40 protein-coding genes and 3 pseudogenes (1 of these 43 running past the window's edge) are annotated in these 45,406 nt (G+C 66.3%); 21 read left to right on the forward strand and 22 right to left on the reverse strand.

The genetic code is table 11. The annotated features are described in order from the left end of the window. The 7 genes and pseudogenes from OP497_RS06985 to OP497_RS07015 all read right to left on the reverse strand — a co-directional run. Positions 1-85, reverse strand: a pseudogene (locus OP497_RS06985) (tryptophan synthase subunit beta); its annotated part reaches 71 nt to the left of the window's first position; the annotation flags it as partial. Positions 86-178: 93 nt separating this feature from the next. Beyond that, complete coding sequence (locus OP497_RS06990; RefSeq protein ID WP_280547445.1) at positions 179-1,111, reverse strand: prenyltransferase; 933 nt, start codon at positions 1,109-1,111, stop codon at positions 179-181. Between the two features lie 17 nt (positions 1,112-1,128). After that, complete coding sequence (locus tag OP497_RS06995; protein WP_280547446.1) at positions 1,129-1,797, reverse strand: alpha/beta fold hydrolase; 669 nt, start codon at positions 1,795-1,797, stop codon at positions 1,129-1,131. Between the two features lie 80 nt (positions 1,798-1,877). After that, positions 1,878-3,647: an SLC13 family permease gene (locus tag OP497_RS07000; protein ID WP_280547448.1), complete on the reverse strand. Its 1,770-nt coding sequence runs from the start codon at positions 3,645-3,647 to the stop codon at positions 1,878-1,880. A gap of 187 nt (positions 3,648-3,834) precedes the next feature. After that, on the reverse strand, positions 3,835-4,041 hold the full coding sequence (locus OP497_RS07005; protein WP_040185674.1) for a cold-shock protein: 207 nt from the start codon (positions 4,039-4,041) through the stop codon (positions 3,835-3,837). A gap of 200 nt (positions 4,042-4,241) precedes the next feature. Next, positions 4,242-5,903, reverse strand: coding sequence for a GMC family oxidoreductase N-terminal domain-containing protein (locus OP497_RS07010; protein WP_280547449.1), 1,662 nt, complete (start codon positions 5,901-5,903; stop codon positions 4,242-4,244). 104 nt (positions 5,904-6,007) lie between these two features. After that, positions 6,008-7,519, reverse strand: coding sequence for a CoA-acylating methylmalonate-semialdehyde dehydrogenase (locus tag OP497_RS07015; RefSeq protein ID WP_280547450.1), 1,512 nt, complete (start codon positions 7,517-7,519; stop codon positions 6,008-6,010). 192 nt (positions 7,520-7,711) lie between these two features. Here OP497_RS07015 and OP497_RS07020 point away from each other — a divergent pair. The 3 genes and pseudogenes from OP497_RS07020 to OP497_RS07030 all read left to right on the forward strand — a co-directional run. Then, positions 7,712-8,047: pseudogene (locus OP497_RS07020) on the forward strand (LysR substrate-binding domain-containing protein); the annotation flags it as partial. Between the two features lie 48 nt (positions 8,048-8,095). Next, positions 8,096-8,878, forward strand: a complete 783-nt coding sequence (locus OP497_RS07025) for a sulfite exporter TauE/SafE family protein (protein ID WP_280547452.1) — start codon at positions 8,096-8,098, stop codon at positions 8,876-8,878. A gap of 128 nt (positions 8,879-9,006) precedes the next feature. Continuing rightward, positions 9,007-9,528: a cytochrome b gene (locus tag OP497_RS07030; RefSeq protein WP_280547454.1), complete on the forward strand. Its 522-nt coding sequence runs from the start codon at positions 9,007-9,009 to the stop codon at positions 9,526-9,528. Positions 9,529-9,591: 63 nt separating this feature from the next. On the opposite strand, the gene OP497_RS07035 is transcribed toward OP497_RS07030, so the two are convergent. Then, complete coding sequence (locus OP497_RS07035) at positions 9,592-10,062, reverse strand: PepSY domain-containing protein (protein ID WP_280547455.1); 471 nt, start codon at positions 10,060-10,062, stop codon at positions 9,592-9,594. A gap of 111 nt (positions 10,063-10,173) precedes the next feature. On the opposite strand from OP497_RS07035, the gene OP497_RS07040 reads away from it, so the two are divergent. From OP497_RS07040 to OP497_RS07055, 4 genes are all read left to right on the forward strand, one after another. Beyond that, complete coding sequence (locus OP497_RS07040) at positions 10,174-10,530, forward strand: PepSY domain-containing protein (RefSeq protein ID WP_280547456.1); 357 nt, start codon at positions 10,174-10,176, stop codon at positions 10,528-10,530. After that, on the forward strand, positions 10,527-11,198 hold the full coding sequence (locus OP497_RS07045) for a response regulator transcription factor (RefSeq protein WP_280547458.1): 672 nt from the start codon (positions 10,527-10,529) through the stop codon (positions 11,196-11,198). The genes OP497_RS07040 and OP497_RS07045 overlap by 4 nt, the downstream gene beginning before the upstream one ends. Beyond that, a complete protein-coding gene (locus OP497_RS07050; RefSeq protein ID WP_280547460.1) occupies positions 11,195-12,547 on the forward strand; it encodes an ATP-binding protein in 1,353 nt (450 codons plus the stop codon). Before OP497_RS07045 ends, OP497_RS07050 begins: the two co-directional genes overlap by 4 nt. Positions 12,548-12,641: 94 nt before the next feature. Further along, a complete protein-coding gene (locus OP497_RS07055; protein ID WP_280547462.1) occupies positions 12,642-14,276 on the forward strand; it encodes an FMN-binding glutamate synthase family protein in 1,635 nt (544 codons plus the stop codon). 2 nt (positions 14,277-14,278) lie between these two features. Here OP497_RS07055 and OP497_RS07060 read toward each other — a convergent pair whose 3' ends face one another. From OP497_RS07060 to OP497_RS07085, 6 genes are all read right to left on the reverse strand, one after another. Further along, positions 14,279-15,223 (reverse strand): cation diffusion facilitator family transporter, encoded by a 945-nt coding sequence (locus tag OP497_RS07060; protein WP_280547463.1) that lies wholly within the window; start codon positions 15,221-15,223, stop codon positions 14,279-14,281. 158 nt (positions 15,224-15,381) lie between these two features. Continuing rightward, positions 15,382-16,185, reverse strand: a complete 804-nt coding sequence (locus tag OP497_RS07065) for an ABC transporter permease (RefSeq protein WP_280547464.1) — start codon at positions 16,183-16,185, stop codon at positions 15,382-15,384. Between the two features lie 30 nt (positions 16,186-16,215). Then, positions 16,216-17,103, reverse strand: coding sequence for an ABC transporter permease (locus OP497_RS07070; protein WP_280547465.1), 888 nt, complete (start codon positions 17,101-17,103; stop codon positions 16,216-16,218). Next, a complete protein-coding gene (locus tag OP497_RS07075) occupies positions 17,096-18,268 on the reverse strand; it encodes an ABC transporter ATP-binding protein (RefSeq protein WP_280547466.1) in 1,173 nt (390 codons plus the stop codon). Before OP497_RS07075 ends, OP497_RS07070 begins: the two co-directional genes overlap by 8 nt. A gap of 5 nt (positions 18,269-18,273) precedes the next feature. Then, positions 18,274-19,389, reverse strand: coding sequence for an extracellular solute-binding protein (locus OP497_RS07080; RefSeq protein WP_280547468.1), 1,116 nt, complete (start codon positions 19,387-19,389; stop codon positions 18,274-18,276). 173 nt (positions 19,390-19,562) lie between these two features. Continuing rightward, positions 19,563-20,129, reverse strand: a complete 567-nt coding sequence (locus OP497_RS07085) for an NnrU family protein (protein WP_280547470.1) — start codon at positions 20,127-20,129, stop codon at positions 19,563-19,565. A 120-nt stretch (positions 20,130-20,249) separates the two neighbouring features. On the opposite strand from OP497_RS07085, the gene OP497_RS07090 reads away from it, so the two are divergent. The 6 genes from OP497_RS07090 (at position 20,250) to OP497_RS07115 (ending at position 27,301) form a co-directional block, all read left to right on the forward strand. Further along, a complete protein-coding gene (locus OP497_RS07090) occupies positions 20,250-22,181 on the forward strand; it encodes an alkaline phosphatase D family protein (RefSeq protein ID WP_280547471.1) in 1,932 nt (643 codons plus the stop codon). Between the two features lie 98 nt (positions 22,182-22,279). Further along, positions 22,280-23,212, forward strand: a complete 933-nt coding sequence (locus OP497_RS07095; protein ID WP_280547473.1) for a CysB family HTH-type transcriptional regulator — start codon at positions 22,280-22,282, stop codon at positions 23,210-23,212. Positions 23,213-23,311: 99 nt separating this feature from the next. Continuing rightward, the gene (locus OP497_RS07100) at positions 23,312-24,364 is read left to right on the forward strand and encodes a sulfate ABC transporter substrate-binding protein (protein ID WP_280547474.1); all 1,053 of its coding nucleotides are present in this window, start codon (positions 23,312-23,314) and stop codon (positions 24,362-24,364) included. 97 nt (positions 24,365-24,461) lie between these two features. Then, positions 24,462-25,289: a sulfate ABC transporter permease subunit CysT gene (gene cysT, locus OP497_RS07105; RefSeq protein ID WP_280547476.1), complete on the forward strand. Its 828-nt coding sequence runs from the start codon at positions 24,462-24,464 to the stop codon at positions 25,287-25,289. Positions 25,290-25,301: 12 nt separating this feature from the next. After that, complete coding sequence (gene cysW / locus OP497_RS07110) at positions 25,302-26,192, forward strand: sulfate ABC transporter permease subunit CysW (protein ID WP_280547478.1); 891 nt, start codon at positions 25,302-25,304, stop codon at positions 26,190-26,192. Between the two features lie 29 nt (positions 26,193-26,221). Further along, a complete protein-coding gene (locus OP497_RS07115; RefSeq protein WP_280547480.1) occupies positions 26,222-27,301 on the forward strand; it encodes a sulfate ABC transporter ATP-binding protein in 1,080 nt (359 codons plus the stop codon). A 221-nt stretch (positions 27,302-27,522) separates the two neighbouring features. Here OP497_RS07115 and OP497_RS07120 read toward each other — a convergent pair whose 3' ends face one another. The 5 genes from OP497_RS07120 to OP497_RS07140 all read right to left on the reverse strand — a co-directional run bounded on the left by OP497_RS07120 (position 27,523) and on the right by OP497_RS07140 (position 32,398). After that, entirely contained in the window at positions 27,523-28,353 is an 831-nt protein-coding gene (locus tag OP497_RS07120; protein WP_280547481.1) for a hypothetical protein, read from the reverse strand. A 76-nt stretch (positions 28,354-28,429) separates the two neighbouring features. Then, positions 28,430-29,311, reverse strand: a complete 882-nt coding sequence (locus tag OP497_RS07125) for an ABC transporter permease (protein ID WP_280547483.1) — start codon at positions 29,309-29,311, stop codon at positions 28,430-28,432. Beyond that, positions 29,308-30,558, reverse strand: coding sequence for a threonine synthase (locus OP497_RS07130; RefSeq protein ID WP_280547485.1), 1,251 nt, complete (start codon positions 30,556-30,558; stop codon positions 29,308-29,310). Before OP497_RS07130 ends, OP497_RS07125 begins: the two co-directional genes overlap by 4 nt. Continuing rightward, the gene (locus tag OP497_RS07135) at positions 30,555-31,388 is read right to left on the reverse strand and encodes an ABC transporter ATP-binding protein (RefSeq protein ID WP_280547486.1); all 834 of its coding nucleotides are present in this window, start codon (positions 31,386-31,388) and stop codon (positions 30,555-30,557) included. The genes OP497_RS07130 and OP497_RS07135 overlap by 4 nt, the downstream gene beginning before the upstream one ends. Next, the gene (locus OP497_RS07140; RefSeq protein WP_280547487.1) at positions 31,388-32,398 is read right to left on the reverse strand and encodes an ABC transporter substrate-binding protein; all 1,011 of its coding nucleotides are present in this window, start codon (positions 32,396-32,398) and stop codon (positions 31,388-31,390) included. The genes OP497_RS07135 and OP497_RS07140 overlap by 1 nt, the downstream gene beginning before the upstream one ends. 228 nt (positions 32,399-32,626) lie before the next feature. Between OP497_RS07140 and OP497_RS07145 the strand changes: the two genes are divergently transcribed. From OP497_RS07145 to sstT, 5 genes and pseudogenes are all read left to right on the forward strand, one after another. Next, complete coding sequence (locus tag OP497_RS07145; protein WP_280547488.1) at positions 32,627-33,547, forward strand: TauD/TfdA family dioxygenase; 921 nt, start codon at positions 32,627-32,629, stop codon at positions 33,545-33,547. Positions 33,548-33,655: 108 nt separating this feature from the next. Continuing rightward, complete coding sequence (locus tag OP497_RS07150; protein WP_280547489.1) at positions 33,656-34,234, forward strand: gamma-glutamylcyclotransferase; 579 nt, start codon at positions 33,656-33,658, stop codon at positions 34,232-34,234. A 37-nt stretch (positions 34,235-34,271) separates the two neighbouring features. Beyond that, positions 34,272-35,525: a threonine ammonia-lyase gene (locus tag OP497_RS07155; protein ID WP_280547490.1), complete on the forward strand. Its 1,254-nt coding sequence runs from the start codon at positions 34,272-34,274 to the stop codon at positions 35,523-35,525. A 99-nt stretch (positions 35,526-35,624) separates the two neighbouring features. Beyond that, on the forward strand, positions 35,625-37,364 hold the full coding sequence (locus tag OP497_RS07160) for an isocitrate/isopropylmalate family dehydrogenase (protein ID WP_280547491.1): 1,740 nt from the start codon (positions 35,625-35,627) through the stop codon (positions 37,362-37,364). Positions 37,365-37,787: 423 nt separating this feature from the next. After that, positions 37,788-39,011: pseudogene (sstT, locus tag OP497_RS07165) on the forward strand (serine/threonine transporter SstT). A gap of 57 nt (positions 39,012-39,068) precedes the next feature. On the opposite strand, the gene OP497_RS07170 reads toward sstT, so the two are convergent. Together OP497_RS07170 and OP497_RS07175 are read right to left on the reverse strand one after the other, a co-directional pair. Then, a complete protein-coding gene (locus tag OP497_RS07170; RefSeq protein ID WP_280547492.1) occupies positions 39,069-40,295 on the reverse strand; it encodes a GGDEF domain-containing protein in 1,227 nt (408 codons plus the stop codon). Beyond that, the gene (locus tag OP497_RS07175; RefSeq protein ID WP_280547494.1) at positions 40,292-40,783 is read right to left on the reverse strand and encodes a molybdopterin-dependent oxidoreductase; all 492 of its coding nucleotides are present in this window, start codon (positions 40,781-40,783) and stop codon (positions 40,292-40,294) included. Before OP497_RS07175 ends, OP497_RS07170 begins: the two co-directional genes overlap by 4 nt. A gap of 200 nt (positions 40,784-40,983) precedes the next feature. On the opposite strand from OP497_RS07175, the gene OP497_RS07180 reads away from it, so the two are divergent. Beyond that, positions 40,984-41,301 carry a monooxygenase gene (locus OP497_RS07180; protein WP_280547495.1) on the forward strand — a complete coding sequence of 106 codons (318 nt, stop codon included), beginning with the start codon at positions 40,984-40,986 and terminating at the stop codon, positions 41,299-41,301. Positions 41,302-41,484: 183 nt separating this feature from the next. Here the strand turns inward: OP497_RS07180 and OP497_RS07185 are convergent, their stop codons facing one another. After that, positions 41,485-41,811, reverse strand: coding sequence for a rhodanese-like domain-containing protein (locus OP497_RS07185; protein WP_280547496.1), 327 nt, complete (start codon positions 41,809-41,811; stop codon positions 41,485-41,487). Between the two features lie 352 nt (positions 41,812-42,163). Here OP497_RS07185 and OP497_RS07190 point away from each other — a divergent pair, with 352 nt between their 5' ends. Beyond that, the gene (locus tag OP497_RS07190) at positions 42,164-43,198 is read left to right on the forward strand and encodes a sodium:calcium antiporter (RefSeq protein WP_280547497.1); all 1,035 of its coding nucleotides are present in this window, start codon (positions 42,164-42,166) and stop codon (positions 43,196-43,198) included. A gap of 1,951 nt (positions 43,199-45,149) precedes the next feature. Beyond that, a complete protein-coding gene (locus OP497_RS07195; RefSeq protein WP_280547499.1) occupies positions 45,150-45,299 on the forward strand; it encodes a hypothetical protein in 150 nt (49 codons plus the stop codon). Positions 45,300-45,406 lie beyond the last annotated feature (107 nt).

A 45,406-nucleotide genomic window follows, 5' to 3' on the forward strand; every position in this document is an offset into this window, starting at 1 on the left:
GCTGGTCGGCCGGCAGGGTCGGTGCCACGCGCATGGCCCAGGCCACGGCGTGGGCACTCTCCAGGGCCGGGATGATGCCCGGAAGGGCTCATGGTCTTGGTCCTGACGGCATGCGGAATAACGGCCTGCCATCTTGCCCCGCCCTCTCGACGCTGTCGAGGCGACCTTCGCTGAAGCCTCAGGCCGCCAGCCAGAGCCCGAGGTTGAGCAGCGCCAGGCTGCCCAGCAGCAGGGCGACATTGAGCCCCAGCCACGGCAGCAGCGGCGAGGGATCGCCAGCGGCCAGCTTGCCGGGCAGGCGCCAGAGCCCCACCGCCAGCCGCAGGGCCACGGGGGCGGCCAGCCACATCAGCAAGGCCCAGGCAGGCAACCAGCCGCCCAGCCAGGCCAGCGGGACCACCGCGAAGGCAGCGAGCACCAGGACCGCCACCAGGCGCGCCGCGCGCCTCGGCCCCAGCACGATGGCCAGGTGGTGCCGCCCGGCCCGGCGGTCAGGCTCGATGTCTGGCAGCTGGTTGGCCAGCAGCAGCGCGCTGACCATCAGGGTCGGTACCAGCGAGGCGGCCAGGGCCGTAGCGGAGAAAGCCCCGGTGAGTGCCTGGTTCGCGCCCACCACCATCAGGGTGCCGAAACCGATCCCCGGCGCTACCAGGCAGAGCCAGGGACAACGAGTCAGCCAGCCGGTGTAAGCCACCACCAGCGCCATGCCGAGCAGCCCGTAGAGCAGCATGAGCGGACCTGAGCGCCACAGGAACCAGGTCCCGATGGCCACCACCCCGGCCAGGCAAGCGAAGGCGGCGCGCCGCACCGCCCCCGCCGCCCCGGGGTGCTGGGGCAGCGAGCCGCTGCCGCCTGAGAAGGGCGTGCGGATGGTGGTGGCATCCAGGCCGCTGACGAAGTCGTGATGTTCGTTGAACAGGTTCACCGCGGCGTGGGCCAACAGCGCGGCGAGCAGCACCAGCAGGATCGCGTGTCCCTCGGGGGCGTGGCCATCCTGCCAGGCGGTGGTCACCGCCAGGCCCGCGCAGAGGGGGGAAAGCACCAGAAAGCCAGGGCGCACACTGCGCCAGCAGGCGTGCAGCCCGGTGGCCGGGGACGTGGTCGCCGTCATGGGGCGGACGACACCGCTCAGTGGGCGAGTCGCTCGGCAAGCCAGCGGCCGATGTCACCGATCTGCTGCGGGCAGAGCGCATGGGCCATGGGATAGCGACGATAGTGCGCTGGATAGCCCAGCGAGCGCACCTGCTCATAACCGGCCTTGCCCAGTGACTCGGAGACCACCGGGTCGAAGCTGCCATGGTGCACCTCGATGGGCAGGCCCCGATTGGCGTCGGAGAGCTCGATGCTATCGGGCGTGGCGAAGTAGGTGGAGAGTGCCAGCAGGCCGCCCAGCGGCTCCTCGAAGGAGAGGGCCGCCTGGTAGGCCACCGCACCGCCCTGGGAGAAGCCCGCCAGGATGATGCGACGACTGTCGATACCGTGCTCGATCTGTTGCCGCATCAGGGCCTGGATGCGCTCGGCAGAGGCCATCAGCTGGGGCTCGTCGATCTGACGGTCGAGGCTCATCTCCTTGATGTCGTACCAGGCCGGCATGACCATGCCGCCGTTGACGGTCACCGGCAGGCGGGGCGCATGGGGCAGGATGAAGCGCACGGCATCGTCGGTGGGCAACGGAAGTGCCGGCACCAGAGGCTCGAAGTCGCTACCGTCGGCCCCGAGGCCGTGCAGGATGATGACGCAGGCATCGGCGGGTCTGCCGCTACGCGGCTCGATGATCAGTTCATCGGGGTTGCTCATGGCATCGATTCCAGGGCCAGTAAATGGAGGCGGTCAAAAGCCGACACCCTACCGCAAACGCCGCTCGGCGGCGAGCGCGCTCAGAAGGGCCAGATCAGCGGGATCAGCGCCAAGGCCACCGCAGCGGTCAGCAGGTTCAGTAGCCCGCCGAGGCGCAGGAAGTCACTGAAGCGATAGCCACCGGGGCCGAAGACCATCAGGTTGGTCTGGTAACCGATGGGCGTCAGGAAGCTGGCTGAGGCGGCGAACATCACCACGACCACATAAGGCATCGGGCTCACACCGAGATTCTCGGCGCTGGCCATCACCACCGGAAAGGTGATCACCGCGGCGGCATTGTTGGTGACCAGGGACGTCAGCAGGGTCACCAGCACATAGACCGTACCCAGCAGCAGCCAGGGGTTGCCGTCGGCCAGCCCCAGGGCAACGTCGGCAAGGGCGGCCGCGGCGCCCGAACTCTCCAGGGCGGCCCCGAGCCCGAAGGAGGCGGCGATGGTCAGCAGCACCTGGGTGTCCAGCCCCCGCTTGGCCGCCTCCACCGTGCAGCAGCCGGTGGCCAGCGCCAGGGCCGCACCCAGCATGGCGGCGTTCATCATGCTCATCACCCCCAGGGTGGCCAGCGCCACCACGCCGGCCAGGATGGCCCAGGCCAGCCAGGCCTTCTCATGAACCGGTCGGGCCGAGCCGTTGACCTTGCTGATCAGCAGGAAGTCGCGAGACTGGCGATGCCGCTCGATGAAGGGCGGGCGCGCCTCCAGCAGCAACACGTCGGCGGGCTGCAGGCGGATCTGGCCGAGGTTGCCGGCGACCCGCTCGCCACCGCGGCACACCGCCAGCACTGCGGCACCATAGAGGGTCCGGAAGTGCCCGTCGCGAATGCGCCGGCCGATGAACTGGCACTGGTCGGAAACCACCGCCTCCACCAGGCGGCGCTCCTTGAAGTCCTTCTCGAGGCTCGATTCGCCCTGCCGCGTCGGCACCAGGCCACGGATCTGCTGCAGCTCGACGGCCCCCTCGCTGGTGCCGGCGAACACCAGCCGGTCGCCGCCCTTGAGTCGCTCGCCCGGCCCCACCACGCTGACGATGTTGCCCTCGCGCTCGATCTCCACCAGGAACAGCTCCTGCAGATGGCGCAGCCCGGCCTCCTCCACCGTACGATCGACCAGCGGACCGCCGGCGTCCACCTCCATCTCGATGGTGAACTCGCGGGGATTCTCGAAGACCGCCTCCACCCCTCGCCGCGCCGGCAGCAGCCGCGGCCCCAGCAGGATCAGATAGGCCAGGCCCACCACCGCCACCGGCACGCCCACCCAGGCGATATCGAACAGCCCCATGGCCAGAGACGGGTCACGATCGATCAGCAGACCATGCACGACCAGGTTGGTACTGGTGCCGAACAGGGTGATGGTGCCGCCGAGAATCGAGGCGAAACTGAGTGGCATCAGCAGGCGATGTGCCGGTACGGACACGCGCCGGCTCCAGCTGAGCACGGCCGGGATGAAGGTCGCCACCACGGGGGTATTGTTGAGAACGCCGCTCAGCGAGGCCACCGGCAGCAGCAGGCGCACTAGCGCCTGCCGCTCGCTGCGGGGACGCCCCAGCACATGGCGGATGATCAGGTCGATGCCGCCGGTCTCGCGGATGCTGGTGACCAGCACATACATGAAGGCCACGGTGAACAGGCCCGTGCTGGAGAAGCCCGCCAGGGCCTGGCCGGGGTCGATCACCCCCAGGGTCAGCAGCAGGATCACCGCACCGAGCAGCACGATGTCGGGGCCCACGCGCGAGAAGGCCATCAGCGGGAAGACGGCGATGACGACGGTGAGAGAGAGCCAGGCATCCAGCGGCATGGGCAGATCCGGTGACGAAAGGGAAAGGCCCATTGTGACCGCCACCGAATATTCTAAAAAGTTATTTTTAGAAATCTATCTATTCATTATTTGAATATAAGAGCCAAAGGCAACACAACGAAAAAGGCCCGCTTTCGCGGGCCTTTTTCACCTGCCGTGAGGCAGTCACATCAGGGTCGGTCGACGTTCAGCCGATGACCTGGATGTTGGAAGCCTGGAGGCCTTTCTTGCCCTGGGTGACGTCGAAGGAGACCTTCTGACCGTCTTGCAGGGACTTGAAGCCTTCAGCCTTGATCTCGGAGAAATGAGCGAACAGGTCGTCACCGTTGTCGTCCGGAGAAATGAAGCCGAAGCCTTTAGTGTCGTTGAACCACTTGACAGTACCGGTAGCCATTATCGAATTCCTCGAATAGCGTTAGATTGTGCCGGGAAATACCCGAGTTGCAGTGGGTAAAACAAGAAACTTTCACCGGGAAATCGACGCTATGAGCTTTCGATGACCACTTGCGATGTTCCACTTGCTAACCAACTGCAGGCATATTGCGCCGTTGCCGGGCGCAGGTCAAACACTATTTACACTGGATGACAGCGCGGTTACCGGGCATGGAGGATCCAGCCGGCGGCCTTCTCGGCGATCATCAGCGTCGGCGAGTTGGTGTTGCCGCTGGTGATGGTCGGCATGACGCCCGCATCCACCACGCGCAGCCCCGCGACCCCGCGTACCCGCAGGCGAGAATCCACCACCGCCATGGGGTCGTCGTCGCGCCCCATCCTGGTGGTGCCCACCGGGTGGAAGATGGTGGTGCCGATATCCCCCGCCAGGCGGGCCAGGTCCTCGTCGCTCTGGTACTCAAGGCCCGGCTTGACCTCCTCGGGCGAATACCTCGCGAAGGCCGGCTGCTCGGCGATGCGCCGCGTGACCCGCAGCGAGTCCGCCGCCACCTTGCGATCCTCCGGGGTGCTCAGGTAGTGGGGGGCGATGGCCGGGGCCTGGCGCGGGTCGGCGCTCTTGATGCGCACCGTGCCGCGGCTGGTCGGGTTGAGGTTGCACACGCTCGCGGTGATCGCCGGGAAGTCGTGCAGCGGCTGGCCGAAGGCCTCCAGGCTCAGCGGCTGGACGTGGTACTCGAGGTTGGGATGCGCGTACTCGTCGGCACTGCGCGTGAAGGCACACAGCTGCGAGGGCGCCATGCTCATGGGGCCGGAGCGCTTGAGCAGGTACTCGAGCCCGATGCCCGCCTTGCCGACCAGCGAGTTGGCCATGGTATTGAGGGTCTTGGCGCCCGTCACCCGATACACCGAGCGGATCTGCAGGTGATCCTGCAGGTTCTCGCCGACCCCCGGCAGGTCATGGATCACCGGGATGTCGTGCTCGCGCAACAGCTCGGCCGGGCCGATGCCGGAGAGCTGCAGCAGCTGGGGCGAGCCGATGGCGCCGGCGGAGAGGATCACCTCGCGGCCGGCCTGCACCGTGATCGCTTTCCCGCCGCGCTCGACGCGCACGCCGGTGCAGCGTGGCGTGTCGCCCCGGCCGGTCTCGCCTCCTCGTTCCAGTTCGAGCCCCAGCACCTGGGTGGAGTGCCACAGGGTGAGGTTGTCGCGCTTCTCGGCCCCGCGGAGGAAGGCCTTGGAGGTGTTCCAGCGCCAGCCCGCGCGCTGGTTGACCTCGAAGTAGTCGACCCCCTCGTTGTCGCCGCGGTTGAAGTCGCGGGTCCGCGGGATGCCGGCCTCCACGGCGGCGGTGGCGAAGTCGTCGAGCACCTGCCACTTGAGGCGCTGCTTCTCCACCCGCCACTCGCCCCCGTGGCCATGGTAGTCGTGGTGGGCCGCGTCGGCATCGCCGCCGGCATCCAGGCGGTGGTGGTCCTCGTGCTTCATGAAGTCGGGCAGGCAGTTCTCCCAGCGCCAGGCGTCGTCACCGGTTGCCTCGGCCCAGCCGTCATAGTCGCGCGACTGGCCGCGGATATAGAGCATGCCGTTGATGCTGGAGCAGCCGCCCAGGGTCTTGCCCCGGGGATAGATCAGCGAGCGGCCGTTGAGCCCGGGGTCCGGCTCGGTGCGGAAGCACCAGTCGGTGCGCGGGTTGTCGATGCAGTAGAGGTAGCCCACCGGGATGTGGATCCAGTGGTAGTTGTCGCGCCCGCCCGCCTCGATCAGCAGCACCCGGTTGGCCGGGTCGGCACTCAGGCGGTTGGCCAGCAGGCAGCCGGCGGTGCCGGCACCCACCACGATATAGTCGAATTCCTGGTCAACCATGGCACGCTCTCGGTGATGACGTCACTCGAGGCTGTTCCGGTGACGACATTACTTCCTCTTCACGTCGTCCCCGGCGCCTCTCGCTCATTCAGTGATCGGCGGCATTACTTGTGGGTCGGCATGGCGAACTCGGAGCCGCCATGTATGGAGTCGGACCAGCGCTGCATGATCGACTTCTGCTTGGTGTAGAAGCGCACGCCCTCCTCGCCGTAGGCGTGGGTGTCGCCGAACAGCGAGCGCTTCCAGCCACCGAAGCCGTGCCAGGCCATGGGCACCGGGATCGGCACGTTGATGCCCACCATGCCGACCTGGATGCGACGCCCGAACTCGCGGGCCACGCTGCCGCTCTCGGTGAAGCAGCTCACGCCGTTGCCGAACTCGTGGTCGTTGATCAGCTGGATGGCGGTGGCGATGTCGGGCACCCGCACGCAGGCCAGCACCGGGCCGAAGATCTCCTCCTTGTAGATGGTCATCTCCGGGGTGACGTGGTCGAACAGCGAGCCGCCCATCCAGAAGCCCTCGGCGCAGTCGTCGCCGGTCCCGGCGGCATCGAAGTCACGGCCATCGACGATGAGTTCGGCGCCCTCGCTCACGCCCTTCTCGATATAGCCGGTGATGCGCTGGTGTGCCTGGGCGGTGACGATGGGCCCCATCTCGGCATCCAGCTCCAGGCCATTCTTGACCTTGAGCGCGCGGGCACGCTCGGCCAGGCGCGGCACCAGCTCGTCGGCCACGTCACCCACCAGCACCGCCACGCTGATCGCCATGCAGCGCTCGCCGGCGGAGCCGTATGCCGCGCCGGTCAGCGCATCCACGGCCTTGTCGAGGTCGGCATCGGGCATCACCACCATGTGGTTCTTGGCCCCGCCCAGGGCCTGGACGCGCTTGCCATGGCGGGCACCCCGCTCGTAGATCAGGTTGGCGATCGGCGTGGAGCCGACGAACGACAGCGCCCTGACGTCGGAATGGTCGAGCAGCGCCTCCACCGAGTCCTTGTCACCCTGCACCACGTTGAAGACGCCATCCGGCAGCCCCGCCTGCTTGAGCAGGTCGGCCATCAGCAGCGAGGCGCTGGGATCCAGGGGACTTGGCTTGAGGATGAAGGTGTTGCCGGCGGCGATGGCGAGGGGGAACATCCACATCGGCACCATGACCGGGAAGTTGAACGGGGTGATACCAGCGACCACGCCCAGCGGCTGACGCATCGTCCAGTTGTCGATACCGGTGCCGACCTGCTCGGTATAGTCGCCCTTGAGCAGCTGCGGGATGCCGCAGGCGAACTCGACGATGTCGATGCCGCGCGCTACCTCGCCCTGGGCATCGGTGAACACCTTGCCATGCTCCAGGGTGATGGCCCGCGCCAGCTCATCCTTGTGCTCATTAAGCAGCTGCAGGAACTTGAACATCACCCGGGCACGCCGAATCGGCGGGGTATCGGCCCAGGCCGGGAAGGCGGCCTGGGCGGCGGCCACCGCCGTGGCCACATCGGCCTGGGAGGCCAGGGCCACCTGGCCGGTCACCCGGCCAGTGGCCGGGTTGGTCACGGCCTGGTGCTGGCCGGATTCACCGGCTGACATTTGCCCGTTGATATAATGCTGGATGCTGGCTGTGCTCATGGCGGCCTCGTCGCGTCGTTGTCGGCATCGGGGATGGACGCCCCTAGACTAGCCCTATCGTTACCAGGATCAATTGAGTAATTCAAAACCAGCGTATAAGTTTGGCTGATATCACTCCACGCCGAGGAGGCGACACCGTGCTGGAGTGGGTGCGTCGCGGCGAGCTGGATGTCGGCTTCTTCCTGGCGCCGGCTCGCCACCCTGCCGTGGATCACCACGCCCGGAAACTTCGCCCATCACCGCCTCTTGCACGGCGTGCTCGACCCGCTGGGCATCGTGCCCAACGGCGTGGCCCAGGTGGACCAGGAGGCCTGCATGCTCGACCTGGTGCGGGCCGGCGTGGGCCTCAGCCTGGCCCGCGACGCCCTGGCCATGGCCGAGCGCCAGGAGCGCGGCCTGGTGGTCGCCGAAGGCGTGCGCCTGCCCTGCGCGCTGAGTTTCGTCTGGCGCCGCGATCGCGGCGAGGAGGCGGTGATCGTCGAAGCGCTGGAGGTGCTGGCCGGCGTCTGGGGCGCGTTGGCGCCATGACACGTCCACATCAATCATGACACTTCCATACGGGAAAGGAGCGCCCTGATGGCCGATCTCGAGACCTCTCAACTCGTGCTGATCGGGCTGATCTTCGTCTGGAGCGGCTTCGTGCGCACCAGCCTGGGCTTCGGCGGTGCCGTGCTGTCGCTGCCCTTCCTGCTGCTGGTGCGCGACGAGCCGCTGGTCTTTCTGCCGATCATCGCCATCCATCTGCTGATCTTCGCCAGCTGGATCGCCTGGCGCGGCCACCGGCAGCTGGTGGCCGACAGCGGCGGCCAGGCGCCGAGCGAGAGCAACATCGACTGGGGCTACCTGCTCAGGGCGATGAAGGTGATGATCATCCCCAAGCTGATCGGGGTGGTCGGCCTGCTGACCCTGCCAGGCAACGTGCTGACCCGCATCATCTTCGTGATCGTGATGGTCTATGCGGTCGGCTATGTGCTCAACAGGCCCTTTCGCAGCCATAATCGCGTTCTGGACGGCGTACTGCTGGTGCTGGGCGGCTACGTCAGCGGCACCTCGCTGATCGGCGCCCCATTGATCGTCGCAGTCTTCGCCACCCACGTCGCTGCCCACCAGCTGCGTGATACCCTCTTCGTGCTGTGGTTCATCCTGGTGCTAATCAAGATGGTCTTCTTCGTGATCGCCGGCGTCGACCTGCAGCTCATCCACCAGCTGTGGCTGCTGCCCTGCGCCCTGGTCGGCCACCTGCTGGGCGAACGCGCCCACCGGCACCTGCTCGCCAGCCGCACCAACCTCTACTTCCGGGTGCTCGGTGGGGTGCTCATCCTGGTCAGCGTGGTGGGGCTCGTCGGCTCGGCAGGGTGAGTCCCAAGGCGCAAGCCTCTCGGAGGACGGCTGCGCCAGATGAATGCCGGATGAACGGGGCGTTAAGGCTGCTGCAAGGCGAGGGGGTGTAAGACGGATCAGGTACCCACCAATGAGGAGTGATCCTGATGAACTGGCTCGATACCGAACACCGCTATGGCGCTGTCTCCCGCGTCCTCCACTGGTCCATGGCTCTGCTGGTGCTGCTGATGCTGGGCAGCGACTGGTGGATGGAGGGTTTCGCGGGCCTCGGCGAGTCCGCCGTGATGGGCCTGCACCAGAGCATCGGGATGGCGCTGCTGGCCCTGCTCGTCTTCCGCCTGGCCTGGCGCGCCGTCAACCGCGGCCGCCCGGCCCCGCCCGCCCACTGGCGCCTGGCCGCGCGGCTCGGCCATCTGGTCCTCTATGCCCTGCTGCTGGTGATCCCGCTCAGCGGCCTGCTCGCGGCCTGGGGCAGCGGCGAAGGCGTTACCGTCTTCGGTGCGCCACTGATCGCGGCGGGTGCCGAGATCGAGTGGCTCGAGGAGGCCTTCGAGGAGACCCACGAGCTGCTCGCCAACCTGCTGTGGTTCGTCATCGCCGGCCATGTGCTCGCCGTGCTGGCCCACCAGTGGTGGCTCGGGGAACGCAGCCTGCAGCGCATGACCTGAACCGCCCGGCACGGAAGGGCCCGGCGCGAAACTATCGCGCCGGGGCGAGGCCCCGGCACCGGCTCAGTCGTCGTGTTCCACCTCGAGCAGCTCGCCGCCGCGGCTCTTGACCTCGAACGCGCGACCATCGGCGTCGCGGCCCTCGATCTCGATGCGGCCATCGCGGTCGACCTGGATCTCCTCGAACTCGGCCAGCCCCTCGGCCACAGCCAAGGCCATCGCCTCGCGAACCTCGGCCTCGCTCATGCCCCAGGCGCCACCCTCGCGGCGCTGGCGCTCCTCCTTGAGGCTCTCGCCGCTTTCCAGCGAGAACCGCACCTCGGCGCGCCACTCGTCGTCGAGCCAGCCCTCCACCGCGAAACGGTCATCGCGCTTGGCCTCGATCTCCCCGAAATGGGTGAAACCGAAGGCGCTGGCCTTGGCCAGGATGTCGTCGAGGCGCTCCGCCGCCAGGCGGCTGTCTTCGGCCTGGGCCAGGGTGGCAACGCTCATCAGGGCGGCCAGGGAACCGGCCAGGATCATCTTGTGTTTCATGGGTCACTCCTTCTTCTACGGGTTGCCCGTCCGTTGTACCGCCACCGACCTTGCCACAGGGTGACACGGCCATTCATGCTGCATTCATGTTCGGCCTGGCACGCTGTGACCATGATGACGAGACGCCTGCCCTCCCCCGCTTCCCGCCTGCGCCTGCCGGTGCTGGCCGCCCTCCTCGTCCTGCTGGCCGCTTCCCCCGCGCCGGCAGACGACTACTGGCGCGACCTCCCCGAAAGGGTGCGCGACGGAAAGCTCGTGCCACTGCCCGAGATCCTCGACTGGCTGGAGGCGCGCTATATCGGTCAGGTATTGGAGGTAGAACTCGAGCGAGATGACGGCCAGTCCGTCTACGAGATCGAGATGCTCGGCCCCCAGGGCCAGGTGGTGGACTTCGCGTTCGATGCCGCCAGTGGCGAGCTGATCGGCATGGAGGGCGTGAACATCAACGGCATGAGGCGCGGGAAATGAAGGTGCTACTGGTGGAGGATGACCGGCCGCTGGCCGAGGCGCTGAGCGAAGCCCTGGGCGACGCCGGCGTGCTGCTGGAGACCGCCGACACCGGCGGCGAAGCGGACTTCCTGGTGCGCACCGAGGCTTACGACGCGGTGATCCTCGACCTGGGCCTGCCCGACGGCGATGGCAGCCGCTGGCTCGCCGAGTGGCGCGAGGACGCCATCGACACGCCGGTGCTGGTGCTCACCGCCCGCACCCGCTGGGCCGACAAGGCCGCCGGCTTCTCGGCCGGGGCCGACGACTATGTCACCAAGCCCTTCGAGACCGCCGAGGTACTGTTCCGGCTGCGCGCCCTGGTGCGGCGCAGCCACGGCCATGCCCATCCGGTGCTCAGGATCGGCGAGCTCGCCTTCGACACCCACGCCGGCAGCGTCACCCTGGCCGGTCGCCCGGTGAGCCTGACCGCCCAGGAGTCGCGCCTGCTGGCCTACCTGGCCCACGCCGCGCCCCGCGTGGTGAGCCGCAGCGAGCTCGCCGAGCACGTCTATGACCGCGACCACGAGCCGGACTCGAACGTCATCGACGTCCAGATCAGCCGGCTGCGCCGCAAGCTGGGCGCGGCCCGCATCCAGACCCACCGTGGCCAGGGCTATCGCCTGGCCGGAGGCGACGAGACGCCATGAGTCGAGTGCGGCGGCTGTCGCTGGCCAGTCGCCTGCTGCTGGCCTCCCTGCTGACCCTCGCGATCGCGCTGCCGCTGGCCGGCGTGGGCCTGACCCAGCACTTCCGCACCACCACCACGGCCGCCTTCGACGAGCGCCTGGCGGCCCTGCTCAACGTGGTCATCGCCGGCCTCGACTGGGACCCGACGCAGCAGCGGCTGGTCCATGAGCGCTCGCTGGGCGACCCGCGCTTCGAGCAGGTCTTCTCCGGCTGGTACTGGCAGATCAGCGACGGCGCCGAGCAGCTGCTGACCTCCCGCTCGCTGTGGGACCAGCGACTGCCCACGCGCCAGCACCGCGAGGTGGTGCTGCGCGACCTGACGGGGCCCCGCGGGACGCCGCTGCGCGTCATCGAGCGCGATATCCGCCTGGCGGCCGTCGACGACCCCCTGCACGTCAGCGTGGCCGTCTCTCGGGAGACGCTGGACGCGGAGCTCGCCCGCTTTGGCGGGCGGGTCACCCTCTTCCTGGTCGGCCTGGGGCTGCTGCTGCTGGCCACCCTGGCCCTTCAGGTGCGCTGGGGCCTGGCCCCGCTGCGCCGAATACAGGCCGACCTGCAGCGCGTGGAGAACGGCGACGCCGAGCGCCTCGATACCCGCCTGTCACCGGAGCTCGCGCGCCTGGCCCGGGCCATGAACGGGGTACTGGACCGCGACCGGCGACTGATGGCCCATGCGCGCCATGCCGCCGGCAACCTGGCACATGCGCTGAAGACCCCGGTGAGCGTGCTGACCACCCTGGCCGACGGCGTCGAGGAGCCGCGACGCAGCCGCCTGCGCGACGAGCTGATGCGCATCGATGCGGCGGTGCGCCACCACCTGGCCCGCGCCTCGGCGGCCGGAGACACCGGCCTGGCGCCGCGCGTCGACGCCGGCGAGGTGCTCATGCCCATCCTCGCGGGGCTCGGCCGCCTGGCCGAGCGGCGCGGCATCGCCCTCCACCACGACCTGCCATCCGGGATGCGCGTGCGCATGGAGGCCCAGGACCTGCAGGAGCTGGTCGGCAACCTGCTCGACAACGCCCTGCGCTGGGCCGAGAGCCGGGTCGAGATGGACGGCGGCAGCGATGACGGGGGAAGCTGGATGGCGGTCGAGGACGACGGGCCGGGCATGGACGAGGCCCAGCGCCAGGCCGCCCTGGGCCGCGGCGCCCGGCTCGACGAGCAGCACCCGGGCAACGGCCTGGGCCTCGCCATCGTGGCCGACCTGGTGAAGCTCAACGGCGGCCGCCTGGCGCTCGACCGCTCGCGCCTCGGCGGGATGGCGGTACGGGTCTGGCTGCCCGACCGCCCCTTCCAGCCCGCCGGCTGAGGCGACGCGCGCGGCCCGGACCCGCCGGGCGCATTGACAGCCACCCCGCGCGACCGTGCAATGGCAGGGCCGTCCCTTCCATCAGGAGTGCCTCATGCCCCCGCTTCCACTGCGCTACGGCGCCTACGTGATCAGTCTGCTGGGCCTCGCCGTCAGCCTCATCGGCGTCCTGGAGGCCCCCGGCTGGTGGTGGGGCGTGCTCGGCTTCGGCCTGCTCGTCGCCCTGGGCACCCATGACATCCTCCAGCGCAATCGCACGGTGAGCCGCAACTACCCGATCCTCGCCCACCTGCGCTACAACCTGGAGTCGTTCGGCCCGGAGCTGCGCCAGTACATCATCCAGTCCGACAACGAGGCGATCCCCTTCTCGCGGGAGCAGCGCCGGCTGGTCTACCAGCGCGCCAAGGACATCAGCGACAAGCGCCCCTTCGGCTCGCTCCACGACATGCGCGCCCCCGGCTACGAGTGGATGAGCCCCTCGATGTCGCCGGCCCGCATCGACGACCCGGACTTCCGCACCACCATCGGGGCCGGACGTGGCCGGCCCTACCGGGCCAGCGTGTTCAACATCTCGGCGATGAGCTTCGGGGCGCTCTCCGCCCATGCCATCAGCGCCCTGAACCAGGGGGCGAGGCTCGGCGGCTTCTACCACGACACCGGCGAGGGCGCGATCTCCCCCTACCACCACCATGGCGGCGACCTGGTCTGGGAGATCGGCTCCGGCTACTTCGGCTGTCGTGACGCCCAGGGCCGGTTCGACCCCGAGCGCTTCCGCGAGCAGGCCACCCAGGACGCGGTGAAGATGATCGAGATCAAGATCAGCCAGGGCGCCAAGCCGGGCCACGGCGGCATCCTGCCCGCGGCCAAGGTCACGGCCGAGATCGCCTCGACCCGCGGCGTGCCCATGGGCCAGGACGTGGTCTCCCCCTCCGCCCACTCGGCCTTCTCCACGCCCCGCGAACTGATCCACTTCATCCGCCGGCTGCGCGAGCTCGCCGACGACAAGCCGGTGGGCATCAAGCTGGCCATCGGGCATCCCTGGGAGTGGTTCGCCCTGGTCAAGGCGATGCTGGAGGAGGACGAGCATCCGGACTTCGTGGTGGTCGACGGCGGCGAGGGGGGCACCGGTGCCGCCCCGCTGGAGCTCATCAATCGCCTGGGCATGCCCCTCACCGAGGCCCTGCTGCTGGTGCACAACACCCTGGTAGGCGCCGGGCTGCGTGAGCGGGTCTCCGTCGGGGCCGCCGGCAAGGTGATCAGCGCCTTCGATCTCGCCCGGGCCCTAGCCCTGGGCGCCGACTGGTGCAATGCCGCCCGGGGCTACATGTTCGCCCTGGGCTGCATCCAGGCCCAGACCTGCCACACCGACCGCTGCCCGAGTGGCGTGGCGACCCAGAACCCGTTGCGCGGCAGCCGCCTGGATGTCGACCACAAGTCACGCCGGGTGGAGCGCTTCCACGCCAACACCCTCGCGGCGCTGGCCGAGATGCTGGCCGCCGCGGGCCTCTCCCACCCGCGGGAGCTCGGTCCCGAGCACGTGAGTCACCGGCTCTCCGCCCACGAGGTGAAGAGCTTCGACGAACTCTACGACATCCTCTCCCCGGACGAGCTGCTGCAGGGCGGCGCCTCCCGACATGCCGTGTTCCGCGATTACTGGGACCTCGCCGACCCCGACCATTTCGATCCTCCCGAGGTGGTGGCCAGGCGGCGTCACAGCAAGCTGGTCTAGCGTCAGGACCGGTCCGGCGCCTCGTCGTGCGTCTCGTCGCTGACGGGCGCGTCGGCGCATTCGTGACGGCTCTCCAGCTGGATGGTGGCGTGGTGCAGGCCGTAGCGTTCCATCAGCAGCGAGCGGATCGCCACCAGGGTGGCCTGGCGATCCTCGCCCTCGTCGATGGCCGCATGCAGCGAGACCAGGTGGCGTCCCGGCGTCAGCGACCAGACGTGCACATGATGCACGTTGCAGACCGCCTCGAGCCGCTCGGGAATCTCGCGGCGCAGCCTCGCCGTGTCCAGGCCATCCGGGGCGCCTTCCAGCAGGATATGGCCGGATTCCCGGGTCAGCTTCCAGGCGCTGCGCAGGATCAGCAGCGCCACCAGCACCGAGAGAAGCGGGTCGATGGGCATCCAGCCGGTGGCGAGTATCACCAGGGCCGCGACGATGGCCGCCACCGAGCCCAAGAGATCGCCCAGCACATGCAGCGCGGCCCCGCGGATGTTGAGGTTGTCACGGTCGCCGAAGTGCAGGATGGCGAACACCACCACGTTGACCAGCAGCCCCAGGGCGGCGATCACCAGCATGGTGGTGCCCATCACCGCCATCGGCGAGAGCAGGCGGCGGATCGCCTCGATGAGGATCCACACCACGATGGCGATCAGCGTCAGGCCGTTGACGAAGGCGGCCAGGATCTGCACCCGGTGGTAGCCGAAGCTGCGCTTGTCGTCGGCCGGGCGGCGGCTGATGCGGGCGGCGAACCAGGCCAGCGCCAGGGCCGCGGTGTCGGTGAGCATGTGGCCGGCATCGGCCAGCAGCGCCAGCGAGCCGGAGAGGATGCCGCCCGCCACCTCGGCGACCATGAAGCCGCCGGTGAGCAGGATCGCCCAGAAGAGCCGGCGCTGGCTGTCCTGCCCGGCGTGATGAGTGTGGTGATGCGAATGGTCGTGATCGTGAGCCATGAGCCCTCCCTTGCGGTGGGCACCAGCATAGCATTGGACTTGGCCCGGGGCTGATCCGGCGGCAGACCTGCGGGGAGGCGCTGTAAACCCCTCCATGGGCGCTACCGACGCCATCCCTGGCGTAGGACCTCCCCTTCGGTCTGCCCCCGGCGCCCCTATTATCCGCTCACCACCCGCACGGCCTCGCGGCGCCGCTTGACCTCGTAGGCCACGGCCAGCAGCACGGTGACGAGTATCAGGATCAGCCCCAGGGCATTGACCGCTGGCGTGAGGCCGGTGCGCACCTTGGAGGCGATGTAGACCGTCAGGGTGGTGTCGTAGCCCACCACGAACAGCGAGGTATTGTAGTTCTCGAAGGACTGCAGGAAGGCGATCACCGCCGCCGAGAGGATCGCCGGCTTGAGGTAGGGCAGCAGGATGCGCCGGAACATCTGCCACTGGCTGGCGCCCAGATCCAGGGCGGCGCGCTCCATGGTGCGGTCGAAGCGCTGCAGCCGCGCGGTGACCATCAGCATCACGTAGGCGGCGATGAAGGTGGCCTGGCCGAGCACGGTGAGGAAGATGCCCCCGCCGACCCCGAGCTGGCGCCAGAAGATCAGCGTCGAAATGCCGATGATCACCCCGGGCGTCAGCAGCGGCGAGAGGATCAGCGCATAGAGGAAGGGCTTGGCGCGGCTCTGCACCGTGTTGAGGAACAGCGCGGTGGCGATGCCGATGGGCACCGCCAGGCAGAGCACCCCGACGGCAACGATGGCGCTGTTGCCCAGCGCCTGCCACATGCCGCCGTCGGCGGCGAGCTCGCCGAACCACTTCAGGGTAGTACCGTCCCAGGGGGTCACGGTAGGGAAGCGGCTGTCGTTGAAGGTGGCCGCCGCCATCACCAGCAGCGGCAGGAAGAGGTAGGCGAAGAACACCACCACGTAGACGCGCAGGCCCAGGGCCATCAGTCGCTGTGAGCTCACGCCCGGCCCCCCGTCATTTCGCCTGGTGCCTCATTGCGCGATGTCTCCCAGACCCACCTTGAACACCTTCATGACCAGCGACATGAAGCCGATGCACAGCACCAGCAGCAGGAAGGCGTAGGCCGCCCCCTGGTTCCAGTTGCCGCCCTCGAAGAACCAGTTGTAGATGATCTGGGTGAACCAGCGGCTGCCCGGCGAGCCGAGCAGCGCCGGCACTGCATAACTGCCCGCCGCCAGCATGAAGGTCATGATGCAGCCGGTGGCGATCCCCGGCTTGGCATGGGGGATGACGATGCGCCGATGGGTGCGCACCGTCCCCGCCCCCAGGTCCCGGGCGGCCCGCACCTGGTTGTCGTCGAGGCTCTCGATGGCGTTGTAGACCGGGAACACCATGAACAGGATATAGGCATAGACCATGCCCACCATCACCCCGGCGTCGCCGTTGAGGAAGCGGATCGGCCGGTCGATCAGCCCCAGCATCATCAGCACCTCGTTGAGCGGCCCGCGGAAGGCGAGAATGATGAACCACGAGTAGGTACGCAGGATCTCGTTGATCCAGAAGGGAATGATCAGCAGCAGGAGGCACAGCGCCGCCTGCCGCGGGGTGGCCACCTTGGCCAGGTACCAGGCCAGCGGATAGCTCACGCCAAGCGTCAGCAGGGTCACCAGCACGCTGGACCACAGCGTCTTGAAGAAGATCGACCGGTGGATGTCGTTAGCGAACAGGGTGGCGTAGTTGGTCAGCGTCCAGCCGTCCTGTGGCCCGCCGCGCTGGGCCGGCAGCAGGTTGGGACGCAGCGAGTAGTCGATCATCTGCAGCTGCGGCAGGGTGACCATCACGATCAGCCAGATACCCAGCAGCCCGAGGATCGCCATGGCCAGGGGGCCGCCGAAACGCGCGGCAAGCTGCCTAAACATGGCCGGCCTCCACCACTTCGCCGGTCGCCTCGTCGACCCGGGGGCTGCCATCCTCGGGCAGCACCACCGCATCGTCGGGATCATAGCCGAACCTCATGCGACGCCCGGCGACCAGGGCATCCGTGTACTGCCGGGAGATCTCGTGGCCCAGCTGCACCCTGAGCAGGTCGCCGGAGGCGTCCAGGCGCGCCTCCAGCACCACCCAGGCGCCCTCGAAGTGCACCGCCTCCAGGGTGGCCGCGAGGGTCGGACCGGCGCTCCCTTCCTCGACCGGGCGCAGGTGCTCGGGGCGGATGTAGAGCGCCGCATTATCGCCGCGCTCCAGTCGGGACAAGGCCGCGACGCGGCCGGCCAGCTCGCCCAGCGCTCCGCCATCCAGGCCCACCCGCTCGCCCTGGCGCTCGATCAGCGTCGTCTCCAGCCGGTTGTTCTCGCCGACGAAGGCCGCCACGAAGCCGGTGGCTGGTGAACGGTAGAGGGTCACCGGGTCGGCCACCTGCTGGATACGCCCCGCCGACATCACCGCCACCCGGTCGGACATGGTCAGCGCCTCGCCCTGGTCGTGGGTGATGTAGATGAAGGTGATGCCGGTCTTGCGCTGGATCGCCTTGAGCTCGGCGCGCATGTGCTGGCGCAGCTTGAGGTCCAGCGCCGAGAGCGGCTCGTCGAGCAGCAACACCCGCGGCTCCACGGCCAGCGCCCGGGCGATGGCCACCCGCTGCTTCTGGCCACCGGAGAGCTCGCTGATCTGCTTGGGCCCGCTGCCCTCCAGGGCCACCAGCGCCAGCAGGCGTTCGGAGGCCTCGCGGCGCGCCTTGCGGTCGACCCCACGCACCTCCAGGCCGAACTCGATGTTCTCGAACACCGTCATCAGCGGGAAGAGCGCCAGGTTCTGGAAGATCATCGCCGTGGGGCGGCGGTTCACCGGCACCCCGCCCATGGGTTCGCCGCCGATCAGCACCTGGCCCTCACTGGGGGTCAGGAAACCGCTGATCATGTTGAGCAGGGTGGTCTTGCCGCAGCCCGAGGGGCCGAGGAAGCTGAAGAACTCCCCCGAGCCGATCTCGAGCGTCGTCGTGTCGATGGCGGTGAAGTCGCCGAAGCGCATCACCACCTCCTCCAGGCGGACGCTGCCGTCCTCCATGGTCACCTCGCGGTCGGGCATCTCCGTCAGGCGGAGAGGTAGCGGTCCTGGTATTCGTTGCGCAGCGCCACGTACCAGGGTTCCTGGATCGGCCACCACCAGAGGTTGGCCAGATCCTGCTCGGTGTAGGATTCGGTGAAGAAGTTACGTGTCGCCTCGGGCAGCAGCTCCGTGGCGCCCTTGGCGGTAGAGTTGTAGCCGGTGGCCTCGACGAACATCGCGCCGGCCTCGGGGGTGTAGTACCAGTTGATCAGCTCGTAGACGGCGTCGGGATTCCGGGCGTTCTTGGGAATCACGAAGCCCTCCATCCAGGCCAGGGCGCCTTCCTTCGGCGCGCCGTAGGCGATGTCCTCGCCCTCCTGCTGCAGGCGGAAGGCGGTGGAATCCCAGGTTTGGCCGATGATCGCGCCGTTGGTGCGGAAGGCGGCCTGGGCCTCGTTCTCGGTGTTCCAGAACTGCACCAGCATCGACTTGTGCTTGACCGCCTCCTCGAGGATGACCTCGAAATTGGCGCGCATCGCCTCCTCGCTCCTGTAGGAGTCGAGCAGCGGGTGCGGCAGCCGCCCTTCGCGCTCCAGCCACAGGCCGATGCCGACCAGCGCCGAGTGGCCGCGCACCGTGACGCCCTGGCCATGCTCGGGATTCCACAGGTCGGCATAGCTCAGGTTGGCGCGGTCGACGTCGGCGAAGCGGCGGTGCCAGGTGATCGCCTCGGTGCCCCAGTCGCTGGGCGCGAAGTAGCGCTTGCCGTCCACCACCCCACCGGTCTCGGAACCCTCGATGGCGCTGTCCAGGGCACCGCTCCAGTTGATGCGCGACACGTCCAGCGGCTGCACCAGGTTGTAGTCGAGATAGCCCGGCACCCGGTCCACGGTGGGCATGATCACGTCGAAGCCGCTGCCGTCGCTGGCCCGCAGCGAGTTCATCAGCTCGTCGTTGGTGCCGTAGGGCGTGAAGGTGGCCTTGATGCCGGTCTTCTCGGTGAAGTCCGCCAGCATCCGGTCATTGAAGTAGCCTGCCCAGGCATAGATGCGCAGGGTCTGCTCCTGGGCCAGCACCGTGTTGACGTAGAAGGACGGCACGCTGGCAGCGGCCCCGGCGGCCAGGCTGCCTTTGAGGAAACGGCGACGTGTGATCGACATGACGAGCTCTCCATGGTGGGTAGGGCGCACCCCATTATCGCGCGGCGAAGTGACGACGCCATGACCCTCCGATGACGGTTCAGCGTCGACTCAATCAGCGTAGCACCCTATGTAGCACCCTATAGAGAAAGGCCCAGCCGCCGCGTCAGGGAGCCCGGCTCGCCGGGTCGGGGTCACATCACCGGCACGCCGATGAGCACGGGATGCAGGTAGAAGGCGAAGAGGACGTAGGCCACCAGGCCGATCACCACGGTCGCGACGGTGCCGGCCATGCCCGGGGCGGCGATCTCCGGCCGCGGGCGACGACGGGCGGCGCGGAAGTCGAACACGGCCCACAGCAGGAAGGCCCCGAAAAAGACGATGTCGCCCAGCCGGCCGTTGGCCAGCAGGTGGGCGAAGGCCCAGAGCTTCACCGCCAGGATCATCGGATGGCCCAGCTTGGCCTTGAGGTGGTTGCCAGGCACATAGGCCGCCACCAGCAGGATGAAGGCGGGAATCATCAGCAGCGCGACGAGATGGCGCAGGCCACTCAGGGGCTGCCAGACCGATACCGGGTCGAGGCGCATCTGGCCATAACCCCAGATCGCCAGGGCCAGGCCGAGGATCGAGACCACCGAATAGGCCGCCTTCCAGGGCATCTCGCCGATTCGCTGGATCTGGGCGGTTCGCCAGTCGTCGGCCAGGATGCGCACCGAGTGCACGCCGAGAAAGATCAACAGGCCGAGCAGCATCAAAATCATGGTGGAAGTCTCCATCAGGGAAAGGGCAAAGTGGAACGAAACCGCCGCCAGCCTAGTCTGTTGACCTGTTCACGACCAGTGCCGTCGACCGCCACGGCACCCGCGACGCAAAGGATTGCCATGTCCCGAGACACCGCCCCCCTGCCCGAGGTCATCGCCGGACCCATCCTGCGACGCCTGAGCGCGGAGCGCCTGGTGATCTGGCTGGTGGGTTCGCGGCCCCTCGAGCTCGGCCTGATGCTGCACCCCGCCGGACACCCACCGCGCCGCCTGACGCTCAACGCGCGGCGCCTGCAGCGGCTGCCGCTGGGCCGGCATGCCTGGCTGCACCTGATCGACGTGCCCCTCGACACGCCCCTGCCCCGCGGCGTTCGCATCGACTACGACCTGACGATCGCCTCGAACGAGAGCGACGGCGGGGGCGAGCGCGGCATCGCCGACTGGGCGCCACACCTGCTGCACGAGGGCGCCACGCATCCTGGCTTCGTGCTGGCCGACAGCCACCGCCGCCTGCTGCATGGCTCCTGCCGCCGGCCCCACTATGACGGCCCCGACGGTCTGGTGCGTGCCGATGCCTGGCTGGCCGAGCGTCGCGAGGCCCCCGCGGACTGGCCCGCCTGGCTGCTGATGACCGGCGACCAGATCTATGCCGACGACGTCGCCGGTCCACTGCTGGTCGCCATCCACGCGCTGATCCGCCGGCTGGGCCTGTTCGACGAGACCCTGGAAGGCGCCACCGTGGCCGACAGCCAGGCCCTCTACGCCGACCGTGCCACCTACTACCGGCGCGAAGCGCTGCTGCCGGATGCCAAGAGCAGCGAGGACCTGCGCGAGGGCTTTTTCGGCGGGGTGCGCAAGCCGGTCTTCACCTCGGCCAACGCCCACAACCACCTGATGAGCTTCGCCGAGCTCATCGCCATGTACCTGCTGGCCTGGTCGCCGGCGCCCTGGCGGCTGGTCGAGATGAGTGAGCCAACGCTGGACGAGAAGGACGCGGCTCGCTTCGGCGAGGAGCGAGCGGTCATCGCGCGCTTCGCCGAGGGGCTGCCCGCCGCCGCCCGGGTGATGGCCCACCTGCCCTCACTGATGATCTTCGACGACCACGACATCACCGACGACTGGAATCTCACCGCGGACTGGGAGCGCACCGCCTACGGACATCCCTTCTCACGACGCATCATCGGCAATGCCCTGCTCGCCTACCTGCTCTGCCAAGGCTGGGGCAACGACCCGGACCGCCTGGCCGAGCCGCTGGGCAAGGCGGCCGACCTGCTGGCCTCGGCGGCCAGCCGGGAGGGCTGGCTGGCTGCCGGAGAGCAGGACGCCGTCATCGAGCGCCTGCTGCGCTTCCAGGGCTGGGAGGTGGAAGTCGAGGGCGAGCCCAAGCTGGTGGTGCTGGACACCCGCACCCGACGCTGGCGCAGCGAGCGCCACCCGGCTCGCCCCTCGGGCCTGATGGACTGGGAGGCGCTCTCGGAACTGCAGCAGCAGCTCCTCGGGGCCACGTCGGTGGTGATCGTCTCGCCGGCCCCGATGTTCGGCGTCAAGCTGATCGAGGCCATCCAGCGGCTCTTCACCCTGGCCGGCAAGCCGCTGCTGGTCGATGCCGAGAACTGGATGGCCCATCGCGGCACGGCGAGCGTGATGCTCAATATCTTCCGCCACTCCCGCACCCCGGGGCACTACGTGATCCTCTCCGGCGACGTGCACTACTCCTTCGCCTACGACATCCGCATCCGCCAGCGCCGCGAGGGGCCGAGGATCTGGCAGATCACGTCCAGCGGCATCAAGAACGCCTTCCCCGACACCCTGCTCAACTGGTTCGACCGCCTGAACCGCTGGCTCTACGCCCCGCGCTCGCCGCTCAACTGGTTCACCAAGCGCCGGCGCATGCAGATCACCCCGCGCGACCCGGACTGCGCCAAGGCCGGCGAGCGGCTCTGGAACGGCAGCGGCATCGGCCTGGTGGAGCTCGACGAGCTGGGCCGCCCGAGCGACATCCGCCAACTCGATGCCCGCGGCTTCGACGTCACCTTCCCGCCCCCAGAATAAGCCGCCAGCGCTGATATCCATATCACAACAAATGCTTTTAAAGAATAAAAAAAGTATTTTATATTCCCATAAGCATTTTCTGTGCAGGGATATTCCGCATGAACCTTCAACAGCTGCGCATCGTGCGAGAAACCGTACGCCAGCACTTCAACCTCACGGAGGCCTCCAACGCGCTCTTCACCTCTCAATCGGGGGCCAGCAAGCACATTCGTGACCTGGAAGAGGAGCTGGGTGTCGAGCTCTTCGAGCGCCGAGGGAAGCGCATCCTGGGACTGACGCAAGCCGGCAGCACCCTGCTTGAGATCATCGAGCGCATCCTGCTGGATGCGGAGAACCTCAAGCGCTCGGCCCAGCAGCTGACCCACGAGGACCAGGGTAACCTGGCCATCGCCACCACCCATACCCAGGCCCGCTATGCGCTGCCGCCGATCATCGCCCGCTTCAAACAGGCCTTTCCCAAGGTTCACCTCGAGCTTCACCAATGCGGGCCCGACGAGATCGTCTCGATGCTCAAGGCGGGCAAGGTGGACATCGGGGTGGCCACCGAGGCCCTGCACGAGCACGGGCAGCTGTTCGCCTGCTTCTCCTTTTACCACTGGTACCACGGGGTAATCGTCCCGGAAGGACACTCGTTGGACGATGGACAGCCGCTGACCCTGCCGCGAATCGCCGCGCATCCCATCGTCACCTATCACGAGGGCTTCACCGGTCGTGGCCGCATCAACCAGGCCTTCGCCGCGGCCGATGTGGTACCCGATATCGTGCTCACGGCGCTGGATGCCGATGTCATCAAGACCTATGTCGAACTGGGGCTTGGCGTGGGGCTGATCGCTTCGATGGCCTATCACGAAGATCGCGACCGGGGGCTGAGGCTGCTCGACGCCAGCGAGCTGCTCCCGCGCAACACCACCTACCTGGCCCTGCGCCGGGGACATTTCCTGCGCAGCTTCGCCTACCACTTCCTGCAGTTCTGCCGAGACGACCTGGATGAGGCCACCGTCCAGCAGGTGCTGGCCGGCACCCCTGGCTAATTCATAAAAAGAATAAACAATCCGTTTTTAATTCGTTCTAGTGGCGTGAGAGGCGGCAGTAGGGTGGACCACACCATCAACGCATACGGAGTTCATCTCATGCCGCTGACGCTTTCCTCACCGTACCGTCTCAGCCTGGCGCTGATAGCCACCGCCTCGGCGCTGGCCGTCCTTGCCCCCGGCGGGCAAGCCCATGCCAAGGACGTCGAGATTCTCAACGTCTCCTACGACCCGACCCGAGAACTCTATCGAGAGTACAACGACTGGTTCAGCGACTACTGGAAGGAGCAGACCGGCGACGATGTCACCGTCCGCCAGTCTCATGGGGGGGCCGGCTCCCAGGCGAGGGCCGTGCTGGATGGCCTCGAGGCGGATGTCGTGACTCTGGCGCTGGCCTACGACATCGATCAGTTCCACGAGCGTGCCGACTTGATCCCGGCCGACTGGCAGTCGCGCCTGCCCAATAACAGCGCCCCCTACACCTCGACCATCGTGCTGCTGGTCCGCGATGGTAACCCGAAGAATATCCAGGACTGGGACGACCTGACCCGCGATGACGTCGAGGTCATCACGCCCAACCCCAAGACCTCCGGCGGCGCACGCTGGAACTACCTGGCGGCCTGGGGCTATGCGCTGGACAAGTTCGACGGCGATGAGCAAAAGACCTTCGAGTTCGTGCGTGACATCTACAAGAACGTGCCGGTGCTCGACTCAGGGGCTCGCGGCTCCACCAACACCTTCGTCCAGCGCGGCATCGGCGACGTGCTGCTGGCCTGGGAGAACGAGGCCTTTCTGGCGACAGAACAGCTCGGCAAAGGAGAGTTCGAGATCGTGGTGCCGTCGGTGAGCATCCTCGCCGAACCGCCCGTAACGGTGATCGACAAGAACGTCGAGGCGCATGGCACCCGCGAGGTGGCAACGGCGTACCTCGAGCAGCTCTATACCGATGACGCACAGCGCCTGGCTGGCAAGCACTTCTATCGGCCCGCCGACCCCGAGATCGCCAAGGAATTCGAGGACCAGTTCCCCGATGTCGAGCGCTTCACCGTCGATGAGATATTCGGCGGCTGGACCAACGCCCAGGAGACCCACTTCAACGATGGTGGCCGCTTCGACGATATCCTGCAGCAGGTCGGTAACCCAACCGACTGAGCATGTTGGGTGATGTCTCCCCCGGGCCTCGCGCCCGGGGTTTTTTGGGTAACCGACTCTTGGATAAACGACTCATGGATAAACGACGAGCCTGACTATGCCGATCCTCAACCAACCTCGCAGCGTGATCCCGGGCTTCGGCCTGACCATGGGGTTCTCGCTGTTCTATCTCGGCCTGATCTTCCTGATCCCTGTGGCCGGTCTGCTGGTCTTTACCGCCACCATGAGCTGGGCGGACTTCTGGTCGGCGATCAGCCATCCCCAGGTGGTGGCCTCCTATAAGCTCTCCTTCGGTGCCTCATTGGCAGGCGCTGCCATCAACCTGGTCTTCGGGATGCTGGTGGCCTGGGTGCTGGTGCGCTACACCTTCCCCGGCAAGCGGATCATCGATGCCCTGGTCGATCTCCCCTTCGCCCTGCCGACGGCAGTGGCGGGGATTTCCCTGGTGACCCTCTACGCCACTACTGGCTGGGTGGGGCAGTACCTGAACGTCTTCGGCATCAAGGTCGCCTATACCCAGCTCGGTGTGGTCATCGCCCTGACCTATATCGGTCTGCCCTTCGTGGTGCGCACCGTGCAGCCGGTGCTGGAGGATCTCGAGGCGGAACTCGAGGAAGCCTCGGCCAGCCTGGGAGCGAGCCGTTTCACCACCATTCGCCGGGTAATTCTCCCTGCCCTGCTGCCGGCGGCCTTGACCGGCTTCGCCCTGGCCTTCGCCCGCGCCCTGGGCGAGTACGGCTCGGTGGTGTTCATCTCCGGCAACCTGCCCTATCGCACCGAGATTACACCGCTGCTGATCGTCGCCAAGATCGAGCAGTTCGACTATCACGGCGCCGCCGCCATCGGCAGCGTGATGCTGCTCGCCGCCTTCCTGCTCTTGCTGCTGATCAATGGCCTGCAGTGGTGGGCCTCGCGGCGCCGTTAAGGAATTCGTTTCATGACCTCATCAAGTCTCTCATCATCGGTATCCCACACCACTCTGGTCGCGCACTGGCGTCGTGCCACCGAGGAGCCGGTCTGGCTGCAACGCTGCCTGATCGCCGTGGCCCTGACCTTTCTCGGCCTGTTTCTGGTATTGCCACTGATCGTGGTGCTCTACAGCGCCTTCAGCCAGGGCATCGATGCCTGGCAAGCGGCGATCACCGAACCCGACGCCCTGGCGGCCATCCGCCTGACGCTCCTGGTGGTCGTCATCGCGGTACCCGCCAACCTGGTATTCGGCGTGGCCACTGCCTGGGCGGTGGCCAAGTTCGAGTTCCGCGGCAAGTCGGTGCTGATTTCGCTGATCGATATGCCGTTCGCCATCTCCCCCGTGGTCGTCGGCCTGATCTTCGTGGTGATGTTCGGCTCCCAGGGCTGGCTCGGCCCCTGGCTATCGGAACACGACCTGAAGATTCTCTATGCGGTGCCGGGCATCGTCATCGTCATCGTCTTCGGTACGCTGCCCTTCGTGGCTCGCGAGCTGATTCCGCTGATGCAGCAGCAGGGCAAGGAAGAAGAAGAGGCGTCGCTGACCCTGGGGGCCAGCGGCTGGAAGACCTTCTGGCACGTCACCCTGCCTAACATCAAATGGGGGCTGATCTACGGCGTGATCCTCTGTAACGCTCGCGCCATGGGCGAGTTTGGTGCCGTCGCGGTGGTATCGGGCCGCATTCGCGGCGAGACCAACACCCTGCCGCTGCATATCGAGGTGCTCTACAACGAGTACCAGTTCACCGCCGCCTTCGCCGTGTCCTCACTGCTGACCGGCCTGGCGCTGGTCACCATCGCCATCAAGAGCTTTGTCGAATGGCACGACGAGCGCCGACAGCGCCTCGCCGCCGAATGAGCCCGACTCCCTGAATCAACGAGAACGCCATGAGCATCGAGATCGATCACGTCAACAAGCACTTCGGTGACTTCATCGCCGTCGACAACGTCAGCCTGACCTTCCGCGATGGTGAGCTCACCGCCCTGCTCGGGCCATCGGGGTCGGGCAAGACCACCCTGCTGCGCGTCATCGCCGGTCTGGAACAACCCGATACCGGGCGGATCCGCTTCCACGGCGAAGATACGACCGACCTGCATGTCAGCAAGCGCAGCGTCGGCTTCGTCTTCCAGCACTATGCGTTGTTCAAGCACATGACGGTGTTCCAGAACGTCGCCTACGGGCTCACCGTCAAGCCGCGACGCCAACGTCCCAGCAAGGCCGAGATCAAGCGCAAGGTGATGGAGCTGCTGGAGCTCGTTCAGCTCGACTGGACCGCCCACCGCTACCCCCATCAGCTCTCCGGCGGCCAACGCCAGCGCATCGCCCTGGCCCGCGCGCTGGCGGTGGAGCCCAAGGTGTTGCTGCTCGACGAGCCCTTCGGTGCCCTGGATGCCAAGGTGCGTGCCGAGTTGCGCCGCTGGCTGCGCCGTCTGCATGACGAGATCCACGTCACCAGCGTCTTCGTCACCCATGACCAGGAGGAGGCCCTGGAGGTCTCGGACCGGGTGGTGGTAATGAACCAGGGCCGCGTGGAGCAGGATGGCTCGCCGGAAGAGGTCTACGACCATCCGGCCAACCCGTTCGTCTATCAGTTCCTCGGCAACGTCAACCTCTTCCATGCTCGCGTCCACGACGGCGTGGCGCGTATCGGTGACGTTCACCTGCCCGCACCGGAGTACGAGGGCTACCGCGATGAGCCGGGGCAAGCCTATGTGCGCCCCCACGAGATCGAGGTCTTCTCCGATCGCAATCACGACGGCGCCCTTCACGCCAAGGTCGAGTTGGTCTCGGTGGTCGGACCCACGGTGCGCCTCGAGCTGCGCACCGACAACAGCGAGGACCTGGTTCACGCCGAACTGCCCAAGCACCGCTTCCGGGAACTGGGCCTGGCCCAGGGCGGCGATGCCTGGATTCGGCCCATTCATAGCCGGGTCTTCCTGCCCGACTCGCGGGTGGCCAATGGCTGACCGCATTTCGAAGTTCGAGAGCTACTACTGGCTCCAGGCGTGCCACCAGCTTTGCCACCGCCTGAGGCAGCGAGGTGGTCGACGATGCCGGGCACCTCAACCCGGCGTCCGGTCATCGGGAGTGGGAAGAGGGTTTCTTGCTGCTCCCACTTGTTGCTCCCATGGCTTGCCCAGATTGTGGTGGTACCAGGTGCTTCGGCCCATAGCGTATGCAGCATCTTCTATGCGCGATGATCCTCCAGCACGTCTACTAGCAGGCGGCCGCTGACCAGCGTCGGCTCGATCTGCGACACGCGGCCCAGATCACCGGGTGTGTCGAGGCCCGGCCACCAGACGGTCATACCGGCGGCATGCGCCTCGCGGTTCCACTGAGTGAGCCGAGGCCAGTGCTCACGCCCCTGGCGTGCCAGGCGCAGAGCGTGGGGTTCCGGCGTCACCCACCCCACGCCGCTGTCGCTCAGCAGGCGCCAGGCGGTCGGTGGTGCATCCACCGGGACACCCTGAGCCAGCAGCGGATAGCCGTGACGCTGGAAACTCTCGGCGGCCTCCCGGGCATGAGCGTCGCTGAGCAGGCGCAGGGCACTCAGGCGCAGCACCGCCTGCCGGGGGTGCAAGCCAAGACGCGCCAGCAGCGCCTCGAAGACCGCTCCGTGGGAGGCTTCCACGGCCTGGAGATGGCGCCAGTGAACGTCGACCACCAACGGCGCGGCATCGACGCCATGGCGTGAGAGATGGTGCAGCGCATGCAGCACGCGCAGGAAGCGGTCGAGGAAAATCACGTCCTCGCGATCCCAGGAGAAGAAATAGAGCGGATCCGTCGTCTCCTGAGCGCTGTGCGGTTCCACAAGTTGAATGCGGCTCTCATGGGCCACTGACCTGAGCCCGGCGAGCTCCAGAATAGGCTGCTGGCGGGGCCGCACGTGTTTGCCCGCCACGTCGGCCGACACCTGGTTGTTCTCATAGCGGAATCGGGCATGCCGGCGCAGGCTAGCTTGTGGGTTGAAAGCGTCGAGATGGGCATTGAAGTAGTCGATCACTCGAGTCAGGGGCATGCTGGCACTCCTCAGCAGTAAACGGGTCCGGCGCCCCTCGGCTGACCGAGGGGCGCCACACTAGGCGGCTGGATGCTCAGTGCACCAGGCCCCAGCGCTTGACGGTGATGCGTTCCAGGGTATTGAAGATCAGGTTCTCCACCAGCAGGCCGATCAGGATTACCACCACCAGCCCGGCGAAGACATTGTCGGTATAGAGTTCGTTGCGGTTCTGGAAGATATACCAGCCGAGCCCGCCCTCCCCGGATGAGGCGCCGAACACCAGCTCGGCGGCGATCAGGGTGCGCCAGGCGAAGGCCCAACCGATGCGCAATCCAGCCAACAGGGCCGGCAGCGCGGCGGGGATCAGGATATGGGCCACATAGCGCAGGCCGCGCAGGCCGTAGTTGCGACCCGCCATCCGCAGCGTTTCGGAAACGCCCTGGAAGCCCTGGTGGATGTTCACCGCCATGGCCCACAGCACCGAGTGCACCAGCACGAATACCAGGCTGGCCTCGCCAAGGCCGAACCACAGCAGTGCCAGGGGCAACAGGGCGATGGCCGGCAGCGGGCTGAACATGGACGTCAGGCTGCTTAGCAGGTCGCGCCCCAGGCGGGTAGATACCGCCAGGGTCGTGAGGGCCAATGCCAGCACCGTACCCAGAGCGTAGCCCTTGAGCAGCACCGACAGCGACACCGCGCTGCGTTGGATCAAGGTGCCGGAGGCCAGGCCTTGCCACAGGGCAGCGGCGGTATCGCGGGCACCGGGCAGCAGCAGCGGATTAGCCTGATAGCGGGCGGCCAGCTCCCACAACCCGACCAGGGCCAGCAGGATCGCCAGCTTCCTCACCACGCTCAGATCCCAAGCTCGCTGCCAGAGCGGATGCGACACCGCCCGTTCGCTGGCCTCGACGGGCGGTAGTTCGTGTATTCGGTCGGCCCGTTGGAAGCGGTCGACGCTCAGAGTATGCAGAGTCATAAGGCTCTCCCGTGCGGTGCGTGATGTTTCGCCAGGTCCTCTTCGGGGGCCAACAGGGGCAGCCCGAGGTCGCGGTTGTCGGGGTACTTGATGCCGGCGCCGGTGTTGAGGGCGATGACCCGCGCCTCGGCGGGAATCTCGCCCAGGGTGCGCAGCTCCCGGGCCGCGGCCAGCACCGCCGCGCCCTCGGGGCAGACGAAGGTGCCCTCGAGCTGGGCCGCGCGGCGCTGCTCCCAGTCGATGGCTGACTCACTGACGGCGATGGCCCGGCCATCGGTGGCATAGAGGGCCTCCAGCACCAGGAAGTCTCCCAGCGCCTTGGGCACGTTGATTCCGAAGGCCCGTGTCTTGCTGTGCTCCCAGAAGCGCGATTCATGTGCTCTCTCCTGCCAGGCGCGCACGATGGGCGCGCAGCCCTTGGCCTGCACGGCCACCAGCCTTGGCAAGGGGCCCGAGACCCAGCCGATGGCCTGGAGCTCCTGCAGCGCCTTGTAGATGCCGATCAGGCCCACGCCGCCCCCGGTGGGGTAGAGAATCACGTCGGGTAACTGCCAGCCGAGCTGCTCGGCCAGCTCCAGCCCCATGGTCTTCTTGCCCTCGATGCGATAGGGCTCCTTGAGGGTCGAGGCGTCGAAGGCGTCGGTCGCCTCGACGAAGCGGGCCACCTGACGACCGGCATCGCTGATCAGGCCGTCGACCAGCGCCAGGTGGGCACCGGCGAGGGCGCACTCTTGCCGGGTGATGCGCGGCGCGTCCTCGGGCATGGCGATGGTGGCCCCGATGCCCGCGCGTGCGGCGTAGAGCGACCAGGCCGCCCCGGCATTGCCATTGGTGGGCATGGCCAGGTGGGTCACGCCCAGTTCCCGGGCGCGGGAGATGCCGACCGCGGCGCCGCGGGCCTTGAAGGAGCCGGTGGGCAGCAATCCCTCGTCCTTCATGACAAGCCTCGGCAGCCGCATGTCGTCACCCAGGCGCGGCAGCTCGATCAGCGGGGTTATCACCTCGCCCAGGCTGACGATCGCCTCGGGTCGTGCCAGTGGCAGCAGCTCGTGATAGCGCCACAGGTTCCAGGGACGCCCGGCCAGATCCTCTGGTCGCCAGTTTGTAGCCAGGCCCGCCAGGTCGTAACCCACCAGCAGCGGCGAGCCACAGGGGCAGAGCTGCTGCAGGCTGTACAGCTCATGGGTCGCCTCGCAGCGCGGGCAGGCCAGGTGGGTGGCGTAGCGATAGGGCCGAGATTCACTCATGGTCGTCCCTCGTGCTCGAACAGCAACTGATGGATCTGCTGGGTACGGGACTTGGTGGACGCACTCCCGAGGTTCGACAGGCTGTCCGCCTCGCAGCCCAGCTCGGCGCGTACACGGCCGGGGTGGGGCGAGAGCAGCAGCACCCGGTTGCCAACGATCTGCGCCTCCTCGATGGAGTGGGTAACGAACAGCAGGGTGAAGCCAACCTCCTTCCAGAGGATCAGCAACTCCTCCTGCATCTTGCGACGTGTCAGGGCATCCAGCGCCGCGAAGGGCTCGTCCATCAGCAGAATGCGTGGCTGCATGGCCAGTGCCCGTGCGATGGCCACCCGCTGCTTCATGCCCCCGGAAAGGGTATGGGGATAGGCATCGGCGAAGGCGTCGAGACCCACTTTCTCCAGCGTCACCAGGGCACGATGCTCCGCTTCTCGGCGCCCCAGGGTGCGCGAGGCCAAAAGCGGGAACATGACGTTCTGCTTGACCGTCTTCCAGGGCGGTAGCTGATCGAACTCCTGGAAGACCACCAGGCGGTCGGGGCCTGGACCGACCACCTGCTGACCATCGAGCCGGATCTCTCCCTCTGCCGGGGAGAGGAAACCCGCCACCGCCTTGAGCAGGGTCGACTTGCCGCACCCTGAGGGGCCCAGCAGCACGAAACGGTCATCTTCCTGAACGTCGAAGCTGACCCGCTGGGTGGCCTTCACCACCTGGCGGGGCGTGCGGTACTCCAGGGTGACACCATCCACCGCCAGTCGCGGCGTGGCAGGTCTTGGGCGCGGGGCGGCACTGCCTTGCGACCTTGCCAGGGGAGCTGCCGTGGCCGCCGTCATCAGCTTCCCTCCCAGGCGTGTGCCTCATCGAAGAAGTAGTCCTGCCAGCTCTCGGGGCGATGCTCGATGGCCCCCACCTGGTACAGGAACTCCGCCAGCGAATAGGTGTTATCGGGTACCAACGTGAAATCGATCTGCGGGTCATTAACCAGCCCAGAGAGGAAGTCGCGTTCCAACCGAGAGCCGGTGACGCGCAGGAAGATATCCACGGCGGCGTCACGATCCGCCTCGATGATCTCGCTGGCCTCTGCCAGGGCGGCACGAAACACTTCATAGAGTTCAGGGTTGTCCGTGCGGAAGCTATCGGTGGCATACACCAGCACCGGCGTGATGGGACCACCGAGGATCTCGTAGGAGTCGGTCACCTTGGAGATACCCTCGTACTCCAGCGCCTGATACTGATAGGGAATGCTGGAGAAGTAGCCGGTGATCTCGGTGCCACCGGAGATCAGCGCCGCCGTCGCATCGGGATGGGGGAGCGACAGCGTTTGACGATCCAGTACGTCGTATTCATCCGCGCCAAAGGTGTTGGCGGCGGCATACTGAAGGAAACGCGCCTGCACTGAGACGCCCACCGCCGGCAGGGCGATGCGATCCTCAGGACCGAAGTCTTCGATCGATTGCACTTCCGGGTCACGGGTCAGCAGGAAGTTGGGGGCATGACCCAAGGCGGCGATGGCCTTGACATCGAGGTTGCCTCGGGTGCGGTCCCAGGCGATGAGCAGCGGGCCCACGCCAGCACTGGCGATATCGATGCTGCCGGAGAGCAGCGCATCATTGACGGCGGCACCGCCGGAAAGGCGCCGCCACTCGACGTCTACGTCGAGACCGGCTTCTTCGGCATACTTCTGGATCAGCTCTTGGTCTTGAATGACCTGCAGCGGCAGGTAGGCAATGCCGAACTGTTCGGCGATGCGAATACGTTCGCTCGCCTCTGCGGCCTGGGTGCCGCCGGTGGCGGCTAAGGCTAGCAGAGTCAGGCCGGCGTATCGGAATTTTGTCAGCGACATGGGGCTCTCCATCTGTGTCCGTGAGTGTCGGAACACTCACCTTGCCCCTCGCCTGAAGAGCCCGCCAATGAGTTGTTTTACTGAGCAAATCACTCAGCCAGTGAAGTATTTTTCACTGCAGTGCGGATATGTATTTCGTAAAACCCATAGCAGGAATCGTGATTGGCCTGGATGTCGTTTTGGCTGCTTGGATAGGCCGACATTCACCGTCTACTCAGGAGACGCTCCATGACGACACAAGGCATCAGCGTGACGAAGCTGAGCGGCCATATCGGCGCCGAGATCAGCGGACTCGACCTGGCACACCTCGATGACCATGACGTCGAAACACTGCACGTACTCTTTCGCGAACATCAGGTACTGGTACTGCGCGACCAGCAACTCAACCGCGATCAGCATATTGCCCTCGGCCGGCGTTTCGGCGACTTGCATATTCACCCGATGGCCAAGGGACCCGAGGGCTACCCGGAGATCTTCCCTGTCGAGGCTGGGCAGAATTCTTCCAACGATCCCAAGGCCATTCGCTCGGGCAAACAGGCCGTCAACGGCGGGCACTGGCACTCCGATGTCTCCTGCGACGCACAGCCGCCACTGGGCAGCATCCTCTACCTTCATGAGGTACCCGATGTGGGCGGCGATACCCTCTTTGCCAGTGGCTATGCCGCTTACGAAGCGCTGTCGTCCGCCATGCAGGTTTTCCTGGAGGGGCTGACAGCGATGCATTCGGGAGAAGCCACCTACCGGCTATATTACCGAAATCAGCCCGCCCAGGATCGCAGCCGATTCGGCGTACCAAGTGACAAGCCCTATCCGGAGGCGGTGCATCCGGTGGTTCGCACGCATCCGGAAACGGGCCGCAAGAGCCTATTCGTCAACCGTGGATTCACCCGTGAGATCGTCGAGCTGGGACATGCCGAAAGCCAGGCGATGCTGGAGTTTCTCTATCGCCACCAGGAGACACCAGAGTTCCAGGTGCGCGTACACTGGGCACCCAACACAGTGGTCCTATGGGATAACCGCTGCACTCAACATCGCGCCATCTTCGACTATGCCGGCCAGGTGCGGCGCGGCGAGCGCGTGACCATCAAGGGAGACCATCCCTTCCTGCAGCGCAGTGACGACACCTCAGCCTGGCAACTCGTCGGCTGAGGGCTTATCGGTTCACCTGGCGCCGGCGCCACAGCGCCAGGTGAACCGCGACCTGCCCCCCACACACAAGCCTTCGACATTCGCCGCCGGCCGACGCATCATTCGGGGATGACTCTCGACACGACCCACCGCAACCGGCAGATGACCCACTTCGACGGCCACGACGAGATCTGGCTGTTCGGCTACGGCTCGCTGATCTGGAAGGCCGACTTCCCTTTCCTCGAGCGCCGTCCGGCATCTATCCACGGCTGGGTGCGCCGCTTCTGGCAGGGCTCCCACGACCACCGCGGCACCCCCGAGGCGCCGGGCCGCGTGGTCACCCTGGTGCGCGAGCCCGGTGCGACCTGCCACGGCATGGCCTACCGCATCACGCCCGAGGTGCTCGGCCCGCTCGACGTGCGCGAGAAGAACGGCTACCTGCGCGAGATCACCCGACTGCACTTCGAGGACGCCGCACCGCCCTCGAGCGCCGAGGGACTGGTGTATCTCGCCACCGAGGACAACGCCGCCTTTCTCGGCGACGCCCCGCTCACCGCCATCGCTGAGCAGATCGCCATGGCCCACGGCCCCAGCGGCCCCAACCGCGACTACCTGGTCAATCTGGCCCAGGCCCTGCGCGAACTCGGCGTGGAGGATCCCCACGTGTTCGCCCTGGCAGCGCGCCTGCCCCACCCGGCAGGCGCCTGATGCCCGACACCCCCTCGACAATGGAGACGACCCTCCCATGAGCGTGACCCTCGACGACGTCCGACAGGCCGCCGCCCGCCTCCAGGGCAGCGTGGAGCGCACCCCCTGCCTGCCCTCCACCACTCTCTCGCGGCTCACCGGCTGCGAGCTCTACATCAAGTTCGAGAACCACCAGTTCACCGCCTCCTTCAAGGAGCGCGGCGCCCTGAACCACCTGCTCTCACTCAACACCGAGGAGCGCGCCCGGGGTGTGATCGCCATGTCGGCGGGCAACCACGCCCAGGCGGTGGCCTATCACGCCAAGCGACTGGGCATCCACGCCACCATCGTCATGCCCCGCCACACCCCCAACCTCAAGGTGCGCAACACCCGCCACTTCGGGGCCGAGGTGCACCTGGAGGGCAACGGGGTCGACGAGGCCGGGGCCTATGCCCGGCGCCTGGCCGAGGAGCGCCACCTGGTCTTCGTGCATCCCTACGACGACGAGCGGATCATCGCCGGGCAGGGCACCATCGCCCCGGAGATGCTCGAGGAGGTCCCCGACCTCGACTGCCTGGTGATCCCCATCGGCGGCGGCGGGCTGATCAGCGGCAACGCCGTGGCGGCCAAGGCGCTGAAGCCCGAGATCGAGGTGATCGGCGTGCAGACCAAGCGCTTTCCCGCCATGAAGCAGGCGCTGGCCGGTGAGGAGATCCACTGCGGCCTGGCCAGCCTGGCCGAAGGCATCGCCGTGAAGCAGCCCGGCACCCTGACCCGGGAGATCGTGCGCGAACTGGTCAACGACATCGTGCTGGTGGACGAGCCCGAGATCGAGCGCGCCATCCTGCTGCTGCTGGAGATCGAGAAGAGCGTCGCCGAGGGCGCCGGCGCCGCGGGGCTCGCCGCCCTGCTTACCGATCCGGCGCGCTACCGCGGCCGCAAGGTGGGGCTGGTGCTGTGCGGCGGCAACATCGACATGCTGGCCCTCTCTTCCGTGATCCAGCGCGGCCTGGTGCGCACCGGGCGCATCGTGCGGGTGCGCGTCGGCATCTCCGACGTGCCCGGCTCGCTGGCCGAACTTACCCGCCTGCTCGCCGAGCAGCGGGCCAACGTCATCCAGATCGCCCACCAGCGTACCTTCACCGACCTCTCGCTGCGCGCCACCGAGGTCGAGGCCACCCTCGAGACCCTGGGCAGCGACCACACCCGCGAGGTGATCGCCGCGCTGCGCGCCGAGGGCTACGACCCGGTGCTGCCCGCCAACGAGGTCCACCCGGACGAGCGCTGGGCCACCGACCCCGAGGGGCACTGATCAGCGCCCTTGAGCGCATGGCGCAGGGCCGGCGGCAGGCGTACCCTATGCGCATTCGATCATCGCAGCGGTTTACATCGTCTCAACAAGGGAAAAGTGATGAGCAGCAAGATCAACGTGACAGCCCCCCTGGTCATCCTGCATGGCGACGAGATGGCGCAGGTGGCCTTCGAGCGGATCCTCGACACCTTCGTGACCTCCCGGCTGGACATCGAGCTGGTGGAGGTCGACCTGACCGCGGAGAACCGCCTGGTCACCAACGGCCAGGCGGTGATCGATGCCATTGAGGCGCTCAAGCGCTATGGCGTGGGCGTCAAGAATGCGGGGATGACGGTCAACCGCGCCCAGCTGGGCGAGCTGCTGGCCGCCCACCCCGAGCTCGACGGCACCACGCTCCACCCGCTGGCCACCAAGTCGCCCAACGGCGCCATCCGCAAGGGCATCGGCGGCAACATCACCCGCGAGGACATCCAGTTCCGCAACCTGCAGTTCAACAAGCCAGAGTGGATCGGCCGCGACATCGAGGTCGACACCATGGCGACCGGCGGCAGCAAGGACAGCTACAACCAACTCTCCCGCGCCACCGGCATCGTCAAGCTGATGTTCGTGGGTGCCAGCGGTGACCCGGTGGAGCTGCACCGCCGCGAGGTCAAGAAGGGTGACCCCTGGCTGCTCGCCACCAACGACATCGACGAGATCAAGACCTGGGCGCACCGCTTCTTCCAGCGCGCCATCGACGAGAAGCGCGACATCTACCTGGGCCTGAAGGACACCGTGATCGCCGGCTACGACGGCGTGATGCGCGCCGCCATCGAGGGCATCTTTGATCAGCACTACCGGGCGCAGGTCGAGGCGCTGGGACTCGCCTACCACTACGAGCTGATCGACGCCCAGGCCGCGCGCATCGTCGCCAACCCGCCCCAGCGAGCGTTGTGGGGCGTGCCGGACAACACCACCGGCCGCAAGCTCTACAAGCTGGTCGAGCAGCTCAAGGTCCACGGCATCCCCACCCGCAAGGCGCACGTCTCGCTGTCGCGGATGAGCGCAGGCGGCGGCGACCAGTACGGCAGCTACAATGCCCCCGCCACGGAGGACGGCATCCTCAAGGTGATCGTCGACGGCGACGAGAAGCATGCGCGTCACGTCAAGCAGGGCGACCCCATCCTGCTGATGTCCAACGACCATGAAGCGATCAAGGATTGGGTCACCCAGGTATTCCGCGATGCGTCGCGCAAGGACAAGGAGGTCTACTTCGGCCTCAAGCGCGAGTACATGGAATACGACGATGTCTTCAGTACTGCCATCACCGACGTGCGCCGCGAGCTGGCCCAGGCCGACACCCCGCCGCCGTCGTTCATGATCATGCGGCCCTCCAGCCAGCTCATCAAGATGATCACCGACCCGCCGCGCAATGCCCTCTACCCGGCGCAGAACCTCGACGGCGACATCTTCTCGGACATCTCCGCGGCGCTGGGCGGCAGCCTGGCCACGGCCAGCTCCATCATCGAGAGCAAGAGCGGCACCATGCTCTTCGAGGCGCCCCACGGCACCGCCCATGACCTCTACCTGAAGTACCTGGAGAGCAACGGCAAGGAAGCGCACTTCAACGCCTCGGCGCTGATCTTCGCCGTGGCCAATGCCCTGGAGACCCTCGGCGAGCGCGAGGACAACGCGCCCCTGGTCGACTACGCCACCCGCCTCAAGGCCGCGCTGATCGATACCGTCGCCGACGGCATCATCACCGGCGACCTCAAGGGCAAGACCACCGATCCGGCCGCCGAGACCCTCGTCGACATGCAGGGTTTCCTCGACGCCGTGGCCGAGCGGCTTCCCGCCTGACGCGCACTCCCTGACGCACTCTCCATAAGGCACCCCCGCAACCCCGCCGCCCGGCGGGGTTGCACCTCGCTTGTCTGATGCCTGCTCTCTCACCCCCCTCCCGCCTCTCCCGGTCCCGGTCCCGGACCCCGGAATCGCGCCTCGCCGCGACATGGCAATGCGATCCCGCCCTGACAGCCACCGCTGAATGGTCGTTTCGGTAGTGATACTGACTGGTTTTTCTCTTTTAAGCAGATAGTTCACCCATCAAGGCGATGATTGCTGCTAGAATCACGCGCGCCACGCAGGCGTCCCTTGTCCCGGCTACCCGCCTGGGGCGGTTCGCGCGGCGCGTCACTGTGCTTATCGGCGCAGCCGACGCGACCGTTCGAGTCGTCCCGCAGGTGGCGTCTGCCAGCCCATGACAACCCCGAGAGACCCTCCATGTTCGCCACCGTGCACGCCCTCAGCCGCCCGCTGCTTCGCCTGGGGCTGATCCCCCAGATCGCCATCGGCATCGCCTGCGGCATCCTGCTCGCCACCCTCTCGCCGGACTCCGCCGAGTCGGTCTCGCTGCTCGGCCAGCTGTTCATCTCCGCCCTCAAGGCGGTCGCGCCGATCCTGGTGTTCGTGTTGGTGGCCGCGGCCATCGCCGGTCATCGCCAGGGCCAGCCGACCCATATCCGCTCGGTGCTGGTGCTCTACGTGATCGGCACCCTGGTCGCCGCGCTGGTGGCCGTGGTGGCGAGCTTCGCCTTCCCCACCACCCTGGCGCTGGAGATGCCCGAGGTCAGCGGCAACCCGCCGGGCAGCATCGTGGACATCCTCCGCGACCTGCTGCTGAACGCCGTCAGCAACCCGGTCACCGCGCTGATGGAGGCCAACTTCCTCGCCATCCTGGCCTGGGCGATCGGCCTGGGCCTGATGCTGCGCCAGGCCAGCGAGGCCACCCGCGCCATGCTCGGCGACCTCTCCGAGGCGGTGTCGAACATCGTCAGGATCGTGATCCGCTTCGCCCCGCTGGGCATCTTCGGCCTGGTGGCCGCCACCCTGGCGGAATCCGGCCTGGGCGCCCTGCTCGACTACGGCCGCCTGCTGGCGGTGATCGTCGGCTGCATGCTGTTCGTGGCGCTGGTCACCAATCCGCTGATCGTCTACTGGTAGACCCGCCACAACCCCTACCCGCTGGTCTTCACCTGCCTGCGCGGCAGCGCCATCACCGCCTTCTTCACGCGCAGCTCCGCGGCCAACATCCCGGTCAACCTGGAGCTGTGCAAGCGCCTGAAGCTGGATGCCGACACCTACGCCATCTCGATCCCGCTGGGCGCCACCGTGAACATGGCCGGCGCGGCCATCACCATCTCGGTGATCACCCTGGCCGCCGCCCACACCCTGGGGATCAGCGTCGACTTCCCCACCGCCCTGCTGCTGTGCGTCGTCTCCGCGCTGGCGGCCTGCGGGGTCTCCGGCGTGGCCGGCGGCTCGCTGCTGCTGATTCCCATGGCCGCCAGCCTCTTCGGCATCTCCACCGAGGTGGCCATGCAGGTGGTGGCGATCGGCTTCGTGATCAGCGTGGTGCAGGACGCCACCGAGACGGCGCTGAACTCTTCCACCGACGTGCTGTTCACCGCGGCCGCCTGCCGCGGCGAACAGCGCCGTCAGGCCTGACGCGACCGCGCCGGCCCCGCACCAGAGGCGGGGCCGGCGCGGTGGGCAGTGGGCGGGTCAGCGTCGGGGGCCGCCCTCGCAGGCTGCCTGTACGGCGCCCGCGTCATGATGGCCAGGCACCCCACCGCCAGCGGAAGGGGGCGCCGCGTGTCCATGGCCGGACACGGCCCGGTCGCGGCCGTCCGCCTTGGCCCGGTAGAGCAGCGGGTCGGCCCGGCTGTAGAGCCGGTCGAAGCTCTTTTCCTCCTCGGCCTCGACTACCCCGATGCTCACCGTCAGCCGGTGCTCGGCGGCCGGCCCGGGCAACGCCATCGCCCGGGTCGCGCACAGGATCCGCTCGGCCAGGGCCTCGGCGCCCGCGAGGTCGCTATCGGGCATCAGGATCGCGAACTCCTCGCCCCCCATCCGCGCCACCCTGTCGACACGTCGCACCTGCCGCTCGAGGGTACGGGCAAAGGCAACCAGCACCGCATCGCCGGCCGGGTGGCCGAAGGCATCGTTGATCTGCTTGAAGTGGTCCAGGTCCAGCAGCATCAGGCTCAGCGGCGCCCCGTGGCGGCGGCGCCGGTCGAACGCCTCCCCGGCCGCCTCACGCAGCCAGCGGCGGTTGCCGAGGGCGGTCAGCTCGTCGGTCCGGCTCTGCAGGCGCATGGCCTCGCGCTGGCGATGCAGATGGAGCAGCATGCGCATCACCGCGGCGATCGCCAGAAGCAGCAGGAGCAGCAGCACCGCCACGGCCAGCGTCAGGCGTTCCATCAACTGGCGCTGTTCGGCCGAGGCCCGGTGGAGCAGCTCGTTCAGCTCGCTGTAGGCCCAGGCCAGCCCCTCCTCGACTTCCATGCCCAGGACTAGGATGGCCTCGCTGCCGCGCGCGTCGATCCCCTCCTCGGCGGCAACGTCAACGGCGGCCTCCAGAGCGGGCAGCCGTGACGCCACATGGTCCAGCTCATCGACCAGCTCCCCGTAGCTGGCGGGCGCCAGCTCGCTGCGCCGCAGCTGCAACCGGATGCCCTCGATACGGCGGGGAATGCGCCACAGCAGCGCCTGAATCTGCTCCAGGTGGATACGGTCTTGGCGGTCGATCAGGCTGTCCAGGGTCATGCGCAGGGCGGCGGGATCCTGTTGGGCCCTGACCACGTCGGTGACCAGCGCCGTGTAGTCGGCCCCCACCTGCTGGCGCGCCTGGGAGACGTAGTAGGCGATCGCCAGGGCACAGAGCGTGGCGATCAGGCTGAACACCAGCACCAGGCGCAACCCCAGGCCGCGGGAGGATGCCGCCCTCATCTCGCGCTGATCTCGCGGATCGCCCAGATCCAGCGCGTCATCGGTACGCTGCCCTCCCGCGCGGCCTTGGCGTCCTCGGGCACCACCAGCATCAAGGGCCCCAGCGCCGCCTCGTCGACGGGCTCGCCGTCGAGGCGCGTGACCAGCAGGTAGCGCTTCTCCCGTCGCTGCGCCGGGGTGAGGAAGGTCGTGTAGCCATCGAGGGCGGTAAAGCGCACACGCGGCGCCTCCTTAAGACCCTGAGACGCCAGAAAGTCATCCAGCCAGACCCCGGAGAAGGTACCCTCGGGGCCCTCCGGGTGGCGCATCTCCACGGCATGAAGGCCCGGCGTCTCGATCTGTTCGAGGGTCAACTCGCGGGACTCGCTGCCCTCGGTCAAGGTCAGCACCGATGGGGTATCGTCGGCCATGGCATAACCGGCAATCATCGCCAGCAGGCAACAAAAACCTGCCAGGAGGCAGGCGCGAAAAGAGGAAGGAACACGCATGAGAGCTCACTTGACGGGATGGACGATGTAGGATGGCAGCAGTCTCCGGCGGCTCGCCTGGTCAGAAACGCGATCCGGGTTGGCGCGACTATCGCCAATGCCCCGCCCGGTGTCCATATTTTGCGACACTAACCCACCAACGTTGCCGTCACCAGGCCTCGGCGGGGCCGGGGTGACTATCAACCCGATAAAGAGGCCCCATGGCCGTGATATTCCAGGTGCACTTGCCCTTCCCCGGCCCCTTCGGCGACGAGATGGCCGAGGCCCTCGCCCCGCTGGCCGAGTCCATCAGCGAGGAACCCGGCCTGCTGTGGAAGATCTGGACCGAGGACGCCGAGCGCCAGCTGGCCGGCGGCGTCTACCTGTTCGCCACCCGAGAGGACGCCGAGGCCTACCGCCGGATGCACACCGCCCGGCTGGAAGGCATGGGGGTAACCGGCATCGAGGCGCAGATCCTCGAGACCAACGCCGCGCTCTCGAGGATCAACGGCGGGCCGCTGTCGCGCGCCGAGGGCTGATTCGGGAAGGCTCAGCCGCGCATCAGCCGGGCACCGCCGAGCCGTAGGCGTCATGGTGCGCCATATACCGCATAGCCGCTCAGCAGGAGGCACAGCAGGGAAAGGGTTCCCGGCAACGTTGCTGCCAGACGAAACGGGCGGCTCTCGCGAGCCGCCCGTGGCGGGTGTCGTCATCCCGGTCGATCAGGCCGCGCCGCGCTGTGCGAACCAGTCCTGAGTGCCGCCTTCATAGTCGTACACCTGCGTGAAGCCGGCTTCCTCCAGTTTCCTGGCCGCCTTGGGAGACGCGTCGCAATCGAAATTGGCGCAGTAGACCACGACCTTGCGCTCCTTGCTGCCGACGACATCAGCCACCTTGTCGACGAAGTTCTCATCCTTCACGGGAATGTTGATCGAGGTACGAATGTGCTGCTTGTTGAAGACGTCCCGTGGCAGCACATTGAGGAGCACGAAATCCTCATGCTCGGTCTCGTTCATGATCTTGAGCTCGTCGCGCGTGATCGCTTTCATATCCACCTCCTCAACCGTAGCGGATTCGGCGTTCGCGTCTGCCTTTCACCCCTCAACATAGAAGCCAACCCACTATTTTACAAGGGTTTTCAACCACAAGGAGACGTCGATTCAGGCCAAGATATCGCACCCAGGGAGCGGGACCAGCTGCCATGCGGGCGGGATGTCTTCGGGTGCTCGGCATCCCTTGGGCACTCCTGCAACTCCATCTAGCGCTTCGTCGTTGAGTGACGCGGCAAATAAGGTCACCACGGCGCGATGGTGTATGCATCGTCCTCTTTTCATCTTTCGTTGCGCCAGGCAGGCTTGAGTCCTCTCGTCCGACAAGGTATTGCGCAGTGGGGGTAGGGTCATGCCTGAGGTGCTGATCTGGACACTAGTGGCGGTGGTGGCGACGGCGATTGTGTGGCATGGCAGCGGGTTGCTGGAGCGCGCCAGCGAGCGCCTGGCGGCCTACTACCAGCTGCCCGACATCGTTCAGGGCGCGATCGTGGTAGCGGTGGGATCAAGCTTTCCCGAACTCTCGACCACGGTGATATCGACCCTTGTGCACGGTGAATTCGAGCTCGGCGTGGCTGCCATCGTCGGCTCCGCGCTGTTTAACATTTTGGTGATTCCCGCTCTGTCAGGATTAGCCAGCCGCGAGCAGCTGCAGGCCAATCGGGACTTGGTCTACAAGGAAGCGCAGTTCTACATGATCGCGGTGGCGGTGCTGACCCTTACCTTCTCCTTCGCGGTCATCTACCAGCCGCTTCCCGATATCGACGGCGTTATTCGCGGTGAATTGACTCGCCCTATGGCCCTGATGCCGGTGGCCCTATACGGGCTCTACCTTTTCGTCCAGTACCAGGACACCATCGACTACAAGACAGATGTGGATACCCGCGACATTCGCCCTGGCCGGGAGTGGAGCCTTCTGGCTCTCTCCCTAGTGGTGATCGTCATCGGCGTGGAGGGGCTGGTGCGGTCCGCCATCAACTTCGGCGACATCTTCGGCACCCCGAGTTTCCTATGGGGCATCACCGTGGTGGCGGCCGGCACCTCGGTTCCGGATGCCTTCGTCTCGATTCGTGCTGCTCGCCACGGCCGTGGCATTACCAGCATCGCCAACGTACTCGGCAGCAACACCTTCGATCTGCTGGTCGCCATTCCCACCGGGGTCCTGATCGCCGGCACTGCGGTCATCAACTTTTCCATCGCCGCCCCCATGATGGCGGTACTCACCGCCGCCACGGTCGTCCTGTTTCTGATGATGCGTACGCAGATGGTTCTCTCCCGGTGTGAGTGTGTCGCCCTGCTGATGATCTACGTCGCGTTTCTCGCCTGGATCGGAGTGGAGACGTTCGGGATGCTCGACTTGGTGCCCAGCCTGCCGCCCGCGGCCTGATCGAACCCGTCGCACGCCAGGGCGGTTGGGGGTAAGGAGCTTTGCCATATGGTCGCAGTCAATCAAGGGTACGTCCCCGATTGTTCTCTCTTGTTAGGTAATATCATGATGATGCAGCAAGTACCAACCAGATGAAAAGACCGATAAGATATCCGAGATCATACATAACACCTGAGTTCGGAAACGCATACATCCTTATGTCTATAAAGATGCTGCCAATGAAACTAAATAGGATAAAAAATCCATGAATAATTCCCATAAAGAACCCTGGCGGATCGTATGTGTTTGGCATTGGTTGGCTGGCGCAACTAGCTAAGAATATAAATACGCCACCAACTAACGAAACCAATACAATCTTTCTTATCGTGAGATTATTCAACATATACTGTATCTTTGATTCACCTAACGTCTGGCTAAACGGCCGAACACAGTGAGCGTCCGGCGGAGCGAATTTGAGCCGCTTGTTAAGGACGACTGGCAAGTAATCCCCCCCCTATTAAGACTTGGCCCAATGACCTTGTAAGCCAACAAAACAGGGACATGAGGTGGCTTTCGTCGGCTTCCCATGCTGGCGAGCTTGACGTAGCTGAAAATTGCAGTGCCTTGGCCGGCGGAGGCTCAGAGCCCATTGCTCCGGAGATGACCCGCGGTATATTCGAACGATGGTTCATTCTGTTTCTAAAATCGATCAGAAGCCTCCATTCCTGGGAATCGATGATTTCGGAAAGCCCGGTAACCAAAGGCGACCCCGGCGAGCAGGAGGCGAGCGTATTGCGTAGCTGGCGTGGGTTACATTTGCGCTGCTCAGTTTCTCCGAAAGGGACCCCGAGAACTTCAGGATGGCTCGCTAGCGCGTAAGACGCGTAGCTTGCGCTCTCAAGACACGAAACCGCGCTCGAAAACATTCCGAACAGAGAACGCTCACGCCTATACAACTCTTCGAAGCCCACATTAGCACCAAGCTCCTTCCATGACTTGAGATAATGGTTCATGTACTCATAGGTGCCGCGAAAGCGCCAAGCTATAAGATTTGAAGCGCCCCCAAATTCTTTCCATGCATTGTTTTTTACCTGCAGTAAGACACCCTTAGCTGCCGACATGAATCCTTCGTATTCCTTCACCGGGAACTCAGTTGGCATTTCAAGCTGGAGCGATTCTATAAATATCACACTTTCTTCCCCTAACTTTTCAGCATTTGTTCGCTGTGCGAAGCATGGCGAATAAATGCCTGTTGGACTAAGCCGCCCATCAGGCTGCGAGACAGCTTCTATAGGGTATTGTATTGGCCAGAGAGTGGCCTGAGGCTTCCGGTCGCAAGGGTACGGGCCTGTGATGTCGCGTTCCGGTCGTGATATTGGCCATGATTATCCCCCCCTTTCCGCACCCAATTTAACCTAACCTAGCGCGTCTGCTGGCCAAAATCCATCACCGGTACGCACGCCGCCACAACCAACGTGCGGGCCGCAAGAACTGGCTATCCAGCCACACGCCGAGCGGAGCGCACGCCAGCGCGGAAATCTACAGCCTGATCGAAAACGGCCTCTCACCCTACGACTACTAGCAGTTCGTGTTCGAGACGCTGCCGACACTCGGCGAGGAAGATGACTTCACCAGCCTACTGCCCTGGCACTGGAAAGAGACGCTACCGGTCTAAGTCCGGCCCGAACAGATGGATTTCGTGGAGCGTATATGGAGTCCTCCCCGTTTGCCAGCATGAGGCGCGATGGTCGATAGGTACGACTGCACACGTATATCCGGTTTCGTAAATAAATAAGGTAATCCCCCGGCTTTGCCGGGGGACTACCCGAGGTTTGACCGTGTGATGCGGTCACAGGGAACCTCCAATCTCGGCCAAGAGATAGGATGTTCCCAATGAGAGAGTACCAGAGTCAATCAAGGGTACGTCCCCGATTGTTCCAAGGGTACGTCCCCGATTGTTCTCCGTCCCCGATTGTTCTCCCTGCTGTCGCTGGCCAAGGCCCCGATCACCGCCGAGACGACACACGTCTGCCTGGACATCGACACCTTCGTCATGGACAACAGCAACTCCCGCAAGGAGGGCGTCTCGCGCACCTACCAGAAGGTCGACGGCTACACCTGAGGGATCCCCACGAAATAGATAAGAAAATCAGGATGATATGATTGAAAAGACCTGCATGGGTCGGCATGTTGTTAATCGCCAAACAAACAATATGCCTAAGGAGGACC

The sequence above is a fragment of the Halomonas sp. 11-S5 genome (genome assembly GCF_029889825.1).
In the GTDB taxonomy this organism is placed as follows: domain Bacteria; phylum Pseudomonadota; class Gammaproteobacteria; order Pseudomonadales; family Halomonadaceae; genus Halomonas.

Bases quoted from the DNA above. Each gene is read 5' to 3' on its own strand.
- OP497_RS06990 (WP_280547445.1), bottom strand. From the start codon at position 1,111: ATGACGGCGACCACGTCCCCGGCCACCGGGCTGCACGCCTGCTGGCGC.
- OP497_RS06995 (WP_280547446.1), bottom strand. From the start codon at position 1,797: ATGAGCAACCCCGATGAACTGATCATCGAGCCGCGTAGCGGCAGACCC.
- OP497_RS07000 (WP_280547448.1), bottom strand. From the start codon at position 3,647: ATGCCGCTGGATGCCTGGCTCTCTCTCACCGTCGTCATCGCCGTCTTC.
- OP497_RS07005 (WP_040185674.1), bottom strand. From the start codon at position 4,041: ATGGCTACCGGTACTGTCAAGTGGTTCAACGACACTAAAGGCTTCGGC.
- OP497_RS07010 (WP_280547449.1), bottom strand. From the start codon at position 5,903: ATGGTTGACCAGGAATTCGACTATATCGTGGTGGGTGCCGGCACCGCC.
- OP497_RS07015 (WP_280547450.1), bottom strand. From the start codon at position 7,519: ATGAGCACAGCCAGCATCCAGCATTATATCAACGGGCAAATGTCAGCC.
- OP497_RS07025 (WP_280547452.1), top strand. From the start codon at position 8,096: ATGGCCGATCTCGAGACCTCTCAACTCGTGCTGATCGGGCTGATCTTC.
- OP497_RS07030 (WP_280547454.1), top strand. From the start codon at position 9,007: ATGAACTGGCTCGATACCGAACACCGCTATGGCGCTGTCTCCCGCGTC.
- OP497_RS07035 (WP_280547455.1), bottom strand. From the start codon at position 10,062: ATGAAACACAAGATGATCCTGGCCGGTTCCCTGGCCGCCCTGATGAGC.
- OP497_RS07040 (WP_280547456.1), top strand. From the start codon at position 10,174: ATGATGACGAGACGCCTGCCCTCCCCCGCTTCCCGCCTGCGCCTGCCG.
- OP497_RS07045 (WP_280547458.1), top strand. From the start codon at position 10,527: ATGAAGGTGCTACTGGTGGAGGATGACCGGCCGCTGGCCGAGGCGCTG.
- OP497_RS07050 (WP_280547460.1), top strand. From the start codon at position 11,195: ATGAGTCGAGTGCGGCGGCTGTCGCTGGCCAGTCGCCTGCTGCTGGCC.
- OP497_RS07055 (WP_280547462.1), top strand. From the start codon at position 12,642: ATGCCCCCGCTTCCACTGCGCTACGGCGCCTACGTGATCAGTCTGCTG.
- OP497_RS07060 (WP_280547463.1), bottom strand. From the start codon at position 15,223: ATGGCTCACGATCACGACCATTCGCATCACCACACTCATCACGCCGGG.
- OP497_RS07070 (WP_280547465.1), bottom strand. From the start codon at position 17,103: ATGTTTAGGCAGCTTGCCGCGCGTTTCGGCGGCCCCCTGGCCATGGCG.
- OP497_RS07075 (WP_280547466.1), bottom strand. From the start codon at position 18,268: ATGCCCGACCGCGAGGTGACCATGGAGGACGGCAGCGTCCGCCTGGAG.
- OP497_RS07080 (WP_280547468.1), bottom strand. From the start codon at position 19,389: ATGTCGATCACACGTCGCCGTTTCCTCAAAGGCAGCCTGGCCGCCGGG.
- OP497_RS07085 (WP_280547470.1), bottom strand. From the start codon at position 20,129: ATGATTTTGATGCTGCTCGGCCTGTTGATCTTTCTCGGCGTGCACTCG.
- OP497_RS07090 (WP_280547471.1), top strand. From the start codon at position 20,250: ATGTCCCGAGACACCGCCCCCCTGCCCGAGGTCATCGCCGGACCCATC.
- OP497_RS07095 (WP_280547473.1), top strand. From the start codon at position 22,280: ATGAACCTTCAACAGCTGCGCATCGTGCGAGAAACCGTACGCCAGCAC.
- OP497_RS07100 (WP_280547474.1), top strand. From the start codon at position 23,312: ATGCCGCTGACGCTTTCCTCACCGTACCGTCTCAGCCTGGCGCTGATA.
- cysT (WP_280547476.1), top strand. From the start codon at position 24,462: ATGCCGATCCTCAACCAACCTCGCAGCGTGATCCCGGGCTTCGGCCTG.
- cysW (WP_280547478.1), top strand. From the start codon at position 25,302: ATGACCTCATCAAGTCTCTCATCATCGGTATCCCACACCACTCTGGTC.
- OP497_RS07115 (WP_280547480.1), top strand. From the start codon at position 26,222: ATGAGCATCGAGATCGATCACGTCAACAAGCACTTCGGTGACTTCATC.
- OP497_RS07120 (WP_280547481.1), bottom strand. From the start codon at position 28,353: ATGCCCCTGACTCGAGTGATCGACTACTTCAATGCCCATCTCGACGCT.
- OP497_RS07125 (WP_280547483.1), bottom strand. From the start codon at position 29,311: ATGACTCTGCATACTCTGAGCGTCGACCGCTTCCAACGGGCCGACCGA.
- OP497_RS07130 (WP_280547485.1), bottom strand. From the start codon at position 30,558: ATGAGTGAATCTCGGCCCTATCGCTACGCCACCCACCTGGCCTGCCCG.
- OP497_RS07135 (WP_280547486.1), bottom strand. From the start codon at position 31,388: ATGACGGCGGCCACGGCAGCTCCCCTGGCAAGGTCGCAAGGCAGTGCC.
- OP497_RS07140 (WP_280547487.1), bottom strand. From the start codon at position 32,398: ATGTCGCTGACAAAATTCCGATACGCCGGCCTGACTCTGCTAGCCTTA.
- OP497_RS07145 (WP_280547488.1), top strand. From the start codon at position 32,627: ATGACGACACAAGGCATCAGCGTGACGAAGCTGAGCGGCCATATCGGC.
- OP497_RS07150 (WP_280547489.1), top strand. From the start codon at position 33,656: ATGACTCTCGACACGACCCACCGCAACCGGCAGATGACCCACTTCGAC.
- OP497_RS07155 (WP_280547490.1), top strand. From the start codon at position 34,272: ATGAGCGTGACCCTCGACGACGTCCGACAGGCCGCCGCCCGCCTCCAG.
- OP497_RS07160 (WP_280547491.1), top strand. From the start codon at position 35,625: ATGAGCAGCAAGATCAACGTGACAGCCCCCCTGGTCATCCTGCATGGC.
- OP497_RS07170 (WP_280547492.1), bottom strand. From the start codon at position 40,295: ATGAGGGCGGCATCCTCCCGCGGCCTGGGGTTGCGCCTGGTGCTGGTG.
- OP497_RS07175 (WP_280547494.1), bottom strand. From the start codon at position 40,783: ATGCGTGTTCCTTCCTCTTTTCGCGCCTGCCTCCTGGCAGGTTTTTGT.
- OP497_RS07180 (WP_280547495.1), top strand. From the start codon at position 40,984: ATGGCCGTGATATTCCAGGTGCACTTGCCCTTCCCCGGCCCCTTCGGC.
- OP497_RS07185 (WP_280547496.1), bottom strand. From the start codon at position 41,811: ATGAAAGCGATCACGCGCGACGAGCTCAAGATCATGAACGAGACCGAG.
- OP497_RS07190 (WP_280547497.1), top strand. From the start codon at position 42,164: ATGCCTGAGGTGCTGATCTGGACACTAGTGGCGGTGGTGGCGACGGCG.